Here is a 53,703-nt window from a genome sequence, read left to right as displayed (position 1 = left end):
CCGCCAGCACGGTCAGGATCTGCGCGCGGCAGCGTTCGACGAAATAGGTCGATGGCGCCTCGTGCAGGTGCAGTTCATAGAACAGGCTGACGCCCTTGTCGGCGAAACCGGTTGCGAAGGTCATCACCTTCAGGGCCTGCCGTCGCTCGGGTTCGGCCTGCGGAAGAAGGCGGCTCTCCGGCGGGACAAGGCCATCGAGGTAGTCGAGGATGGAATGGCTGTCGGCCACCACGTCGCCATCGTCGAGCACGAGCGTCGGCACCCGCATCAGCGGGTTGACCGCCTGCACCCTGTCGCCCTCGCTGAACACCGACCAGGGCCGGTGCTCGAAGGGGAGACCATAGAGTTTCAGCGCGATGCCGACACGGCGCACATAGGACGAATCATACTGGCCGATCAGGATCATGGCGCTATTCCGCCGCGATCGTCTTCATCGGCCGCCGCTCCAGCAGCTCCCTCAGGAAATGGCCGGTATAGGAGCGTTCCACCTTCACGACATCCTCGGGTGTTCCCTCGGCGATCACCTCGCCGCCGCCATCGCCGCCCTCGGGGCCGAAGTCGATGATCCAGTCCGCGGTCTTGATGACCTCCAGATTGTGTTCGATGACGACGACCGAATTGCCCTGGTTGACGAGCTCGTGCAACACTTCGAGCAGCTTTGCCACGTCGTGGAAGTGCAGGCCCGTCGTCGGCTCGTCGAGGATGTAGAGCGTGCGGCCGGTCGAGCGCTTCGACAGCTCCTTGGCGAGCTTGACGCGCTGCGCCTCGCCGCCCGACAGGGTGTTCGCCTGCTGGCCGACCTTGATGTAACCGAGGCCAACCTGGTTCAGCGTCACCAGCTTGTCGCGCACGGCCGGCACGGCGGCAAAGAACTCGACGCCTTCCTCCACGGTCATGTCGAGCACGTCGGCGATCGACTTGCCCTTGAAGGTGACGTCGAGGGTTTCGCGGTTGTAGCGCTTGCCGTGGCAGACGTCGCAGGTGACGTAGACGTCGGGCAGGAAGTGCATCTCGATCTTGATGACGCCGTCGCCCTGGCAAGCCTCGCAGCGCCCGCCCTTGACGTTGAAGGAGAAGCGGCCAGGCTGGTAGCCGCGCGCCTTCGCTTCCGGCAGGCCGGCGAACCAGTCGCGGATCGGCGTGAAGGCGCCGGTATAGGTCGCCGGGTTCGAGCGCGGCGTGCGGCCGATCGGCGACTGGTCGATGTCGATGACCTTGTCGATATATTCGAACCCGTCGATGCGCTCGTGTTCGGCAGGGATTTCCCGTGCGCCCATGATGCGGCGGGCGGCCGACTTGTAGAGCGTTTCGATCAGAAAGGTCGACTTGCCGCCGCCGGAAACCCCGGTCACTGCGGTGAAGACGCCGAGCGGGATCGATGCGGTAACATTCTTCAGGTTGTTCGCTTTCGCGCCGACGACCTTGATTTCCTTCTTTTTCTTCGGCTTGCGGCGCTCCCCGGGGATAGCCACGGAAAGTTCGCCGGAAAGGTATTTTCCGGTCAGCGACGCCGGATTGGCGATCACCTCGCCGGGCGTGCCCTGCGCGATCACCTCGCCGCCATGGATACCGGCGGCGGGGCCGATATCGACCACATAGTCCGCCGTCAGGATCGCATCCTCGTCATGCTCGACGACGATGACCGTGTTGCCGATGTCGCGCAGGTGCCGGAGCGTGTCGAGCAGGCGCGCATTGTCGCGCTGGTGCAGACCGATGGAGGGCTCGTCCAGCACGTAGAGCACGCCCGTGAGGCCCGAACCGATCTGCGAGGCGAGGCGGATGCGCTGGCTCTCGCCGCCCGAAAGCGTTCCCGAATTGCGCGACAGCGAGAGATATTCGAGGCCGACATCGTTGAGGAAGCGCAGGCGCTCGCGGATTTCCTTGAGGATGCGGACGGCAATCTCGTTCTGCTTGCTGTTGAGATGCTCCGGCAGCGCCTCGAACCAGTCGCGCGCGACGCGGATCGACATGGCCGTCGCTTCGCCGATATGCAGCTTGTTGATCTTGACGGCCAGCGCCTCGGGCTTCAGACGGAAGCCGTTGCAGGCCGGGCAGGGGGCCGCCGACATGTAGCGCTCGATTTCCTCGCGCGACCAGGCGCTGTCCGTTTCCTTCCAGCGGCGTTCGAGGTTCGGCACGATGCCCTCGAAGGTTTTGACCGTCTTGTAGGAACGCGCGCCGTCCTTGTAGTTGAACTCGATCTTTTCCTGCGTGCCGTTGAGGATCGCGCCCTGCGCCGCCGCCGACAGTTCGGACCAGCGGTTCGACAGCTTGAAGCCATAGACGGCGCCGAGCGCTTCCAGCGTCTGGTTGTAGTAGGGCGAGGAGGACTTGGCCCAGGGCGCGATGGCGCCGTCGTGCAGCGTGCGCTCCACCTCGGGCACGATGAGGTCGGCGTCGATCTTCTGCTGGCTGCCGAGGCCGTCACAGGTCGGGCAGGCGCCGAAGGGGTTGTTGAACGAGAAGAGCCGGGGCTCGATTTCCGGAATGGTGAAGCCGGAGACAGGGCAGGCGAACTTTTCGGAGAACAGCACGCGCTCGTGCGTTTCGTTCAGCGATTTGTTGGCCGAGCCGCCGGCGGCCGTCTCTTCCACGGGCAGCGGCTTGTCGGCAAATTCTGCGATCGCCAGGCCATCGGCGAGCTTCAGGCTGGTCTCGAGACTGTCCGCAAGACGCGAGGAAAGGTCGGCGCGCACGACGACGCGGTCGACCACCACGTCGATGTCGTGTTTGTACTTCTTGTCGAGCGCGGGCACGTCGGCGATCTCGTAGAACTGGCCGTCGACCTTGACGCGCTGAAAACCCTTCTTCATCAGCTCGGCGAGTTCCTTCTTGTACTCGCCCTTGCGGCCGCGCACGACGGGCGCGAGAATGTAGAGGCGCGTGCCTTCGCCGAAATCCACGACACGGTCGACCATCTGGCTGACCGTCTGGCTTTCGATCGGCAGACCCGTCGCCGGCGAATAGGGCACGCCGACGCGCGCGAAGAGCAGGCGCATGTAGTCATAGATCTCGGTGACCGTGCCGACCGTCGAGCGCGGGTTCTTCGAGGTCGTCTTCTGCTCGATGGAAATGGCGGGCGAGAGGCCGTCGATCTGATCGACGTCGGGCTTCTGCATCATCTCGAGGAACTGGCGGGCATAGGCCGACAGGCTCTCGACGTAACGGCGCTGGCCCTCGGCATAGATCGTGTCGAAGGCGAGCGACGATTTGCCGGAGCCCGAAAGGCCCGTCATGACGATCAGCTTGTTGCGGGGCAGGTCGAGGTCGATGCCCTTGAGATTGTGTTCGCGGGCGCCGCGAATGGAAATGGTCTTGAGTTCGCTCATGGTGTCCAGCGTCGAAGGTCGTTGCGCATCAAATTCGGATCAGGCCCCTATGTAGGGATCGGACGGGGCCTGTCCATGTGCGGGTCAGAGAATTCCGTGCCCGTTTCCGATTCGGTTGACAAGAGTGTAGGGATTTATTAGAACAAAAAAAGAACAAAAATCTGCAATTCATCTGTGGATTACCACCTCTGCGGGGCGGCGCCGATGGCCGGCAGCCGATAAGATGCCGCATTCGTGTAGTGAAATGACGCCGGGCAATCTGCGCCCGGCGCGACAACGGGAAGTTACGGGTATGGCTGGAAGCGTCAACAAGGTGATCTTGATCGGCAATGTCGGGGCGGACCCGGAAATCCGGCGCACGCAGGACGGTCGGCCGATCGCCAACCTGCGCATCGCCACGTCCGAGACCTGGCGCGACCGCAACAACGGCGAACGCCGCGAGAAGACCGAATGGCACAATGTCGTCGTCTTCAACGAGGGCCTGTGCAAGGTCGTTGAGCAATATGTGAAAAAGGGCGCGAAACTCTACATCGAGGGCGCGCTGCAGACCCGCAAGTGGCAGGACCAGACCGGCAACGATCGCTACTCGACGGAAGTCGTGCTGCAGGGCTTCAACTCGACGCTGACCATGCTGGACGGCCGCGGTGAAGGCGGCGGCGCAAGCCGCGGCGGCGGCGATTTCGGCGGCGCGCCCAACTATGACGACTACGGCTCGCGCCCGTCTTCGGGTGGTGGCGCCAGCGGCGGCGGCAACCGTTCGGGCGGTTCGCTCTCGCGGGACATGGACGACGACATCCCGTTCTGAGGACGGCAGCGAGGCCGGCAATCAGGTCGGCCTCCGCTCAACGCGCGTCCGGCGGGCAGCAATGCGGTAGGAGGTGCGTCATGGGCGACGAGAAGACGGCCGCGGATGTGCTTTTCCTGCGTCCGGGCGAGGGCCGGGCCTATCCACTCGGTCGCATGAGCGCAGTGTTCAAGGCGGATCACCACGAAACCGCAAGCGCCTACAGCGTTTCCGAATGGTGGCTGGAGCCGAACACGACAGGGCCGGGCGCCCATTTCCACACCGACAATATCGAGCTTTTTTATGTGATTGCCGGAACGGCCAGCATTCTGGCTGGCGAGGACTGGCTGGAAGCGCCTGCGGGCAGCTTCGTGCGCATCCCGGCCACTGTCATGCACGACTTCGAGAACCGCACGGATGCGCGTGTCGGCCTGCTCAATGTCTTCCTGCCGGGCGGTTTCGAGGAAAACATGCCGGCCATCGTCAGATGGTTTGCCGACAATCCCTGAGCGCTCTGCCGCGGGGATAGACCATTTCGTATCGGACCGGCTGTTCGGGCGGATGGCCATATGGGCGAAGATGCCAACATCCCGTTCCGGTCGTTCTGACTTTCTTAGTCTCTTCCCGGCATGATCCGGCCGCGGATACGGGGAGCGATCCGTGCCCGGGTCGTCTATTGCATGGCCGGAGGTGCATTTTAGTAAAATTCATTTGTAAAACAGGGGGCTTTCGAATGGGTTTGATCAATTTCATCCAGCGGATACGGGCTGGCAAAACGGATTTCCAGAAGGAAGCGCGCTACGGTCGCGCCAATGCGCGCGCCAGCGACTACATGGCTGTTGCTCAATGGTATGTCGAAAATTGTGACGACCCGCCGCATGTCCTGCAGAATTTCACCGAACTGGACGCCCGCGGCTTCCGGGCCGGGCACAAGGCCATTCTCTATGGATTCCGCAACGACATCGAGCGCAAGCTTGGCCATGCCCGGCATATCGGCACCCGCCAGAACCCCTGGATCGCGGCATTCGAGCGGCCTGCCGACCAGACGGTCTACTGCGCCTATGTGCTTCTGCGGGACGACAAGCAGAACTTCGCGGTGATGAAGCCCTATTGGTTCCTCTCGGCGGGCGAGCAGGAGAAGGACTACCGCTCGGACGTCATGAACGTCATCTGATCCGTGATCGAACAAGAACATCTGGAGTAGCCGGCAATGCCGAACATGACCGCCATCACGTCCGATCCCGAGAGCTTCCTGAAGAACAACCTGTTGCTGATCCAGTACCAGGCCTATGAATCAGGATACCGCAACCCCGGTGTGAAACGCTTTCTGCTGAACAAGGAAGACGACTTCACCTGCATGCGCAAGGGAACGGGCATCATTTCTCAGTTCAAGGAGAAGACCGTCGATGTCTGGTCGATAAAGTCGACCAATGCGCAGAACGCCAACGGCTGGGACTGCTACTGGCTGCCCTATGACCAGGATTTCAAGCATGTCGTCGTTCTCGAAAGCGACGCCGACGTGATGCTGACGCCGGCGATGGACGGATGCTCGTTCGGCTTCACGAACCATGGCGGTGGCGTCTATTCCGCATCGCACGGAAACCTGCAGACGCCGATGGGGCGCATCGACGAGGCCGGCCTGCGGCAGGGCATGCGCTTCCACAAGTCGACGCTGCACAAGTCCGACTACATGAACGTGCCCGGCCAGACCGACGTCAAGGTCACCATGGTCGGCGTGCGCAAGGGCAATAAGTGGCGCTTCTTCTACCAGCAGTATCTTGACCAGATGGGGGCCTTCTACCTGCTGAATGTCCGGGAACTGAAGGGGTAGTCGTCGCCGTTAGCCGGCGAAGGCCGACTTCACCCCGTCCACCACGAACTGCACCGCCAGCGCCGCGAGGATGACGCCCAGAAGGCGTGTCAGGATCGCGCGGCCGGTCTTGCCGAGGAAGCGGTCGATGCGCTCGGCGATGACCAGCGAGAGGAACAGGATGACGAGGCAGAGCGCGATGACGCCGATAAGGGCGGCGCGCTCAAGCGCAGAGGGGAAGGAACCCGAGGTGAGGATCGTCGCGGAGATCGCGCCCGGACCGGCGATCAGCGGCAGGGCGAGCGGGAAGACGGCGATGTTGTGGATGTGATCGCGGGTGATCGCCACCTCGCTGGTCTTTTCCTTGCGCTCGTTGCGGCGCTCGAAGATCATCTCGAAGGCGATCCAGAACAAGAGCAGGCCGCCGGCGATGCGAAAGGCGCCGATGGAGATGCCGAGCAGCGACAGCACGCCGGCGCCCGTCAGTGCGAAGACGGCAAGGATGCAGAAGGCGATGATGCAGCCGCGCAGCGCCACCTGCGTGCGCTGCGGGCGCGTCATGCCGACCGTAAGGCCGAGGAAGATTGGTGCGAGGCCCGGCGGATCGATGGTCACGAGCAGGGTCGTGATCGCATTGACCAGAAGATCGATGTTGAGCATGTCGGGCGTTCCCCTCGCCGTTGCGCGGCCGATTTTCTCCAGCCTTGTCCGGCTATTGTTAGGGGAGGGCGCCGCCCAAGGGAAGGGCGGTCGGAGCAATGCGATGCCACCGCCATGAAAATGCGCAAATTGGCGGATTTTACTTGCAAAAGCCTGTTCAAAACCCCTGGCGAAATTGGCGCTCCCAGCGCCGGTAGGCTATAAAATTCTCTTCTGATTCTGAACAACGATCGTGACCGAAATTGACAGACCAATCGACACCCGGCGGCAAGAACCCTCCCGGCATTGAGCCTATTTCCATCATCGAGGAAATGCAGCGGTCCTATCTCGACTACGCCATGAGCGTGATCGTTTCCCGCGCCTTGCCCGATGTGCGCGACGGCCTCAAGCCCGTTCACCGGCGCATTCTCTACTCGATGAGCGAGATGGGCGTCGACTGGAACAAGAAATACGTGAAGTCGGCGCGCGTGACCGGTGACGTGATGGGTAAATACCATCCGCACGGCGACGCTGCGATCTACGATGCCTTGGCGCGCATGGCGCAGGACTGGTCGCTGCGACTGCCCCTGATCGACGGCCAGGGCAATTTCGGTTCGATCGACGGCGACCCGCCGGCCGCCCAGCGCTACACGGAATGCCGCCTGGAAAAGGCCGCCCATTCGCTGCTCGACGATCTCGACAAGGAAACGGTCAACTTCCGCGACAACTACGACGGCACGATGAGCGAGCCGGTCGTCGTTCCCGCAAAATTTCCGAACCTGCTGGTCAACGGCGCCGGCGGCATCGCCGTCGGCATGGCGACGAACATTCCGCCGCACAATCTTGCCGAAGTCATCAACGGCTGCGTCGCGCTGATCGACAATCCGGCGATCGAGCTGCTCGACCTGATGCAGCACATTCCCGGCCCGGACTTTCCGACCGGCGCGCTGATTCTCGGCCGTGCCGGTATCCGTCAGGCCTATGAGACCGGCCGCGGCTCCGTCATCATGCGCGGGCGGGCCCATATCGAGCCGATGCGCGGCGACCGTGAGCAGATCATCGTTACGGAAGTTCCCTTCCAGGTGAACAAGGCGTCGATGATCGAGAAGATGGCCGAGCTGGTGCGCGACAAGCGCATCGAGGGCATCTCCGACCTTCGCGACGAATCCGACCGCCAGGGCTACCGCGTCGTCATCGAGCTGAAGCGCGATGCCAATGCCGAGGTCATCCTCAATCAGCTCTATCGCTACACGCCGCTGCAGACCTCCTTCGGCTGCAACATGGTGGCGCTGAACGGCGGCAAGCCGGAGCAGATGACGCTGCTCGACATGCTGCGCGCCTTTGTCGCCTTCCGCGAAGAAGTCGTCAGCCGCCGCACAAAGTACCTGCTGCGCAAGGCACGCGACCGCGCCCATGTCTTGGTCGGTCTCGCCATTGCCGTCGCCAATATCGATGAGGTGATCAGCCTGATCCGCCGCGCGCCGGACCCGCAGACGGCTCGCGAACAGCTGATGGAGCGCCGCTGGCCGGCGAAAGACGTCGACGTGCTGATCAAGCTCATCGACGACCCGCGCCATCGCATCAACGAGGACCTCACCTACAATCTCTCGGAAGAGCAGGCCCGCGCCATCCTCGAGCTGCGTCTCGCCCGCCTGACGGCTCTCGGCCGCGACGAGATCGACGAGGAGCTCAACAAGATCGGCGAGGAGATCAAGGATTATCTCGATATCCTCTCCTCGCGTCTGCGCATGATGAACATCGTCAAGGATGAGCTCATCGCCGTGCGCGACGAGTTCGGCACGCCGCGCCGCACCGAGATCGCCGAGGGCGGTCCTGATATGGACGACGAGGACCTCATCGCCCGCGAGGACATGGTCGTGACCGTGTCGCATGCCGGCTATGTCAAGCGTGTACCGCTCGCCACCTATCGCGCGCAGCGCCGCGGCGGCAAGGGCCGCTCCGGCATGGCCATGAAGGACGAGGATTTCGCGACCCGCCTCTTCGTCGCCAACACGCACACGCCCGTACTCTTCTTCTCCTCGCGTGGCATCGTCTACAAGGAGAAGGTCTGGCGTCTGCCGATCGGTACGCCGCAGTCCAAGGGTAAGGCGCTGATCAACATGCTGCCGCTCACGCCCGGCGAGCGCATTACCACCATCATGCCGCTGCCCGAGGACGAGACGACGTGGGAAAACCTCGACGTCATGTTCGCAACCACCCGCGGCACGGTGCGTCGCAACAAGCTCAGCGACTTCGTCCAGGTCAACCGCAACGGCAAGATCGCGATGAAGCTCGAAGAAGAGGGCGACGAGATCCTCAATGTCGAGACCTGCACGGAGCATGACGACGTGCTGATGACGACGGCGCTCGGCCAGTGCATCCGCTTCCCGGTCGATGACGTGCGCGTCTTCGCCGGCCGCAACTCGGTCGGCGTGCGCGGCATCTCGCTCGGCGGCGGCGACCGCATCATCTCGATGACGATCGTCAGCCATGTCGATGCCGAGCCGTGGGAGCGGGCGGCCTACCTGAAGCGCTCCGCCGCCGAACGCCGCGCCAGCGGTGTCGACGAGGAGGATATCGCATTGGTCGGCGAGGAGGTCGGTGAAATCGGCGACCTCACGGAGGAGCGCTACCAGGAACTCCGGTCCCGCGAGCAGTTCGTCCTCACCGTGTCGCAGAAGGGTTTCGGCAAGCGGTCGTCTTCCTACGATTTCCGCACCTCGGGCCGCGGCGGCAAGGGCATCCGCGCCACCGATACGTCGAAGACCAGCGAGATCGGCGAACTCGTCGCCGCCTTCCCGGTCGAGGAGAAGGACCAGCTCATGCTCGTCTCCGATGGCGGCCAGCTGATCCGCGTGCCGGTCGACGGCATCCGCATCGCAAGTCGCGCGACGAAGGGCGTCACCATCTTCTCGACCGCCAAGGACGAGAAGGTCGTCTCGGTCGAGCGCATCAGCGAGCCGGAAGGCGAGGACGATGCCGATGGTACGGGCATTGAAGGCGATGTCGATGCCGGGGATGATGCGACCCCGGTCAGCGAGGAATAGGCCGGGCGAAAGCAGCCCAGCCGTTCCGATCGAAACAAGAAAGGGCCTTTCCGGTGTTCACCGGAAAGGCCCTTTTCATGAAACGAAAAAGCCGGACGGGCAGGGAACGACCGTCCGGCTTTTCAAGTGTGCGGGCAGCCCGGAGGGAAGGCTACCCGCTCTGACGGTGGCATACGGACTGCGGCAGGTCTTGCGCCGGGGCGCCGTGCCGCAGGGGGCGCTCTCAGACGCCAAAGCCACCTGCTTGGGTTTTCAGCTTGGCCGCCTTCAGGGCTGCGCGGTCGCGTTTCAGTTCAAGAATCGTGCGCGCGAAGTCGATGGTGAAAACGGTGCTGATGAAGATCGTGAAGAGGATGGTGAGCGCGGCCATGGTAAAGTCCCGCTCAGCGCAGCCATTTGCCACGGGCGGCGATTTTCGGCGCTGCCGGGCGATCCTCTTCCCGCAACGCATGGATGGTTGCGGCGGTAAGGGCGATAAACATGGTCATGCAGAGTAGAGCCAGAGCCATTGTCGTGTTCCTTCAAGCCTAAGGAAACGCATTACTTGTTTCACTGTATTCTGCCGGGAGAATGCGCGACGGCGACCTTTGTTCCCAGCTTTGATGTTTCTATTTAGACATGGCATGCCTGAAATGCTCTTGAACGGCCCATTCATGCCACGTTCATGTTCTTGGCAGGGGACAGCGCGGGCTGCGACAGGCCGCGCCCTTGCGGAAAGGGGCCGTCCATGACAAAAGGCGGCAAACGGGACCCCGCCGATGACAGTCGCCTTCTATCCTGGCTCTTTCGATCCGATCACCAATGGCCATATCGACGTTCTGGTGCAGGCGCTGAACGTGGCGCCCAGGGTCATCGTCGCGATCGGCATCCATCCCGGCAAGACACCGCTCTTCTCCTTCGAGGAACGCGCGGATCTCATCCGCACGTCCATTGCCGAGGCACTGCCGGCGCGGGCAGGGGATGTCAGCGTCGTCTCCTTCTCCAACCTGGTCGTCGATGCCGCGCGCCAGCATGGCGCACTCATGCTGATCCGCGGGCTGCGCGACGGTACGGATCTCGACTATGAAATGCAGATGGCCGGCATGAACCGCCAGATGGCGCCGGATGTGCAGACCGTCTTCCTGCCGGCGGGCGTCGCCTCGCGGCCCATTACCGCCACATTGGTCCGCCAGATCGCGGCCATGGGCGGCGATGTCAGCGCCTTCGTCCCGGCGCCCGTCTTTGCGGCGTTGAAAGCCCGCAAGAAGGGCTGAGCCCATCATCCTGAACCCCTTAGGGAGCTATCATGAACATCCTCCGTTTCGCCTTTGCAGGAGCCCTGTTCCTTGCGACCACCACGAGCGCCGTCGTTGCCCAGGCGGCCGAATTCATCACGATCCAATTGAAGGACGGACCCGTCGTCGTCGAACTGAACGACAAGGTCGCACCCAAGCATGTCGAGCGCATCAAGGCGCTGGCGACAGCCGGCGAATATGACAATGTCGCTTTCCACCGCGTGATCGAGGGCTTCATGGCGCAGACCGGCGACGTCCAGTACGGCGATATGTCGGCTGGTTTCCAGCCGGATGCGGCCGGCACGGGTGGCTCCAGCCAGCCGGATCTGCCGCAGGAATTCTCCGACGTGCCCTTCGAGCGCGGCACGGTCGGCATGGCCCGTTCGCAGGACCCGAACTCGGCCAATTCGCAGTTCTTCATCATGTTCGCTCCGGGCGACTTCCTGAACGGCCAGTACACGGTCGTCGGCAAGGTCGTTTCCGGCATGGAGAACGTCGACAAGATCAAGCGCGGCGACGAGGCCAACAATGGCTCGGTCACCGATCCCGACCGGATGATCAAGGTCACCGTCGGCAAGTAATTCACTTTTTGGTGTGCCGCCTGTTGTAATCGCAAAACGGCGACACACCTTTTGCGCAACTGCCTTTGAAGGAGAAAGACCATGGCCGAGATCAAGGATCCGGAAAACACCATCATCATGGAGACCACGAAGGGCAAGGTGGTCATCCAGCTGCTTCCGGATCTCGCACCGGGTCACGTCGCGCGCGTCAAGGAACTGACGCGCGAAGGCGCTTATGACGGCGTCGTCTTCCACCGCGTCATCGAGGACTTCATGGCCCAGACGGGCGACGTGCAGTATGGCAAGACCGGCGGCAAGGACTTCAACCCGGCCCGCGCCGGCATGGGCGGTTCGGAAAAGCCAGACCTGAAGGCCGAGTTCTCCAACATGAGCCATGTGCGCGGCACCTGCTCCATGGCGCGCAGCCAGATGCCGAACTCGGCCAACTCGCAGTTCTTCATCTGCTTCACCGACGCTCCCTGGCTGAACAAGCAGTACTCCGTCTGGGGTCAGGTCATCGAAGGCATGGAAAATATCGACAAGATCAAGCGCGGCGAGCCGGTGCGCGATCCCGACACCATCGTCTCGATGAAGGTTGCCGCAGACGTAGCGGCCTGATAGAGAACCTTTCGTTTTCGACCGCGCTCGCCCCGGCGGGCGCGGTTTTTCTTTGTGCGCTTTTCAAGAGATGACGTCGATATGGCTGCTTTCCTCTGGGCGCTGCTCGGCATTGCGGCGGGCGCGTGCATCGCCATCCAGGCCCCCATCAACGCGTTGCTCGGCCGCGGTCTCGGCATGCCGGCAGCGGCCGCCTTCATCTCGTTCTTCGCGGGCACACTCGTCCTCGCGTGCGTCGTTCTCGCCGCAACCGCCTTCGAGGGCAGGGCGCCGGACTGGCGCGGCCCGGACACCTGGCTCTATTTTGCCGGCGGCGCAATCGGCACGATCTATGTCACGACCGCCATCTTCCTGACGCCGCGCATCGGTGCTGCGGCCGTCATGGCTTTCGCCGTGTCCGGTCAGCTTCTCGCCGGCATCCTGCTCGACCGTGTCGGCTTTCTCGGCATGGCCGTGCGCGAAGTGTCCCTCGGCCGCATCGCGGGGGCAATTCTGCTCGTCGCCGGTGCGCTGATGATCCGTTTTTACTGAGCCCCCCATGCGCGTCGACCTCTTCGATTTCGATCTTCCGGAAGAAAACATCGCCCTGCGCCCGGTGAGCCCGCGCGAAGCGGCACGGCTGCTCGTCGTCGAGCCCGACAGGGATGCGCCCTATCAGGACCGGACTGTCGGTGATCTGCCGTCGCTGCTGCGTCCCGGCGATGCGCTGGTCTTCAACGACACCCGCGTCATCCCCGCCCAGCTCGAAGGCATTCGCCACCGCGACGGCGCCGGCGGCCAGAAGGTTTCCGCGACGCTGCATATGCGCATCGCCGGCGACCGCTGGAAGGCGTTCGCCAGGCCCGGCAAGCGCATCAAGCGCGGCGACCGCATCACCTTCGGCGCAGCGGAAGACCTTTCGGCAACCGTGGAGCAGAAGGGCGAGGGCGGCGAAGTTACCCTGCATTTCGACCTCTCCGGCCCCGATCTCGACCGCGCCATCGCAACCGTCGGCCATATCCCGCTACCGCCCTACATCGCCTCCAAGCGCGAGGAGGACGAGGCGGACCGCCGCGACTACCAGACGATCTATGCCCGTGAGGAGGGCGCCGTCGCGGCACCCACGGCGGGTCTGCACTTCACCGACGCTCTCTTCGAAAAACTCGACGCGCTCGGCGTTGAAAGGCATTTCGTGACATTGCATGTCGGCGCCGGCACCTTCCTGCCGGTGAAGGCCGACGACACGACCGACCATGTCATGCACGAGGAGGTCGGCTATGTCTCCGGGGAAACCGCTGCGGCGCTCAACGCCGTGAGGGCGAGGGGCGGGCGCATCATTTCCGTCGGAACGACCTCGCTGCGCCTTCTCGAAAGCGCTGCTGACGAAGACGGCACGATCCGGCCCTGGTCCGGCGCGACGGGCATCTTCATCACGCCCGGCTACCGTTTCCGCACGGCCGACATGCTGATGACCAACTTCCACCTGCCGAAATCGACGCTCTTCATGCTCGTTTCCGCCTTTTCAGGCCTTGAAACGATGCGCGGCGCCTATGCCCACGCGATCGCCACCGGCTACCGCTTCTATTCCTACGGCGACTCCAGCCTGCTTTTCCGGGACCACCGATGACCGAAACCTTCCAGTTCAAGCTTCTCGCGACCGACGGCAAGGCGCGCCGCGGCGAGGTCTCCATGCCGCGCGGCGTCATCCGCACGCCGGCCTTCATGCCCGTCGGCACGGTGGGCACCGTCAAGGCGATGTATCTCGACCAGGTGCGCGAGCTTGGCGCCGACATCATCCTCGGCAACACCTATCATCTGATGCTGCGTCCCGGTCCGGAACGCGTCGCACGCCTCGGCGGTCTGCACGAGCTCATCCGCTGGCCGCACCCGATCCTCACCGACTCCGGCGGTTTCCAGGTCATGTCGCTCTCCGGCCTGCGCAAGCTCGACGAACAGGGTGTCACCTTCAAGAGCCATGTCGACGGCGCCTTGCACCACATGTCGCCGGAGCGATCGATCGAGATCCAGGGCCTGCTTGACAGCGATATCCAGATGCAGCTCGATGAATGCGTGGCCCTGCCGGCCTCGCCGAAGGAAATCGAACGCGCGATGGAAATGTCCCTGCGCTGGGCCGAGCGCTGCAAGGTGGCCTTCGGGGACCAGCCGGGCAAGGCGATGTTCGGCATCGTGCAGGGCGGCGACATTCCGCACCTGCGCGTCCGCTCCGCGCAGGCGCTCGCCGAGCTGAACCTCAAGGGTTACGCCATCGGCGGGCTCGCTGTCGGCGAGCCACAGGAGGTCATGCTCGACATGATCGACACCACCATCCCGCATATGCCTTTCGAAAAACCACGCTACCTGATGGGTGTCGGTACGCCCGACGACATGCTGAAATCCGTCGCCCGTGGCATCGACATGTTCGACTGCGTGATGCCGACCCGTTCCGGCCGGCACGGCCTTGCCTTCACCCGCCGCGGCCGCATCAACCTGCGCAATGCCCGTCATGCCGAGGATATGCGCCCGCTTGACGAGGAATCGACGTGCCCGGCGGCGCGTGACTATTCGCGCGCCTATCTGCACCACCTCATCCGCGCCAACGAATCCCTCGGCGGCATGCTGCTCACCTGGAACAACCTGTCCTACTATCAGGACCTGATGGCCGGCATCCGCAAGGCGATCGAGGAGGGGCGTTTTGCCGACTTCATGGCGGAGACGCAGGAGACCTGGGCGAGGGGCGATCTCGCCCCTCTCTGAGGCTCGCGTTTCACGCCTCTGCTGGAATTGCTCAGATTTCAGGCCCCGGCGCGGTGCGCACGATGTGCACGCCGTTGATCTTGTAGCTGCCATCCGGCTGCTTCACGACCTGGTAGAGCGCCGTCCAGTCCTTGCCATCAGGCCCTGAAATCAGCACCTCCTGCACCACCACGCCGTCGGTGACCTTCGAGCGGCCGAAGGCGAAATTGCCCGGCCGGTAGACCGGCGCATAGCCCTTCTTCACCATGTCGAAGAAGGCATCTTCGGTCGGAAATTTTCCACGGATGGTCGGTGAGGCGAAGGAATAGGCGGCCTTCGCATCGTCGTCCAGGAAGGCGGCTATCTGGCTCTGTATGATGCCCTGCACCGTATCGACGGGTTCCCCCGCCCATGTGGCGGAGGGTAGGGAAAGCGAAACGCAAAGGAACACGGCGGCAAGCATTTTCATGGCGCACACTCCTTTTCGGATGAAAGCAGAATAGCACGGACACCAGAAAAGAACCGCTACGCGATCAGTTGTGTTTGTTTTTTAAATATTTCCCTTTAAAAACAGTGCTTTATATTATAAGTATTATTGTTTAGAATCCTTTGTTTGTAGTCCGCTCAAAATGCCGGGGGCCTTCCGAAAGAGAATAATCTCGGTTCCCTGATAGGTCGATCGGGAAAACTCGCGGAACCCGTGCCGTCCGGCAAGCCGGATCGACGCCGTGTTTGCAGGATCGATGATGCAGGTGACCGGCATGCCGCCATGGTTTGCTTCCGCCCAGGGCAGCATTGCCTCCAGCGCCTCGCTGGCATAGCCGCGGCCGTGAGAGCCCGGGAGCAGGCCCCAGCCGGCTTCCAGCGTGTCTTCGATACTGGGCATCATCTCGCGGCGCATTTCATGGAACCCGGCTTCGCCGACAAGCCGGCCCGATGCCTTTTCGATGATCGCCCAGAAGCCGAAGCCCATGATGCGCCACATGCCGATATGGCGCAGCAGGCGGCCCCAGGACTGTTCACGGGACAACGGCACGCCACCGATATAGCGCACGACTTCGGGCATGGCCCACATCGCGGTCATGGCATCAAGGTCTTCCGGACGGAAGCCGCGCAAGACGAGACGGTCGGTTTCAAGCAGAGGGATATCGGACATGGGATCGTGTGGCGGGCCGGAAGAAACGGTGATCTAAATATGGATGTTGGCGCCGCGTCGAAAGCCGCTGGCCGAGATTCGCAGCAGTTTACGACGATTTGATCCAGGCCGTCGATATCGTGTCCACAAAGCGGCGATGCTCTGTAAGGAGAGCAGCAGGCAGAACCGAGACAAGCAAGGCCTCAAAGAGCGAAGCTATTGAAATGATTGGAGTGTTTCGCTTGGAAAGCGAAGGTACCCGGCCAAATAATTAAATCACATAATATAGATTATGGAACTTACTCTTGTCTGTAAAACCGCCGAACCCTCCAAAAGTCCGGTTTGCGCCTTGACCCTTCACCACCCGTGGCCTTAAGCGAAACGGCAGACGAAACCAACAGCGAAAGCCTGTCCCGATGAGTGAGTTGCGCATTCTCTCCGACGCCCATATCCCGGAACTGCCGAACCGCTACAACGGGAAAGTCCGCGAGAACTACGACCTGCCGGACGGCAGCCGTATCATCATCGCGACGGACCGGCTCAGTGCCTTCGATGTGATCCTTACGGCCATTCCCTTCAAGGGCCAGGTGCTGACGCAGACGGCGCGCTACTGGTTCGAGGAAACCGCCGATATCTGCCCGAACCATGTCATTTCCTATCCGGACCCGAATGTCGTCATCGGCACGCGGCTCGATATCCTGCCCGTCGAGATCGTCGTGCGCGGTTATCTCGCCGGCACGACCAGCACCTCGATCCTGACAAAATACCGCAAGGGCGAGCGCCAGATGTACGGCATCACGCTGCCGGATGGCCTGAGGGACAACGAAAAGCTGCCCGAGCCGATCATCACGCCGACCAGCAAGGCGTTCGACGGCGGCCATGACGAACCGTTGTCCGGCGACGAAATCCTCGCCCAGGGCCTGCTGACGGCAGAACAATGGGAAACCGTGTCGCGCTATGCGCTGGCACTGTTTGCGCGCGGTCAGGCCCGTGCGGCCGAACGCGGGCTGATCCTCGTCGACACCAAGTATGAATTCGGCACGGACAAGGACGGCCGCATCGTGCTTGCCGACGAAATCCACACGCCGGATTCGAGCCGGTACTGGATCGCCGACAGCTACGAGCAGAGTTTTGCGACGGGCGGGCGTCCGGCAAGCTTCGACAAGGATTTCGTGCGCGCCTGGGTCACCGAGCGCTGCGATCCCTACAAGGACCCGATCCCCGAAATCCCGCGCGAGCTCGTCGAGCAGACCTCGAAGGTCTATATTCAAGCTTTCGAGCAGATCACCGGCAAGACTTTTGTGCCCGATCTTTCGGGCGCGACGGTGCTGGAGCGCATCCGCGAGAACCTGAAGCCCTATTTCGCCTGATCGTCCGCAAGCACGATCTCGAAGCTGAGACCATCATACGCCGGTTCGACATGATCCGGCGTTTCTTTTTGTACCGTGTCGTAGTCGAGCGGCACATGCATATGGGTCAGGATGGCGCGCGCCGGCTTCAGCCGTTCAATCCACTCCAAGGCCTGGCTGAGCGACAGATGGCTGGAGTGGAAGCGGTATTGCAGCGCATCGACGATCAGCATGTCTAGGTCTTTGAGGCGCGGGACGGTTTCGCCCGGGAAGTCGCTGATGTCGCTGCAATAGGCGACATCACCGATGCGGAAGCCGAGCGAATGGATGGAGCCGTGCACCTGGAGCAGGGGCTGGAAGGTAATGGCGCCCCCTCGCCCGTCGATCGTCACGGGCCTGTCCATCGGCTCGATCAGGTTCTCCGTCACGATCGGCGGATACATGCTGCCCGGCGGGGTCTTAAGGCAATAGCCGAAGCCTTCGCGGATGCGCTCCATCGTCACCGGATCGGCCCAGATCGGCACCTGCCTGTGGTTCTGCAGCACAAACCCCCTGATGTCATCGATGCCGTGGATATGGTCGGCATGGGCGTGGGTATAGAGCACCGCATCGATGGTTTCGACGCGCGCGGCGATCATCTGCGCGCGGAAATCCGGCCCTGTATCGATGACCACGGTCGTCGTGCCCTCCGGGCCGATCTGCTCGACGAGGAAGGCGGCGCGGGTACGGCGGTTCTTCGGGTTGGCGGGATCGCAGGCGCCCCAGTCACCGGTGATGCGCGGCACGCCGGGCGACGAGCCGCAGCCGAGAATGGTGAAGCGCCGCGCAAAGGCCACGGTTACACCCGCGGCATCTTGGAAAAAATGCGGAAGGCGTTTTCGGTGGTGATGCGGGCGATCTCGTCTGCGCTGGCGCCGACGGTTTCCGCCAGCACGGCGGCGGTGTGCGCCACATAGGCCGGTTCGTTGCGTTTTCCGCGGTAAGGTTTTGGCGCAAGGTAGGGCGCGTCGGTCTCGACCAGCATGCGTTCCAGCGGCACGGTTTTGGCGATCTCGCGCAGCTCTTCCGATTTCGGGAAAGTGAGGATGCCGGAGAACGAGACGTAACCGCCCAGCTCCACGCCGATGCGGGCAAGCTCCGGCCCAGACGAGAAGCAGTGCAGCAGGAAGGGAAAGGCCCCCTTCCCCGTTTCCTCGGTCAGAATCGCTGCCATGTCCTCATCCGCCGCGCGGCTGTGGATGACCAGCGGTAGCCCGGTCTCCCGCGCGGCGGCGATGTGGTTTCGGAGGCCGATAGCCTGCGCCTCGCGCGGTGCATTGTCGTAAAAATAGTCGAGGCCCGCCTCGCCGATCGCCACGACGCGTGGATGTTTTGACAGTTCAACCAGCTCGGAAACCGGAACATCCAGCTCCTCGTCCGCATTGTGCGGGTGGGTGCCGACCGAGCAGAACACCGACGGGTATTTTTCGGCGATCGCCAAAATCGTCGGAAACTTCTTCACCCGTGTCGAGATGGTGATCATCTGCTTTACCCCGGCCGCGTGGGCGCGCGCGACGATGTCGTCGCGCTCCGCCTCGAAATCGGGGAAATCCAGATGGCAATGCGTATCGATCAGCATTTACGCCTCGGGCGCGACATAACGCGGGAAGACCGGGGTCGGCGCGTCCAGCGGCGTGCCGCTGACAAGACGGCCGGCTTCGCCAAGCGCCGCGAAATCGCGCTTTTCGACGGGTGCGGCAACGAGATCGAGCAGCTTGCGGCTGGATTTCGGCATGAAGGGCTGCAAGAGGATCGCGATCTGGCGCACGACTTCCGCCGTCACATAGAGCACGGTGCCCATGCGAACCGGATCGGTCTTCTTCAGTGCCCACGGCGCTTCACCGGCAAAATAGCGGTCGGCCTCCGAGACGACGGCGATGATCGCCGCCAGCGCCTTGTGGATCTGCTGCTTGCCCATCTCCTCGCGGGTGATCGCATGCAGTGCATCGACCGAGGCGAGCATGGCGCGGTCGGCGTCCGAGAGCGCACCGCATTCCGGCACCTTGCCGTCGCAGTTCTTGACGATCATCGACAGCGAGCGGCTGGCAAGGTTGCCGATGCCGTTGGCGAGGTCCGAGTTGATGCGGGTCGCGATGCCCTCTTCGCTGTAGCTGCCGTCCTGGCCGAAGGAGACTTCGCGCAGGAAGAAGTAGCGGATCGGGTCGAGGCCGAAATGGTTGACGAGGTTGACCGGATCGACCACGTTGCCGAGCGACTTCGACATCTTCTCGCCCTTGTTGAGCAGGAAGCCGTGGGCGAAGACGCGCTCGGGCAGCGGCAGGCCCGCCGACATCAGGAACGCAGGCCAGTAGACGGCGTGGAAGCGGATGATGTCCTTGCCGATGATATGGATGTTCGCCGGCCAGTATTTGGCGCGCGGGCCCTCGGGATCGGTCATGTAGCCGGTCGCGGTGATGTAGTTGGTCAACGCGTCGACCCAGACATACATGACATGGGCAGGATCGCCCGGAACCGGAATGCCCCAGTCGAAGGTGGTGCGCGAGACCGAAAGGTCCTTGAGGCCCGACTTGACGAAGGAGATCACCTCGTTGCGGCGCTCGGCGGGGCCGATGAAATCCGGATTGTCCTCGTAGTGCTTCAGGAGCTTTTCCTGATAGTCGGACAGGCGGAAGAAGTAGCTCTCCTCCTCCACCCATTCGACGGGCGTGCCCTGCGGCCCGTAGCGCACGCCGTCGTCGCGCTTCTCCGTCTCGTTTTCCTGGTAATAGGCTTCGTCACGCACGGAATACCAGCCGGCATAACCGCCCTTGTAGATGTCGCCATTGGCGGCCATGCGGCGCCAGATCTCGGCGCAGGCCTCGTAGTGGCGCTCTTCCGTCGTGCGGATGAAGTCGTCGTTGGACGCATTCAGAAGAACGGCCATATCCTTGAATTCTTTCGAATTCCGGTCAGCGAGTTCACGCGGCGTAATGCCCTCCTTGCGCGCCGTCTGCTGCATCTTCTGGCCGTGCTCGTCCGTGCCGGTCAGGAAGAACACGTCGCGCCCATCGAGCCGCTGGTAACGCGCCATGGCGTCCGTCGCGATCAGCTCGTAGGCATGGCCGATATGCGGCTTGCCGTTCGGATAGGAAATGGCGGTCGTGATGTAGAAACGGGACGTGTCGGTCATGAGCGTGCGTTCTGTCTTCGGTTGTGCAATGCCGCAAGGTATTAGACCATGCGGACGGCAAGGGAAACAGCAAGTTTCCGTTGTTGCGCTGCCGTGCTCCAAAAGACGTCAGCTTCGCCGCAACATCGATGATGGCATGCGGCAGCGGTTGATGAAATCCGGCGCGATCAGGAGAACGCTGCCCAGTTTGGTTCGCTGCCGATAGACCAGTTCTCGCCCAAAACTTCCCTCAAAGAACGGGAATTCCCGTTCTTCACCAAACGCCACGGACGAACTGCCGTTCAAAAACGAGCAATCGCCGGACACGCAGCGCAGCGAAAGTCGCTTCGGGAAGCAATGGCGGCCGTAGGGCACTTTAAGCGAAAGCCGAAACCCTTGAGCGTCTTCTGCAAGGAGCGTGCAATCGGTATCGAACGCACACAGGACGGCCCCGATGATCGGATCGCCGTTTTCCTGAACAATCGCCGTCTGGACCGGAAAGGGCATGCCACCCGGAATTTCGGCCGAAAAGGCGTCGGCGGCATGAAAAAACGCCCCGAAGAGAAGGCAGAGAAGCAAAAGTGCCGGCATGACCATTCCGATTCCAAACGCTCATCCAAGACCGCATGAAACCGGGCCATAACTATGGCGTGAAACTAGAGAGAGGCCCGGATGTCGTCGAGCACGGTGATGATCGTCTGCTTGCGATCGAGATTGTAGGCCCCCGCGACGGTGATGCGTTCGCCGAGCTGCGAGGAGAGATGGGCAAGGCGGTCGGCGCGGGAGAGGTCGCCGGAGAGCGCGGCGCTGCGGGCGGCGTCCGTCACGAAATCGGTGACATGCTGACAGAAGAACGAAAAGACCGTGTCGCTGTCCTTCGCGGAAAGCACGTCGGCGAGCTTGTGCACGTCGCGGCGCGGCGGCTCGGCCGGAGCCTCCACGATGGTGCGGAAGGCCTCCACGATATCGAAGCCGCCGTAGTTGGTGAGTTTGAGCGCTTCGGAAACGCTGCCATGGGCGGCGGACAACACCTCCCCTGCCCGTGGGCCGGATGGCGATGCAGCGAGACTGTCGAGGGCAGCGGCCAGATCGTCCTGCGACAGCGGCGAAAGCGATAGCGGCAGGCAGCGTGAGCGGATGGTCGGCAGGAGTTTTCCGGGGGCGTGGGTCAGCACCAGGAAGAGCGAGCGTTTTGGCGGCTCCTCAAGGATTTTCAGGATGGCGTTGGCGGCGTTGCGGTTGAGATCGTCGGCGGGGTCGATGATGACGATGCGCCAGTTGCCCGTGCCCGATGTCTGCGCGAGGAATTTGCCGGCCTTGCGCACCTCGTCGACCGTGATGAAGGCCTTCACCTTGCCGGTCTTCTCATCGACCGGGCGGCTGAGATGCAGGAGATTGTGCGACGCGCCGGCAGCGAGCTGCCGGGTGATCGGCGATGCGGGCGACGGATCGGCGATCGTTTCCGGCGCGTCTGCGGGCTCCGGATGGTGAAGGACATGGTTGGCGAAACGGAAGGCGAGCGTCGCCTTGCCGATACCCTCGGGGCCCTCGATCAGGATCGCATGGTGCCCTTTGCCGGAGCGGTAAGAGCGCGCGAGAAACGTCGCCGCCTCGGTGTGGCCGAAGAGTTTCGTCTGCTCGGCGGGATACACTGCGCCGTCGAGAATGCCGGGCCGATCCTCGCTCACGAGATGTGCTCCGGGTCCTGGTTGCCGCGGGCGCTGATGGGCAAAAGCGGTTCGACGAGGGCAAGCACCTCGGCCGCGATCACGTCCTGGGCCTTTGTCGCATCCACCACGCGGCAGCGCAGCGGTTCGCGCTCTGCGATGTCGAGAAAGGCCTCGCGGCGCTTTTCGTGGGTTTCCAGCTCTTCCTTCTCGAAGCGGTCGGGCACCTCGCTCCCGCCGGCGCCGCGCTTGCGGGCACGCTCGAGGCCGATGGCGGCAGGCAGGTCGAAGATGATCGTGCAGTCGGGCACGACCCCGTTGATCGCGACGCGCTCCAGCGCTTCGACGAACGGCTGTTCGAGATTGCCGGTAATGCCCTGATAGACGCGGGAGGAATCCATGAAACGATCGCACAGCACGACCGTGCCGGTGGCAAGCGCCGGGCGGATGACCTCTTCGACATGGTCGCTGCGCGCGGCGGCAAAAAGCACGGCCTCCATGCGGATGCCATAAGGCTCGGCGGCACCCGACAGGAGAACGTGACGCACCGCCTCCGCGCCCCTGGAGCCGCCCGGCTCACGCGTCATCAGCACGGTGAGGCCGCGTGCGCGCAGGGCTTCGGCCAGAAGCCGGATCTGCGTCGACTTTCCGGCGCCCTCGCCGCCCTCGAACGTGACAAACAAACCCGGTGCGGCCGACAAATCCTGTTTCCGTCTTTCTGCGCGATATCCGGCACGGCCGGCATGACTCGGGACACTACTACCCCATGTTTCCGGCCGGCGAAACGCTTTTCGCCCCGTTGGGACCTGTCACGTCCAGAAGATGTCAAATCCAGAAGAAGAACAGTTCGATCAGCGCATCGAGCGCCCGCGCCCGCAACGTGCCGACGCCGACGGTGCCCGCCGTCTTTACCGAAACCTCGCGCAAGAGCTGCTTGTCGTTCCAGATTTTCAGCGTACCGACCGCCTGCCCCGGCGTCACCGGCGCGCGCACCGGCCAGGTGTAGACGACGCGCGCGACGAGCCGCTGCGAATTGTCCTTCGGCAGAAAGACGTCCACCTGCTCGCCGGCGACGAGCGGCACGGTCGAGGCATCGCCGCCATAGACGCTGGCATCCGCGATGGGCTCGCCTTCCTTGAAGAGCGTGCGCCGTTCGAAGGAGGACAGCGCCCATTCGATGATACGACGGGATTCTTCGATGCGCGCCTTGTCGTTCTCCATCCCGCCCATCGCAAGCACGAGATGTTTGCCGTCGCGGTTCACGGCGGCGACGACGGAATAGCCGCCCTCCTCCGAAAAGCCGGTGACGAAGCCCGTCACGCCGATGTTGAGCGCCAACAGCGGATTGCGGTTGCGCTGCTTTATCTTGTTCCACTCGAACTCCGGTTCGAGATAGTAGCGCATGTGCTGCGGGTAGGTGGTTTGCAGATGTCGGGCGAGTATCACCATCTCGCGCATCGTCACTTTGTTGCCAGGGTTCGGCAGGCCGGTGGCGTTGGCAAAGTTTGATTTTACAAGCCCGAGCGCCCTCGCCTCTGCCGTCATCCGTTCGGCAAAGGCCGTTTCCGAACCGGCAAGCCCCTCGGCGAGGATGATGCAGGCGTCGTTGGCGAATTGCACGGTGACGCCACGGACGAGGTCCTCGACGCGCGGGGCGGATTTCAGCGCCGCGAACATCGTGGAGGTGCGCGACGGTGCACCGCCGGTGCGCCAGGCGTATTCGGTAACCGGATAGGTCGTGTCGAGCGTCGCCTCGCCGGCCGAAAGTGCCTTGAAGACGCTTGCCATGGTCATCAGCTTGGCAAGCGAGGCGGCCGGCACTGCGTCATCCTCTGCGCGCGCAAACAGCACCGTGCCGGTCTCCGCCTCGATGAGGTAGACCTGCCTGGCCTTGACGTCGAAACCGGCCTGCGGCGCAGCCGACTGGGCAAACGCTGGGCTCGTAACGGAGAGCAGGAAAATGAGGACGGCGAAAAGGCGGCGATGCATGGCGACTCCGGATGTCGTCACACTCCCACAGCCGCCCGCGATGCGCAAACGGCTTTGGGAACGCGGACGATCAGCCCGCGTTGTCGGCAAGCGCCGAGAGCGGCGTCAGCCTGCCGTCGATCGTCAGGATGGCATCGAAGGCGCCGGCGGCATCGCGTACGCGCTCGTCCGCATAAGCTGCGGCATAGCTCGGCTCGGCCGAAAGCTGCGGCACGAAGTTCGGCCGCTCGATCGGCATCGGACCGATCTCCGGCAGCATGACGAATTGTTCCATCACCTGGAAGGCGTCGGAGGTCGGTGTCGTCTTGGCGAGCGCCGTCATCGTGCTTTCGGCCGGAACCCTCAGCACGCCCTCGCCCTGGCCGTCGCTCGGCAGCATTCGGTTGTCTGCCGAGGCCACCATGACGCCCGTGGCGATCTGCCCACCCGGATCGACCGCAGGAACACGTGACCCCTTGGTGACGTACGAGGCCATGAGATAGGGCATGTCATTGCCGTCGAGCGGGGCCTTGCCGACATACTGCACCCGCACCTTGGCCGTGCCGGTGCGCTTCATGTCGAGGAGGTCTGCCGTCTTGGAAGAGACGTCAATCACCCGGCCGGCATGGTACGGACCGCGATCGTTGACGCGCACGACGACGGACGTGCCGTTTTCCATGTTCGTGACACGCGCATAGCTCGGCAGCGGGAAGGTCGGATGCGCGGCGGAGAGATGATACTTGTCGTAGACCTCGCCGTTCGCCGTCTTGCGGCCGTGGAAGGCGGAACCATACCAGGAGGCAAGGCCGGTCTTGTTGTAGCCCGGCTCTTCCTTCGGCTGATACCACTTGCCGCGAACCTGATAGGCTTTGCCGACCTGGTAGCGGCCACCGCCCTTCGGCACGGCCTGCCCTTCCTCAACGACGCGCGGGCTCGCCTTCACGCCATATTCCGACTCGGAGAAATATTCCTTGCTGCGCACCTTTTTCTTGGGTGCGGGCGTGGTCGTCGCACAGGCTGCAAGGCCCGCGCAGATCAGCGGAATAGTCAACAACCGCAAGCTCGTGCCGAACCGGGTCGTCTTGATCGTCGATTTTTTATGTCCCACGCCGCTATTGTCCCCGACGGTGCGCCAGCCAACTGCCTTGCCCCTGCAAGTCGGCCGTCAATGCCACTCAGTAAATAACAGTCCGTTAATCATGCCAATAAGATGGCGAAATTGCGAATGGATGGGAACCCCGCAGCAAGCTTCCATGATTCATGGTTTATGCTTGGTTAAATGGGCCGCCCATCCATCATCGTCAGTTTCACGAGGCCTGAACCTGCAGCGCGTCGAAGAGTTGCTCGGGGTCGCGCACGCCATGTCTATAAAGCGTGATGATCGACCGGGCGAGTGACCTTGCGCGGGCTTCGTCGAGGCTCGGGGTGTTTGCCGCCGCCAATCGGGTGAAGACGCCTTGCAGGACGACGAGGTCCTGCGGCTCGAATATGCCGATATGCGTGGGGTCTCGAAGCACGTCCATGGCTGCCTCCCCTGTTCCGCATCCAGCCGGCATTGATTGCTGTCGGGTGCGACCAGGAATCTAGGAGCAGAATGCGTCAGCAACAAGTCGGGAAATCTTGCAGCCCTCGGCCCCGAAGCGGTACAGGGCGGATCGGTTGCCAGCGCCCGATCTCAACCAAAAATTAACCCTGTTCGCAGAGGCTCCGCATAGGGTCGAGATGGCGCAGGTAGCCGATTCCGGCCGGATCATCGAAAGCGGAAGAGATGACAGCGGCAGCGACCGGCAATGACGAACACGCCCCCCTCATCTCCCATCGTCTTCTGACGCGACTGACGATCGGCGTTGCCGTGCTGGCGGGTCTGACGGTGGCGATCAGCGTTGCCGGGCGCGTTCTCGGCGAGCGTATCGCGCTGGCCGGTCACACCGAGAATGCCGAGCCTGTCGACGTCGTGATCGGTCAGGACCATATCCGCCTCCCCGCCAACACGATCCGCTTCGAGGAGCAGCGCCAGACGGGTCGCACCGAACGCGTCGATCTCTACCTCACCTGGCCGGAAATGCGGGGTTATTCCAACGCGGACCGCGGCCGGTTCAACGATGCCAACCGCCATGAAGGCCTGGTCTTCCTCAATCTTTCGCAGAGCACCATGTCGAAGGACATGTCCGGCCGAATGGGGCCGATCTACAGCCACCTCTTCGGCGACACGTTCGAGCCGGGCCCCGCCGGCCTCGTCCTGCGGCGCCTGAAGGAAAATTCCGGTTATGGCGACGAGGTGTTCTTCACGGGCCGCCTGCCCGACGGCTCCGACTATGCGGTGCGCTGCATGATGCCGGCCGACGAAGCACAGTCGACCAGCGCCGATTGCCAGCGCGATATCCACATCGGCCAGGATCTTTCCGTGCTTTACCGTTTTTCGAGCAGACTTTTGCCGCAGTGGCAGGCCATGGAAGCCCGCATTCGGGACTATCTCGGCCGGTCGCTCATCCGCAACGGCCGCCCATCCTCCTCCACCGGCCTTGGCCGATAAAACCGCACCAATCTCAGAAACCAATGATTCATCATAAACCGATTGGTAACGCTATCCCGCTACTGTGCCAGAAATGGTCGATCCGGGAGGTCACGCCCGGGCAACATGTGCAATCCGAGAATGAAGAGTAACGTAGTGTCCCGTTCCGTATTCCTCGATTTCCTCCCCCGCTCCTGCCAGGCAATTGCCACTGCGGCGAAAGGTTTGGTGATGATCGGAATGGTCGCCACCGTCGCTGTCGCTACCCCGGCCGAAGCCAATCCGAAATATTCCGGCATTGTCATCGACGCCAAGACGGGCAAGGTGCTCTACAGCGAGGATGCCGATGCGCTGCGTTATCCCGCATCGCTCACCAAGATGATGACGCTGTACCTCACCTTCGAGGCGCTGGAGGCCGGAAAGATCCGCCTCAACACCCGCGTCCCCTTCTCGAAGAACGCTGCAAGCGAGCCGCCGACCAAACTTGGCGTCGGCGTCGGCAATTCGATCACCGTCGAGCAGGCGATGCTCGGCCTCATCACCCGCTCGGCGAACGACGCCTCCACGGCGCTGGCCGAATTCCTCGGCGGCTCCGAAGAGCGCTTCGCCCGCATGATGACGCAGAAGGCCCGGGCGCTCGGCATGACGCGTACCGTCTATCGCAACGCCAACGGCCTTCCCAACACGGCGCAGGTAACCACCGCCCGCGACCAGGCCCGCCTCGGCATCGCGCTGCGCCAGCATTTCCCGCAGTATTACGACTATTTCTCGGTGGGCAGCTTCCGCTTCGGCAAGCAGACCATTCGCGGCCACAACCGGCTGCTTGGCACCGTGCGCGGCGTCGATGGCATCAAGACCGGCTATACCCGCGCGTCCGGTTATAATCTCGTTACCTCGGCCGTTGCAGACGGACGCAGCGTCGTCGGCGTGGTCATCGGCGGCCGATCCGGCGCTGCCCGCGACCAGCAGATGCGCAAGCTCATCGCTACCTACATGCCGAAGGCCTCGCGCCGCGGCGGCGGCGACCTGATCGCCGAAACGAAGGATGCGCCGACGCTGACCGCCGAAGTCGCCAGCAAGGCCACCACCGCATCGACCGCGTCGGTGTCCGCCGGCCTCGACCTGCCGGAAAACGGCCCGGTACCGACCTACCGCTACAACGAAGCCCGAATCGAGACGGCCTATGCCGCGACGTCGACCTCGGAAGTCGTCGGCAAACGCGCGCTGGCCGCAACGCTGAAGATCCAGCGCGATGCAGCCGTGCCGCCGGCCGACCTGACGGAACAGGGCGATACCGGCGGTTCGCTCGACGAACTCACCACCTCCTCCACGGTTGCCGCCGTCGCTTCCGATGCCGCGCCCTCGGGCTGGGTCATCCAGATCGGCGCAACGCCCGACAAGGGCCAGGCGCAGGACCTGCTTTCGAAGGCGAAGAACCAGGGTGGCAAGGCGCTTTCCAGCGCGCAGCCCTTCACCGTCGCCGTCAACAGCGGTAGCCAGCAGCTTTATCGCGCCCGCTTCGGCGGCTTCGACAACCAGAACGGCGCTGCTGCGGCTTGCAAGGCGCTGAAGCGCAAGGGTTTCGCCTGCTGGGCCAGCCAGCAGTAAAGACGACCGGGGCCGCCAGCGGTTCGGCGCGCCCCTCTACTACCGCCTTGCCCCCGCAACGTCACCGGACAGGTAGTGCGTCCCGGGACTGCGGAGCAAGGCAGGCGGAATGCCGCGAAAGCGGCTCTGCCATCCTCGATTGGGTAATGCGTACGAGGCAGATTATGGCGATGAACGAGAACCTGTTCGATGTCCCCCCCGCAGCCGGCGCGGAAAAACGCCGCTCGCTGAAGGGTACGCTCCACCCGCTGCACGAGGCAGCGATGCGGATCGCGGATATCGGGCTCGGCCGTTCGCGCAACAGGACGAAGGATCTCGTCGGCATGCTGCTCGCCCATGGTGCCAGAGCCTGGCGTTCGGGCCAGCCGGCCGCCGGGATCCATCTCCATGTCGGCGTCAGCGAACGCCGCCACCCGGTGCGCCTGCGCCTGCGCTGACCGCCGCTTGAACCGGCCGACGAGGGCCTTGCAAAGCGGCCCCACATTTGCTGTGCAGGAACGATGCCGGCAATCCCACTCCCCTTCATCATCGCACTCCTGCTTGCCATTCTTCTCGTGAAGCTGGTGCTGCTGCATGAAACCGCGCTTCGGCCCGCCATCGGCTTCGTTGCTGCCTGCGTCGTCGTTGCGTTGGCAGTCGGTGTCCGGTGGTCCTTCGACGCGCCGTTTGCACGGTTCCTCCAACCCGTCGTTGCCGCAGCGCTGCCGCCCATCGCCTGGTTCTGCTTCACGGCAGGTCGGGCGGCGCGCAGCAAGGCCCGCTGGCTGCACGGGCTGCCCGTCGCCCTCGTCCTTTTTGCGTCCGCCGGCTGGCAGGTCTGGCGTTCCCCGATCGATCTGCTGCTCGCGCTTCTCTATATCGGCTACGGGGTCGCCCTGCTGCGCCTCGCCGGGGCCGGACCGGACGGTTTTGCCGCGGTGCGGCTGAGCGATGCGAACCGAGCCCGCAAGGCGGCCGGCATGGCGGGCGGCGTGCTCATCGTCTCGGCGTTCGTCGATCTCCTCATCGCCGTCGATTTCGGCTTCTACAGCGGCAATCATGCGGCCCGGATCGTGGCTGCGGGCAACCTTCTTCTCCTGCCCGCCCTTGCCTACGCCGTCGCGACCGTCGGACGGAGCCTGCCGGTCGATTCCGGAGAGGAAACGGCCCCCGAGCCGCTGCGTGTACCGAGGGAAGACGACGGTCGGATTCTGGCAGCGATCGACCGCTTGATGCGGGAGCGTAAACTCTTCCGCGACCCGGACCTCACCTTGAACCGGATCGCGCGACGCGCAGGTCTTCCGGCGCGACATATTTCAGGCGCCGTCAATCGTTTGGAAAGCCGCAACGTCTCGCAACTCGTCAACGGCTACCGCATCGAGGAGGCCAAGCGCCTGCTGACGGAGACCGATTTGCCGGTCACCACCATCATGTTTGAGGCCGGTTTCCAGACCAAGTCGAACTTTAACCGGGAATTCCTGAGGGCTACCGGCCAAAACCCGAGCGACTATCGCCGATCCCCTATCGAAAACTGACGCCCAGGAAGGTGATGATGCGATCGGTGACCTCGCGGTGGATCGCCGCCCGTCCCCGGGTGCCGCCGTCCTTGCAGACGATGCCGTCTCCGGGCGTTTCCGCCTCGATCCTCTCGGCCGCGCCCGGCTTGCAGATCTGCAGGAAGCTGAAATGCATGGCATCCGGGATGACGGTGTAGACACTGCCCTTTGCCGGAAGCCCTTTTGCCAGATAACCGGATTCCCGTTCGGCCGGCATGTCGCCGATATCGATGCCGGCCGCGATCACCAGCGCGGGCAGGCGAAGCGCGGCGAGGCTTTCGGGAGAAAAGCCGCGTGCCAGACCAAGATCGAGCGAGACGAAAGCGCCGATACGCGGGTCGCCGAGATCATCCTCAAGTCGCCGACGACCATCGCCTCTGCCGTCCAGTCCGAGTTCCGTCGTCAGACTGCAGGCCCGCGGGCTCGCATTCATCTTGCAATCCGCGATAAACCGCTGCGTATCGAAACGCGCGCCGGCGAGGGCCGCGGCCGTCCAGCCGCCGAGCGAATGGCCGACGACGGCAATGCGTTTCGCGTCGATGTGAGCGGCCAAGCCGTTGTCGGCCCGCAACGCGTCGATGAGGCGGCTGAGATCGCGCGGCCGTTCCCAGAGCTTTGCCGCCTCTGCGGGATCCCGGTCGAAGGTCGTGGTGCCGGGGTGGTCGGGCGCGGCGACGATGTAGCCCTGCGCGGCGAGTTCGCCGGCGAGCCAGCTCAGATTGCGCCAGCTTCCGCCATAGCCGTGGGACAGCACGACGAGCGGGTGCATCCCCTCACCCACCCGGGCACCACGGATTGCCGCAATGCCCTGAAAGGTCAGATTTTCCGCGACGGTTTCCATCGGTCCGGTATCGGGCGTCGGATACCAGACGACAGCGAAGAGCGCGCGAGACTCAGAGGATCCGGCGATTCTCAGATCGCGGACGCCGATCCCGTCGGCACGACTGGATGTCGCGACGGCAAGGAAAAGCGCGGTGGCAAGAAGGAGTATTTTCAGCATGGAGGCCTCGTTGGTTGAACGAGGCTCGGGATGTGGCAAGCAGCGCAGGAAAGAGACCTGAAACGCGATTGAGGACGCCGGATTTCAGAGCAGGCCGAGTTCTGCGAGTTCGCGGCGCAGATCCAGCGGCAGGTCGGCCGTACCGTCACCCATGTTCTTCAGGTCGCGCGGCGCGTCGTCATCCGCAAGGTAGCGCCAGCCCTGGAAGGCGCGGCGCGGCTGCAGTTCGGTCTCGATAACCTCGGGGCCCAGCAACAGCTCGCAGCGCGAAATGCCGTAGGCATCCGTGAAGGTCTTGATATCGAGCAGCCGCTGGCGCGCCTGCACCTGGCCCTTGATCACCCAGTAGAGCGAACCGCCCTCGAGCAGGTCCTGATCACGCTTGGGCACCATGCGGGTGATGTGGCTCGAATGCGGTTCCATGCCCGCGGCGATCGCGATCAGCGAGCGTTCGGACACCCATTCGCGCAGGTCCTCGATCGAGTCCGCGCCGACACAGAGTTTGATGAGATGCAGGGCCATGCCCCTTTGAACGCTCTTGCGGCGGCCCGGTCAAGGGGCCGCCGTGTCGCACTCCACAGCGTTCGCCGCGAAAGCCTCAGCACTCCACCACGTTGACGGCGAGGCCACCGGTGGAGGTTTCCTTGTATTTCTCGTTCATATCGACCCCCGTCTGGCGCATCGTCTCGATGCAGGCGTCGAGCGGAACGAAATGCGTGCCGTCGCCCTTGATGGCAAGCGAGGCGGCCGTCACCGCCTTCACCGCGCCGAGCGCGTTGCGCTCGATGCAGGGCACCTGGACGAGGCCGGCAATGGGATCGCAGGTCATGCCGAGGTGGTGTTCCAGCGCGATTTCCGCGGCATTCTCCACCTGTGCCGGCGAACCGCCCATCACGGCGGCAAGGCCGGCAGCGGCCATGGCGGAGGCGGACCCCACCTCGCCCTGACAGCCGACTTCGGCGCCCGAGATGGAGGCGTTGTGCTTGATGATGCCGCCGACGGCCGCCGCCGTCAGCAGATAGTCGCGAATGCCGTCCTGGTCGGCATCCTCATGGAAATGCAGGTAGTAGCGGATCGTCGCGGGCACGACGCCGGCCGCGCCGTTGGTCGGCGAGGTGACAACACGGCCGCCGGCCGCGTTCTCCTCGTTGACCGCCATGGCATAGACGGACAGCCAGTCATTGGCGAGCAGCGGGTTCGCCTTGTTGGAGCGCCACTCCTCCTGCAGCTTGTCGTGGATCGAGCGGGCGCGGCGGCGCACCTTCAGGCCGCCGGGCATGATGCCCTCATTCTTGAGGCCACGGTCGATGCAGCTCTTCATCGCGCCCCAGATGCGGTCGAGGCCGGCATCCAGCTCCATGCGCGACATGCTCGCTTCCTCGTTGGCGCGCTTCATCTGCGCGATCGTCATGCCGGAGCGTTCGGCCATTTCCAGCATCTGCTTTGCCGAGGCGAAGGGGAACGGCACCTTCTTGTCGCCCGCCTTCGCCTTGCTGGTGCGCATCTGTTCCAGTTCCGTGTCGGTGACGACGAAGCCGCCGCCAACGGAATAGTAGATGCGTTTCAGCAGCAGCCGGTCGTCACGGTCATAGGCCGAGAAGGTCATGCCATTGGCATGGCCGGGCAGCGGGTTCTTCTTGTCGAAGATCAGGTCGTCCTTCGGCCGGAAGGCATAACCGGGATGGCCCGGCGGCGTGATGCGGCCGGTGCGCTCCACTTCGCCGACGATATCGTCCATGCGGTCCGGATCGACCGAATCGGGCCGCTCGCCCATCAGGCCGAGGATGACGGCGCGGTCGGAACCGTGGCCGACGCCCGTATAGGCAAGCGAACCGTGCAGGCTCATGCGGATCGTTGCGACCTGCGCACCCGATGGCCGCGGCCAGTCGGCGGAGAGGATCAGGTCGAGAAAGCGGTTCGCCGCCGACATCGGTCCCATCGTGTGGGAGCTCGACGGCCCAATCCCGATCTTGAAAACATCGAATACCGAAAGAAACATGTCCCGAACTTCTCCCTTGCCTCGGCAGGCGCACTGATCCCTGAAGCTACGCCATCATGCGGCGCACTTAAGGCGATCTCCCGACATCGGGTTTTACCTGCGCGACATGTCCCTTCCAACAGGCCTTGAAACAAAAACAGCGTGCTTCGTGGAGAAGCACGCTGTTCATGTAAGGGTAACAGGCCGGTGTTTTCAGATGCCGCCGAAAAGATAGGCGATGACCAGAACTGCGCCAAAACCGAGGACTGCACGGGCGGTGACGCCCCAGCAGGATTTCTGAACGGTACTTTCCATGATTTCCCCGATTGGAAGATGTCGTTGCAATGGCCGAGACGACCCTGCATGACGCCCTGTTTAATGAAGAATTCATGAAACCGCAATCGCGAAAAATGGCGAAACCAAGGCGCTGTTCTCATAGGAGCCCCGCGTCAGACGCATGACATGTCGCAAAATCAGACGGTTGGAGGGTGGGACGGCGACAGGGGCTCGCCGCCTTTTTGCCCAAGATCTGAACAGCCCCGTGCAGCCACCTTTCCGGCGCTTGCAAAATGCGGAATCCATGGCACAACGCTTGGCCATGAGCACACCGGATTTCATCGCCCTTGCCCTCTTCCTGCTGCTGTGGACGGGATATTCCTGGATCACGGAACGGGCGAAACTCTTCGACCGCGTCAGCCTCACGCGGGCGATGAGCTCGCAGCGCGCCGTGTGGATCCGCAACGCGATGCACCGCGACCTGCGCATGATCGACACCCAGATCATGGCCGGCCTGCAGAACGGCACGGCCTTCTTCGCTTCAACCTCGATCCTGGCGCTCGGCGGCTGTTTCGCGCTGCTCGGCGCCACGGAGCAGGTCTTTGCCATTTTCAGCGACCTGCCGGTGGTCTTCCAGGGCAGCCGTGCCGGGTTCGAGCTCAAGGTCGGCGGCCTTGCCGGCATCTTCGGCTATGCCTTCTTCAAGTTCGGCTGGTCCTACCGTCTTTTCAACTACTGCACGATCCTGCTCGGCGCGATCCCGATGAGCGGCGACATCCACAAGGACCCGGCCGGCGCCGACCTCGCTGCCGACAAGGTCATCCGCATGAACATCCTTGCGGCAAAACACTTCAATATGGGGCTGCGCGCCATCTTCCTGTCGATCGGCTATCTCGGCTGGTTTGTCAGCCCTTACCTCTTCATCGCGACGACGGTCAGCATCATCGTCGTGCTTGTGCGCCGGCAATTCTATTCGCAGGCGCGCCTCGCCGTTCTCGAACGCCTCGACTGACATCCCTTCCGACGGCCACCTTTCGGCCATCCGCCCGGCGCAAGCTTGGCGTGACACTCTCCCATGGACCAAAGCAATGCGGCGACCCCGAACCATGACGACGACGGTGATTGACGGCAATGTGGCAGGAGAAGGTGCAGCACCGCGCCGCCTTCCGCGCATCCCGCTGATCGACCAGCTGCGCGCGCTCGCGCTGATCGCGATGGCGATCTACCACTTCACCTGGGACCTCGGTTTTTTCGGCTACATCGAACCGGACACGGCAACGACCGGCGGCTGGAAGATTTTCGCGCGAGTGATCGCCGGCTCCTTCCTGTTTCTCACCGGCTTCAGCCTTGTGCTCGGTCATATCAATGGTTTTCGCGCAAGGCCGTTCCTCATCCGCCTCGGCAAGATCGGACTGGCGGCAGCCGCGATTACCATCGCAACCTGGTTCGCCTTCCCGGAAACGTTCATCTTCTTCGGCATCCTGCATGCCATTGCCGCGGCGAGCGTCATCGGCCTTCTCTTCCTGCGCCTGCCGATCGTCGTGACGCTGCTTGCCGCCGCCGCCGCCATTGTGGCACCGCTTTATCTGCGTGCCCCGCTCTTCGATCATCCAGCCCTCTGGTGGGTCGGGCTTTCTGTCGATGTCCCGCGCTCGAACGACTATGTGCCGCTGCTCCCCTGGCTCGCGCCGGTGTTGCTCGGCATCGTGCTCGGCAAGCTCTTCATCGCAAGCCCGCTTCCCGAGCGGCTGGCGGGTTTTGGAGGTCAGACGAAAGTCTGGTGGAAAAGCCTCTTGGAAAAAGCCGGCCGCCACAGTCTCGCCATCTACCTTATCCATCAGCCCGTGCTGATCGCACTGGTCTACGGCTTTTCCCTCGTGGTTCCCGCGCCTGCAGCCGATCCGGTCGTTGGCTATACGAAGAGCTGCATGCGCGCCTGTGAAAGCGAGCGCGGCGACGGGTTCTGCCAGAGTTTCTGCGGCTGCACGCTGGACCGGCTGACGGAGGAGAACCTGTTCACCGACCTTGTGCGCGGTGCGATCGATGTCACGAAGGACGAGCGCGTTGCCGCGATCTCGTCGCAATGCACGGCAGATGCGGAAACGAAGACCGACCTGAAGGAGTAGGATCATGAACGCCTATCGCATGAAGCCACTCGCCTTTCCCTGGCCCCCGCTGATCTACGGCGCGGCGCTCGCGGCGGCTTTCCTGCTCCAGGCGTATTTTCCGCTCGCGGCGGCCGAGACGAACATCTGGATCGCCCGCACCGCCGGCGGCATCCTGATCCTCATGGCCATCGTGCTGGATGTCTGGGCCATGCGCACGCTGCTCGACTGCCACACGACGATCCTGCCGAACCGCTGCTCGACCCATCTCGTGACATCCGGCCCCTACCGCTTCACCCGCAACCCGATCTATCTCGGCTATACGCTGGCGACCGCCGGCATCGGCCTTGTGATGCTCAATCCCTGGTGCATCGTGACGGCCATGATCGCCGCCGTGTTGACGAGCATCGTCGCCATCAAGCGCGAGGAGCTGCACCTGCTCTCGCGCTTCGGCATCGATTTCGAACGCTATTGCAACGGGACGACGCGCTGGATCTGACGGCCGCTCAGGTGCCGACGCCGATTTCGGCAAGGCGCGTCAGGCAGGCTTCCTCGACATTGTCGAGCTCGGCCAGGGTCTCCTCGATGTCGCGTCGCTTCTGGCGCAGCTCGTCACGTTTTTCGCTGACCTTCGCCATCAGCAGTTCCAGCTGCCCCACCTCGCCCGGCGGGTCCTTGTAGACGCGGATGATGTCGCGGATCTCGGCGATGGTGAAGCCGATACGCCGGCCACGCAGGATTTCCTGGATGAGACGGCGGTCGGCCGGGCGGAAGAGGCGCGTGCGACCACGGCGCTCGGGGTTGATCAGCCCCTCGTCCTCGTAGAAGCGCAGTGTGCGGGTGGAAACCCCGAATTCGCGCGTCAGCTCGGTTATAGTATAAAACTTGTCCACGCCTGCTCCGATCTCGTCTGGGCGGACATTTTATTGACTTTTACGTATAAGTCAATTTTTGCTCTTTCCCGCTCTCTTCTCGAACGGACAACCGCCCCGTTCGTTCCCCGCAAAAACCTCAGCGGATGGCGAACCACCAGGTCGCAAGGCCAAGGAATGCGAAGAAGCCGACAATATCGGTGACCGCGGTCACGAAGACCGCGGAGGAGACGGCCGGGTCCGCCCCCGCCTTGTCGAGGAAGAGCGGAATGGCGATGCCGGCCAGCGCCGCCGCACTCATGTTGATCAGCATGGCCGCCGCGATGACGCCGCCGATATTGGCATCATGGAACCAGATACCCGCCACGAGGCCGATCATCAGGCCGAAGGCGAGGCCGTGCAGCAGGCCGACACCCGCCTCGCGCCGCACGACACGCCAGGCATTGTGGATGTCGAGGTTGCGCGTGGCGAGCGCCCGCACGGTGACGGTCATCGTCTGCGATCCAGCATTGCCGCCCATGCCGGCGACGATCGGCATCAGCACCGCGAGCGCGACGATCTCCTCGATCGTCGCCTCGAAGAGCGAGATGACCGAGGCCGCGATAAAGGCCGTCAGGAGATTGACGAGCAGCCAGGGCGCGCGCGAGCGCACCGTCTCGATGGTCGTGTCGGAGAGTTCTTCGTCGCCGACGCCGCCGAGGCGCATCAGGTCCTCCTCGGCCTCTTCCTGGATGACGTCGACCACGTCGTCGATGGTCAGGACGCCGACGAGGCGGCCGTTCTCGTCGACGACGGCTGCGGAAAGAAGGTCATACTGCTCGAAGAGCTGGGCGGCTTCTTCCTGGTCCATCTCGGCCGGGATCGGATGGTTCGTCTCGCGCATGATCGCTTCGATCTTCTCGCCGCGCTTGGCGCGCAGCACGCGGTCAAGATCGATGGCGCCAAGCAGGCGGAAGGTCGGGTCGATGACGAAAATCTGCGAAAAACTCTCCGGCAGGTCCGCGTCCTCCCGCAGGTAGTCGATCGTCTGGCCCACCGTCCAGAACGGCGGCACGGCGACGAACTCTGTCTGCATGCGGCGCCCGGCCGTACTTTCGGGATAATCCAGCGAGCGGCGCAGGCGGATCCGTTCGGTGAACGGCAGCTTGGAAAGGATCTCTTCCTGGTCTTCCTGGTCGAGGTCCTCAAGGATGTAGACGGCGTCGTCCGAATCCATCTCGCCGAGTGCGGCGGCGATCTGCTCGTTCGGCATGTGCTCGACGATGTCGAGACGGATCGCCTCGTCGACCTCGGTCAGCGCCGCAAGGTCGAAATCGTCGCCGAGCAGGGAGACGAGCTGGCGGCGCTGCTCCGGCTGGATCGCCTCCAGCAGGTCGCCCATTTCCGATTCATGCAGCCGCGCCACATGCCTGCGCAGGAACAGGAGGTCGCGATCGGCGATCGCCGCGCCGACATGCATGAGGAAGTCCGAGCGGATCGAACCGTCCTCGGCATAGATGTCCTCGCCGTCGAAGGTACTGTGGTCTGTCTGCCCCTGATGGATACGGTCATCGTCGCCGGTGTTGTCCATCGGGCCGCTCCTTGTATCGGGCTCGTCCCGCCCGGCATGTCGGCGGCGCTGGGACGGCAGGGATTGCGTAGAGGATTCGGGCGCAACGCCCCCTCTGGGAGGCGCGTTGTCTTACCTCGTGCTAACGCAAAGAGCGCAGCCGGTCCATCGCCGAACGCGGCAAAAGCCGGCCGGATGCAAAAAATTCGCAAGCTGTTGCAACATCACGATAATCACGCGATTCGCGATATCCCGGACGGACCCGGCATTTTCCCTCTGCCGCAAACAGGCTAGGAAGGACGCACAACCGGCACCCGGAGGCCCCATGGCGATCCTTCCCATTCTCAGCTACCCCGATCCGCGCCTGCGCCAGCCCTGCCGGGCGGTCGAAGTCTTCGATACGCGGCTTGCCACGCTCGCCGAGGATCTCGCCTCCACGATGCGGGCCGCCCCAGGCATCGGCATTACCGCCGCCCATGTCGGTATCCTCGAGCGGTTGACGGTGATCGAGCTCGACGGGCCGGGGTCGCTGAGGGTCTTTGTGAACCCGCATATCGAATGGTTTTCGCCGGAAGGGCAGCGCCACGCCGAAGGCAGCGTCTCCATACCGGGCGTGACCGACGAGGTGGAGCGCCCTGCCCGTATCCGCCTCACCTACCAGGATCTTTCCGGCGCCCGGAAGACCGAAGAGGCCGACGGGCTGCTTTCGGTCTGCCTGCAGCACGAGATCGATCAGCTCGACGGCATCTTCTGGATCGACCGCCTTTCGCGGCTGAAGCGCGAGCGCATCGTCAAGAAGTACAACAAGAGCAAGGCCTGAACCGCGCAAGCCCTTCTGCGCGAAGCGGGATCGCCTATTTTTTGCGGACGGCAACGCACAGGCCCGTGAACACGTAGCTGTGCTTGCCTGAATTTGCCTTGTCCAGGCGCTTCCAGCCGTGGTTGTTCATCGTCCACACCGGCTTGGTTTCGTTTGAATTGTAATAGTAGACTTGGCCGCCGCTGCTGGTGACGAGGATATTGTGAAGCCCATCCAGACCGGAACTGGAGGGATCGCCACCATCCATCATCAGATAGCTGCAGTTGTAGTAGACGTCGTCGGCAGGAAGAAGCGTTTCGGTCTGGCTCTGTCCTTTTATGAGGTTGTAGAGCCCCTCCAGTCCCCGTTTAACATCATTGTCCGGAAGGTAGGCCAGCGCGTTCGCCTTCTCGGTATCGTCGAATTTGATGACGGCGGACAGGTTTGTCGCGTAGTTTTTCTCGACATATTTCAGGATTCTTCGTGGGTCTGAATTCTTCTTTGCCACAAGTGCTTTGATAGCCTTGCTTCCGTCATCCTTGAAAAGGATCTTGTTCCAAATGGTGCTCTCCGCGTCCTTTTGAGTGATCGTCGAGCCTGTCAGCTCCATGATCGTGATCGCGGTGCAGTGTGCGGCACACGAATTTCCGGTTTGCGTCGGCAATGTTTTAAGCGGCATCACATCCCCCTGTCTTTGGGTAGTTGTCTACCGCAGAACTAACCCAAAAGTTGTTTCGCATTCAACTGCAACAAGAGGATATCAAGCGGCCGGGACCAGCTATCGTTAAACGCTCCTAGCGCTCGTTCGGATCTGAAACGATCTTCGGCGTCAGACAAGGTTACGAGATGAACGCAAACAGCCCAACGTTTGGTCTGAACGTGGAGTGGCCCGAAACGCTCAATGCCTGAAAACAAAAAAGCCCGGCTTTTCAGCCGGTTTTTTTTGGTGCGGTCGAGAAGACTCGGCAAATCGTTGCAAGCCGCTGAAAATCAAGCCTGCGACGGTCCAACGCGCCTCGAATTGAGCCACAAGGAATCAAGAACTTGCACGAGGTTGGTCCAACGCTCGTTCACCATTTGAACCCAATCGCCTATCTGCTCATCCACATTTTTCGCCACCTGTGGATAAGGTAGATCAACATGAGGCGACCAGGCCATCGAGCCATTCCTAGGATTATCTTCACAGCTGGCTTGACTCAAATCTCCATGAGAACATATTGAGAACAAGCCGGCGATGCGGCCGCTATCTGACAACCAAATCTGATTCCTGCTGTGGCACAAGACACAGGAGAACGACCACGTGCGCCCGCTCGAAAAACAACCTGAAACCTCCAACGAAATCGATGAAGCCCTATCCTGGCACGACGGTGATGCCCGGGCTGCAATAGCTACCCTGCTGGCTGAGTGTGTTTACCTGCGCTGGCAGCTGGAGCTTGCCGATCGAGCGATGGGCGCTGGGTTCACGCGCGGTTGCCCGCCACGCGTGAGGCGGCCGAGCCGTTGCTATTCAGCGCGCCGACGAAGAACGGTGTCGCGGTCGGCAAGCTCCCTGAATTAGCGGCCGTGCCTTCGATTGCACCGTTCACGAAAAGGTCGTGATCAGTGCCGCCCTTGTCGGCGAGTAGCGTGTCCGTGAGGCCAGTTATCGTCGTCGAACCAGAGATGGCGGCGGCATTCGTCACGCGCATGTAGCCCTTGCCGGTGGTCATGCGTAGTCCGATCTGCATATGGGCATTGCTGCCGTTGTACGCGCCAATCGTGCACCGGTCGGCCGACAAATTGCCGAGAGCGCCATGATACGCCGCCGCAAAGCAGGATCCGGAACCACTCAGGAAGTCGCTGATCATGTGGTGAGACGTACCATTGAACGCGACGTCCCCGGTTGCACTGGCCCATGCCGGCCGACCTGTCGACACCTGCGTAAGGTGGTGACCATCGATTTCCTTGACCGAGACATTGTCGAATTCGGCAATGTTGCCACCCCCGCCCGGGCCGTACAGCGTAATGTATTGAGTTGTGGCCGTTGACTTGAAGAAACGGCGATAGAATCCGGGTGCGTTGAAAAGGTTTCCGCTGCTGTAGGTTTGGCCACCCCCAGACGTCGTGCCAATCGCAAAGCCTGTGTACGAGGAATGAGCCGTAACAATATCAAGAGAGAGTTCATACCATCTGCCCACAACGCAGGTGAAACCCGGCGATACAGCCCCGGGTGTGTTGCCGTTGTTGGCTGTCGTCCGCAGTTTTCCGGGTGCCTGCCAGGACAGGGCGCCGTTCGAGGCGTTGGCAAGGCTCCATCCCGTGATGTCGGCATCAAACTTGCCACTCAACATCAACTCCGGTTGCGCGGCCCGATACTCCGCAAGCGTCTTGCCGCCCCACTTGTGCTGGTCGAGCGCGAGGCCAATACCCTGCCCGTTTGCACTCACGGGCAACGCAGCATTTGCATCCTGAAAGAGCGTGGTCACATCGGTAAAATCCACCATGAGTCCATCCGCGCCGCCCGCGAACAGCTTGGCGAGATTTGCAAATGCAGGCTTGACGCGCCGACCCGCCAGAAGAGCGGGATTGGTCCAATGGCTCATAGCTCCACCCCGAGACCGCTGGCGGAGAAGCCGATCTGCGTTGCGCTGGCGACAATGAACGCGATGATGGTGACACCATTTGCCGCCTGGACGATCTCGAACAGCGTCGTCGCGTTGAGCGGCAGGATGCCGGCGTCAACCGTCATGTCATAGCCTCCCGTACCGTTCTGACTGATGATAAGCAGGCCGGAAAAGCCGACCATGGTCGCGATGTCGGATGGCAGGTTCATATGGAAATTCTGCCCGACGTTGAGAAGCCGGAAAACGTTCGCGTCCGCGAGCGTCCAATCGACGTTTCCGCTTCCGTCGATCGTCAGATCCTTGACGAGCGAATGCTGCCCCACCCATTCCTTGGATCGAGCCGGCAGCCGATCGCCAATCTTATCGACCGTCGTTTGACGGCTGTTTCCGCCCTGCTCGAGCTCGACCAGCTCCGCGCCCGTCAGCGTGCCAGCCGCGGTGAGCTGGCCGATTGTCTTGTCGGCCATGGTTTACGCCCCCTCACCCGTCTTGCCCATCAGGCCATGGCTGATCGAGGCGAGTTCGGCATCGATCTCGACGAACGGCGCAGCGGCGGCTTTGATCTTGCCTGCAACTTTCGCCTCCGCCTCGGCGTTCTCGGCGCGTAGCGTCTTCAGCTTCTCGCGCGGCGGTGTCAGCTTCTCTTCGATCGTGTCGCGCTGGGTGCGCAGCTCGGAGAAGCGGGTGCGCAGGAGCGCTTTCGTGTCAGTGTTCGCCATGACGGTTTTTCCTTTCGACGATGAGGATTAGGCGATGGTCAGCGCGCCGTTGACTTCAGAGAAGTCGATGGTGAGGCTTTCGCCATCATTGAGCGTGAGGTTCGAACCGTAATCGTAGAAGCCGAGCAGCGAGTTCGAGACCGAGCTGTCATTGTAAAGCGCGATGTATCGGAAAGGCCCGGTCGCCCCGCCGGTCGACGTGAGCGTAAGGTCCTGGAGCACGAGCTTGTAGGTGCCGGCCGTCTGGTCGCTCGCCGTCGTGGTGATCACGCGGCTGGAAAGGAACGTGTAGCCGCTTGCAAATACGTCAGGAGTGTTCGCGGCGATCAGAATATGATTGGCGGGGTCATGTTCCAGGGCGCAGCGTATAACGACGCTATTAATCAGATGAGGAAGCAAACGATCGAGGCCGGTGGCAACCGACTATATATCGTCAACGCGACTGCCGGGTTAGGTGGGGCCAACACTGTAGGTGATGCCTATAAGTGCTGACGACAGAGGCGGCCCCGAAGAGCCGCCTTCCCTACTCATGCCCAGATAATGCGCTAATTAAGTCGGCGCTCCAGCGCTTGCCGATTTGATGACAGAATAGTCCAGCAGGTTTAGCTGACGCGGGTCGTGGAGCATTGCGGGGACGACAGGGAGCCCAAGGCGAAACCAAAGCTGAGCTGCCGCTTGGGTCCCGAAAACCTGCCGGCTCTCGTTCACCGTGCGCAGCTTCACACTTTCATTTTCCTGTGGGTCGTCTACGTTCTCGCCGGTCGTTGCCTGCGACAGGCCAGCGTGCTTGCCCGCAAAGTGCTTGGCAAGGACGCTGTAGCATTCCCGCTGGTAGACGATGACCTTCTCACGCACAGCTTCGTCCTTGATGCGGGACGTGTCGACGGTGAAGAGCCAACCGTTGACCAGTTCGAGCTTCAGGCAAACCGCTTCTTGAGCGCCGCCACGACCGAAGGGTACGTGCATGACACACATACCTTCGGAGAGGATCGGGTCATCGAAGCAGATGAGCGGGATTTGCGAACCCTGCCAGTTCGAAACTGTCTTATCGTGCTCGAGGTGGGCGAAGCTGACAGACGAGCCGGACGGGAAGGTCCATGACAGATCAGGCGCCACCTTTGGCTTGGCATTGAGGCAGGGATAGAGCTTTTCGCTCTCATTCCACAAACCGCCCTCGTTTCGAACCTGCACAAGCGTACGGCGGAAGAACACCGCGCCGAATTGCGAGTTGGCGATATGGCGCAGCGGCTCCATCAGGAGTGCCCACGTCTTGCCGCCGCCGGCCGAGCCACCATAGATTGCAATATCTGCCGGAGAAGCCAGGAAATTCGTTTGCGGGCCCGGCTGAGGACGAACTACACTAGCATCTCCACTCATCCTAACATCTCGACTTTACGCGAACCTGGATGATGGAAAGCGGGGGCAAAATGACAACAATCGACATCGAGTTGGCTAAAATCTGCAGCCGAATCTATCCTGGCCCCACCAATCAACGTCTTCTAACTATCGCGGGCGAGAAACTTGCAGAGCAGCACTACGTCCACGGTCTAGGCAACCGGGGGTTCAGCCGCATCTTCCACAATGACAATGCCGTTGTCGTTGCTTTTCGCGGCACTCGAGATCCCATCGACTGGTCAGTTACGAATTTTCAGTTCTGGCCCGCACCCTACGTTTGCCCCGATCCAGCTGGTGTTGAAATCTCCGTCCACGGTGGTTTTCAGCGCACTCTCTACTACTTAGACCGGACATCTGGCCTTCCCAGCATCGACCGCCTCTGCCAAATCCTGTTGGAAATTGAGATTGGCGAACGTGACCTTTGGATTACGGGGCATTCACTGGGTGGCGCGATAGCTACTTTGTTTGCTGCAAAATTGCGGGACAGACATCCTGAGATCGTCAGCAAAAGTTTGCGCGGTGTCGTGCTATTCGGCTCTCCTGCGGTAGGCGGCAACGCGTTTAGCAAATACTACGGCTCGCTCCACGAGCTCACCAAACGATACATTCACAATTCCGACATCGTACCATTCAGCCCACCAATAGGCTTCCGGCACGTCGGCGCTGGGCATTGGTATCGCAAAGGTGTTTGGCGCGCTGATCCAGGCTGGCTCTTGAGGATCGGTTTGGCGCTCAGGCTCCCGCTCCTTTGGCGAAAGGACCACTCAATGGTCTCATACATCGAGGCATTGCAGACCAGAGCTTAGCCCCTGCCATTATCGGGCAACTGGAAGATCGTCACTGGCGACACCGGGACCGGCAGATCCTTCCCGTCCTTCCCTGTCAGCTCGCGCCGGTTGGTGTAGCTGCCGCCGACCTCCTCCGCTGCCTGCTTTAGGAGGGAGGATGCCAGGACCATGTTGCCCTGCCCCTCCGCTTTGTCGGCCATGCGCTGAAGAGCGCGGAGCCGGACGGCGCGATGGCTGATAGCGATCGATGCCGTATCCTCAAGGAAGGTCTTCCGGGTCTCTTCAAACAGCGCGCGCCACTTGGGGGCAAGACCTGAGGCCGCCTTCTTGTTCGGGTCGTGGCTCTCAACCAACTTGGCGGCTGGCATCGACACCGAACTCCTTCTTGACTGCCGCAGCGACGATCGAGGGGCTATCGAAGCATGCCAGGGCTTGAACGACGTAGGTTTTCACCTCATCTGATAGCTTCGCTTTTGCCATAATGGTGTCAAAGCCCCGTCAAGATGGATCTAAGCATGCAGCCTTTGAAACGACCCGTTCGCTACATCGCCTACGAGGCATTCCCCTACGAGGACTTCGAGTTTCCGGCCGGGTCTTACAAGGGACACTACTTCCCCGGCGCGAAGAAATACTTTGTCGATTTTGAGCGGACGGTTGACGGTTCGCCTGTCTTCAAGGGGCCGTCTATTGACGTGACCAAAGAGGTTGCCGATGGGCACCTGAAAGCGTTCTAGGCGACGCGCATGTTGCAGGTGCCGCACGCATGCTCGAGGTGAGCGTGGGCAATTTCTGGCGGCCGGCTGGCCGCGTCTACAAGCTCGCGCACACCGGCAGCATCTGCACCGTAGCGACGGACGACACCGATGAATTGCTCTACGTCGTGCCCGCGAATGGTGAAGACCGGGCGGCCGGTCTGGCTGTTGAATTTCGGCGCGCCGAATGAATCGACGTCCTGGGCGGCGTGATAAAGCTCGTGCTCGACCAGCGCCATGAACTCGGCATCACCACACTGGGCGCAGTAATGGGCATCGAGCGTGATGATGAAATCCGGCACTGAGCCGAACCATTCCGTGATCTGCTGCTCGACGCGAGCCTTTGCCCACTTGCCCATCGCACCCTGCGGGATGCCGGTCTCGCATTGGCCGATGACGCGCTTGCCCTTGCGGGTGTTTTCAACCGCGACCCAGAGATAGCCGATATGGGCATCCCCGAGATGAGCATGCTCGGGATTAGAGACGGGCGACGCCTCATCGAGGAAAGTGACGCGCACCCATTCCGACATGTCGTGGGCTGCGTGAACGGCGAGCCGTCCACTTCGAACACGCTCTCCGGAGGTTGTGGGCGCTCAATCATGGCTTGCTTTCGGATCAGCGCTGCGCGAACTTCTCATGCCGGGCATTTTTTCAGTACTGGTATGGTTTAACCCCTGGGGAGAAAGACAGAGAACGATGTCGGCCGAGAAAGCAATCGAGCACGCGAAGAACGCCAAGTATGGCAAAGACCTAGACAAGCGCATCGCGTATCTTGCTGACGCCATTGAGGAATTGGCGAAGGCGGTGAAGGAAGTTCAATCGAAACGATGAAAAATCTCTCTGTACTCTTCATCACGGGTACAAAGAGAACCATCTGAGAATCCGGGTTGTTAAATAGGAGTTCGACCCGTTTTTAATCCTGGTCAACAATTTTCCTCGGAACACGTAATGGTCCAGTGGACAACATTGTAAAGTTGTAGTCCAATCCGCGTGTATGACGTTGCAATCTTTGCTCGCTTTTTTGTTTTCGTATGCGGTCCCTATTGCCGCAGCGCTTGGAGTCCTTTGGCTGTTTGTTCCTTGGATCGTCCAACGCTGGCGACGATGGCGCCTATCAAAGGCAGGCTACGTTGATTTTCGGCTTTATCTAAATGCGAAGTCGATTTCGGAGAGGGACTTCTTTGACACCGCAAAAGCGACTGGCATCCGGCCGAGGCTGCGCCCGCTCTCCAATAGACCTCACATCAAGCTGTCCGACGCCGATGAAGTGACCTCGAAAATGAAGGCGTTCTCGCCACCTGGGAACCCTACCCGGTTCGAGACTGGCGTCCATAGCTATCTGGGTGCCATTGCAGGAGCGCTTGTCGCTGGGAGCGCGCTGCGACCTGATAGCGAGCCCCAGCGTACACAACATAGCGAAGGGGTTGTTCAATCAGTGGATGGTCGAGAGTTTTCATCGTTGCTCGACCTCGTCGCATTTCTCAATTCGAACTTTGACGCTGAAACGCCGCTGCGTATTCTATCGATGCCGAGCCTCTTATCCAGTGCCGCGGATGTTGAGCCTAGCGTACTGCGATTTTGGCGTGAGCTTCCAGCCCGATCAGGGCGACTGCAGGACGACACCAAGCATCCATCCTTGTTGCTCGCCATTCGGTCAGCTTTGCTCGCGGAACTCCGACCGACCTTTCACCGAGTTGATGTACTTAGGATTTTTCAATGCTATGCGGGCACCACCTTAATGGTGCACATTCATATCGGGGCGATCCTGCACATTTTGTCAGATGATTTTGAGATAGCCGTAAAGTCCCTCCGATAGCCCTTTCTGTCTCAAACTATCAATAGCTGAGCCGCACGAGGCCTCTGCACTCTGCATGCACAATCTGCGCAACCACGACTTCAGTGATGCCCGATACGGGGCAACTGAATTTCATGCCGAAAATAGAAAATTTTTCTCAGACCACGGCGTTCAACTGCGTGACTGACCGTGTGGTCGTGCTGGAATACGGCCAGAAGATATCCGGCGTGACGCCGGATCATGCGAAGTACGACCCGAAAGCCATCTCGGCCTAGGCTCTCGTGATGACGATCTGCGCTAGCCCGCAGGCCGAACCAAGGGCCCACCATGTTCCTCGTCCAGCAGAACGCCTTCGCCGCGCTCAAGCTATCCAACCGGGCCTATGTGATGGTCAGCGGCCAGATGACGACGAGCGGCTCGAGGAAGGAGGTTCTGACCAACCCGGGTGTGCGCCCCACCTATCTCGAAGGTGGGCGTCCCGCCAATGCGGTCGACAGAAATCAAGATAATGCAGGGAATTCTCGACGAAGAACCGTCGACCTGGCAGTTCCTGTTCATCACCGTCATCATGGGCGGCTGGACGGCCTGGCGTACCGGCAAGAGCGTTGTAGAGAACTGGCAGAACTATGCGATGCTGGTGATCTACGTGCTTCTCCTGGCTGCCGCGATCCGTTTCGTCCACCACGCCCTGTTCCACGGCAGCATGCTGACGTTCCAGTACTATGTCGTGGACACCGTCGTGCTTTTGTTGTTTGCTCTGCTCCGGAACCGCTACTGCCGCACGCGGCAAATGACCAACAAATACTACTGGCTCTAAGAAAGTTCTTCGACGTTTTCGTGGAGAAAAAAACGGAACCGGTAGCTTGCGGCAGCCATCCCTCGGTTGCAGCGACAAAGAGTATCGGCGCCATCAAAGCGGGTGTGGCGACCGGGTCATGACGGGCCCGCTTCGGACAACCAGATTGAACCGCTCGACGGAAGGCTACGCTTTTCCGAACACCCTTTCGTGCGGGCATTGGAAGGATAGACAATGAACTCGATCATGCCAAACGATCCTGACAAAGATCCTGACAAGCATCAGATCGTGTTCGCGGCTGGAAAGCTGCGACTCGAGCTGAAGGGATGGATTGCTGTCATGGGCTGCGTGTTGGTTTGCGTCGTTGCCGTCGCAAACTTCGGACAGATACCGCTTGAATGGTGGAGCGCCATCCACAAGCTTGTCCTTGGCGCATGAAGCCGCCCGAAACAAGCTGGGCGGCCTCAAAAATGCTCATTTTTGAGCTTTATCCACCGACTTTACGCTCAAAAATGAGCATATTGTCTACATGGAAGACGTGAACGGTTCCCGCCTAGCAGAGGAGAAACCCTGATGAGCTACGAAACTCTCAGCCTTCTCTTGCAAGCCTTTGACGTGACGGTCGGTTTCGCAGCCCTCATCATCACGATCCGTAGGTAAGCAAGCGGCCGGTGGCGCGAATGCCGCCGGTTGCTAGAACCGAATATAGTGCAAACCTCAACGAGTTGGAAGGGTTCCAACATGACCGCCGACGACCTCAACGCCTGGCTCGAACACATGAAATTCAACGATGCCGAAGCCACAAGGCGACTTGGCCTGGGCTCCCGCAACACCCTCGCGAAGTACAAGGTTGAAGGCGCACCGCTCCATATTGGCCTTGCCTGTGGAGCTCTTGCGTTTGGACTTCCGCCTTGGAAGACCGTTGGCGAACGCGACAAGGCAGCCACAGACGGCTATGTAACGTCGTCTGTGGCCGGAATGGCGGGCCGGAGCAAATAGCCCGGCTATCCAGTATGAGGTCGGGATGGCCTTTCGGCTTGCAGCGGACGAACGCATCTAGCATCGGCGCATCGCGCTCAATCAAGCTGCCGGTGGTTCCCTGCACGTCGAACCGTGCTGCTTCGCGATCACGTTGCCTCTCGACTCTTGTTTGTAGGCGTTGCACGTTAAGCGCGACTGACAGGGAGGAACCATGTCACATCGTTGTTTCGTTTTGCTGTGCGCGCTTGTTCTCGGCGCCTGCACAACTGCGCCCACTGGAGAGTGGAAGGAAGTCTCGACGACCTCACGCGAAGCGCGACTGGAGCGGGCAAAAACCATTTGCCAAGGCCGATCAGCTGACACGCAAGTAGCAGCTGGACGCCTTTGGATTGCTGGCGCGGTTGCCTCGAACAGTACGTTCCGAGCCTGCATGGCCGAGCATGGGTTCACCCAGGGCTGATGTTCCAACCTCTACCCTCGCATGAGGGCACAGATCGGGACATCGGGGTCCACTAATTGGTCGGAAAAATCAACATGACGGCCGGACCGAACAACGGCATCGAATTGATGCACGTCAAGATGGCGCAGCCGGCGTCTTCGCCGCCATGTGGGTCGCGCGAGACAGTGCGGCCTTCCCTATCTACCAGTTCGGCATATCGCTGGTGATGATCATTCTCGCCTGCATAATCGTGTTGTACGGGCCGCGCCTTTTTCGGAGATAGGGGCTATGTTCCCCGGGAAAGACTGCGGCAATGGACAGGATGCTACCATGGCCGATCTGCGGTGGGTGTCCGAGAGGTAGAGATGGCAGAGAGCGCGCCGGAAAAGCCGCCTTTCAAGTTTCATTGGAAGCGAAACGCGATCATCTTCCTGGCGTCCGCACTGCTTGCTTTCAGTGCGATGGGCGCGATCAGTTACTTCCTTGGACCGGTCTAGGTGGTATCTCTGCTTCTACCCTTCGCCGAGGATCCAGGAAGAAGCATCTGGGAGGCTACCGACATGGCAAAGCTACTGGTCGCCAAGCGTCGAAATCTGATGTTCGAGCTGGAGGACTGCGATATCCGCGAGGCTGTTTACCGAACGCGGTCCGTTTACCTATGCCCCGAATGTGGACGCTATGTCCGACCGCACACCCATTGGAAGGAGGGGCCAAGGTTTAAGCACGTCACCGCGTCTCCAGCTTGCAGCTACTCGGGACGGAGAAAAGTGCGACGCTGAGAAGGTAGACCGCAACCGCCAATGCGGGGCATGCATTCTTCCGTCTCAAACCGCTCCCGACCGGATCATGGAAGCAGGCTGGATATTGTCGCGATTTGCGCGCAAGATGCACCGCAGAACTTCCCGCAACCTTGGGACGTGCACCATGATGATCGACGCCAGAACTCGATTTTCTATCAACTCCCTGATTGAGAAACTCAGCCAAGACGGAGACAAGTTTCCCGCCGATACGGCAAAAGAGCTAATTCGGGCGATCCCGCTAACGACAAAACTTATCGCCATGAGAGCGAGCCTCACACATACCAGACCAGGCACAAGCTTCCAGGGAGCGACGAACAATGGCGCAAGCGCGTCGGCCGAAAGCGACCCAGAAGAGATAACCCACTCCATTGGCAAAGACGGTAGGCTAATTGTCGGCGGCTACAGGATCGAGCATGGCGCCGGGAGACTCGATGTTTACAAAATGTGGGACAAGCCTCTGGAAGACAACAACTGCATGCGCCTTGTCTACGATGAGAAATCCGGCGCTCCCCTGAGGATCATGCTCTCTTCCCCGAAGAGTTTCACCATCGGCCCGTTAAACGTCTGTTATGGGCAAAAATGGACCACGTGGAAGACGGTGGCCGATTGAAATCCACCGCCCGGGATGAAACCGGGCGGGCTGGGATGCTACTATGCGAAGTTGCTGTCAGCTACCGTGAGTTTAGGCACGATCCGGTATCCAGCGGCGTCTAACGCGCGCTCAAACTCCTTGGTCGCACTATGGCTCAAGCCACCATGCCCATAGGTATGCGGCATATCTGGGTAGCCACCTGCAAAGCGGATTGCCTGGTGGCACTCCACATATCGGACAATAGCGAGAGTCAGATGTCGCCAACTGAACACGACGAATACAAGGACGTCTTCTACGTCCTTGGGCTGGTCTTTATAGAAACAAGAGCGACCACGAATCTATCGAAGGCACAAATCCTTGCCGACGTCTTTCACAATGTTCCCGCCATGATGAACCGACGGTTCAGTCTGGAGGAAATTATGGCGGAGATTGATCAGAAATCCGTCCGACATGGCTGTGAACGAATGGTTTCAGCGCTTTTCGAGACGGCCGCCAAAAAAGCCAGTGAAGCTTAAAGCGACTTTGTCAACAGAACCCAGGTGGTCGGGAAGGCCCTATGGCACCAGTCTCCGTGCGCTGCCTCCGGTTGCTCGCGAACCCGCCCTTCGTCAAGCAGGACGACATTCGCCACGTCATGCACGCCTTCAAGTTCTTGAAGTCGGGAGGTCGCCTCGTTGCGATCGTGTCGGCGAGCGTCATGTTCCGCGACAACAAGCTCACGACCGCGTTTCGCGAGTTCGTCTCGGCAAACGGCGGCGGCATGAAGCGCCTACCGGATGGCTCGTTCAAGTCGAGCGGAACCGGCGTCAACACCTGCATCGTCACGGTCAACGCCTGATCCCCTTCTGAGATGATCGGGCAACGGTTCGAAAGCAGGTCTGGGAAAACGGCCAAAAGGTATGGCGCGACAACGTTCCGAACGACGTGCCCTGGTATCGCTTCCCGAAGCGGATGCTGGCATGGCGTGCGGCCGGATACTGCCTGCGCGAATTGTTCGGCGATGTTCTCGGCGGCATCCGGGATGAATTCGAGGCGCGCGAGATCGCCGACGCTGAGGAGATGCGCGACATAACGCCGGCCGGGCGCGCCGCGCCGCCGAAGCCACCTGCCCCGCCCGCGCCGCCGACCTCCAAGACCATCGAAGCCGCACCGACGCCGGAACCGGAAACGGAGGAGCACCAATCCGAACCCGATTTCGACCTCGGTTCATTCCTCGAAGAGCTGGGGACGTCGCTGGCAACGGCTAAGGATTCCGCGTCGGCCGCCGAAATCTGGAACGACTATGACGCGCCGGCCATCCTCGAAAGCAATGGTCACGCCGACATGATCGATGCGGCCTACGCAATGCGCGACCGAACCTATGCGAAGCTCGAACCGTACAACGGGGGGCTAAGCCAATGGCGAAGAAGGCTTCAGAGAACCCGCCCATCTACGTCATCCGCGACGGCGACCGCCTTGTCGGCGAAATGGAAATGGATCGCGAGATGATCCGGGAATTCCCGCCCGGTCAGCGCATCCGCGTCGATCTTCGCACCGGCCGCGTACCGGAACGACTGCGCTTCTATTTCGCTTTCCTTCGCGAGGTCATGAAGGCGACGGGAACCGTCGCGCCGACCTTGAAGCAGAGCAGTCGGTGGCGGTAGATGAATGGCGGCCGATCGAAACGGCGCCGAGGGACGGGACGAACATCTTGGTATGGGCGGAAGGGTATAGCTCTGGCCAGAGGGCGTTCGGTACATCCAATACGACGACCCGCATCTCGAAGAAGAAACCGAAGAGCCCGGCTACTGGCGCTACTCTGACGACGTCTTTGCCGACATCCTCCAAATCGAGGACGGCGAATTTACCCACTGGTGCCCTCTCCCCGCTCCTCCCACCTCCCGTATCGCAGACAGTGCCGATGCGGGCGGCCCCACCCTGTCATCGATCGGCGGTGCGGAATGAGCAACACGCGCCTGCAACTCCGTTGGGAAGCTACCGACAAGCCTGCCGACGAATTCGGCTACCGTGAATGGGTGTGCAAGTACGAACTGAGCATCGCGCTCGATGAGCATGACATCCGCAGGGAAGATGAGAATTGCGCGAAGGTGCGGGACACGGTCGTCATCGAGATCGGCTCCACAAAGCGCGGCTCGTCACAGGAGCCCTGCATCGGACCAGGCGGAGCGCACTACTTCGACCCACCCTATCGCGATGCTTCACATGCCACTTGGGATGCCGCCAAGCTTGGAAATCCGCCGATCGTGTGCATCGCGATCGACGGGACCATTATTCCCAAGCCGATCAAGCCCACCCCAAGCACGATAGGAAACCAACGATGAGTGGTTCCATGAAGCTCATTTCTGTTGGTGCTCAAAAGGTCGGCGTACAACTTTTACATAGTTGGTTCCGCTTCGACGCTACCGGCAACAGGTATCCTATTAGGCTGTCTTTCTTCGAGGAAAAGCGTCCATTCTATAGGTTCCCGCGCTTTAGGCGGGCGTCCTGCATAATAGAAGCTACGCTTTATTTTATCGTCCACGAGAAGTTGCAGAAGGGCGGCGTGCTTTCCATCGAAGACAGTGCCGGGAAAATTGCAGTTATCAAACTCGCATCCCAGCATGCTGGATCCGACACGCTCGAAATGGCATGTGAAAAAGCTGCATCCTTCGAAGTAGCTTCCTTCCGCGCGAATAGAACATCCGATGACGATAGCGCGGTGAATTGCTACCAAACCTCGCGATACTTCGGCGAAGCTCTGGGGGTACATAGTGCCGCCCAGATAGGTCTGCTCTTTGAACCCTCTGACGGCGGGCCAGACAACCGGTCGAACCAGTGGCTCAGCGTCGAACTTGACGCTCTTTTTCGCGACCAAGCCTTGATCAGCGCCACGCATGAGTGCTTCTCTGGCAGCGTCGATAGCAAGGGTCTCAGTCGCCCACTCGCGAATATAGAAATCCCCTATCAAACTCATCGCTGTTTGGTGGAAAGCCGTTTCCTTGTTCTCAAGGAGAGTTTCAAGGCTTGCAACTCCAGCAAGGTTCTCTGCCGTGCCAGCATTTTTCTCGAGCAGCTTCGCACCGTCCTGCACAAGTTTCGCCAGAACTTCCTTATCTTTAGCGTCGTTCTGCCGTGTGAACTGAGTAATCTGCTGACGTTGCAGCTCCAACTGCTCTGCCGCGATAACTCCACGCCAACCAACTGTAAGGAAAGTGACAATCGCTCCCAGCACCAAGCCAAATGGTGCGAACGCCTGAGCGCGCTGAACCATTTCGGAAGGCATCGGCGCATTAAAGACGTGGAACGCCATGAACGCGAAGATCACGGCGGTCATGATCATCGCTGCAATCGCCGAAGACAACCATCCACCGGACGAAATCCTCGCCCCCCAGAGCTGCCAACGGCCGCTTCTTTTGGCAACATAATAGCTCTCCTAAATTGATCGCCCCTCGAACCCGATCAACCTTTCTGCGAAAGGCGTTCAGGTCAAGCTTCGTACGCGTCTCAGTATTGCGCGTCAGTCGTGCCTCCACCACCAGCACGAAAGGTCAGGCCGGTGAGTGACGCCGCTGCATTCTGGCTACCTATCGAGTTTGCCGACAAGACCATCACTCAGGTTCAGCACTTCTCCGAGGTCGGCCTCACCCTCCGCAACTCGGACCGCTATTGGGTCCGCGACGAAGACGGGCGCGTCTACGAGGCGTCGTGGACCGACGACAAGGTCGGCTACTGGTGGGACTGGGAAGGCGAAAGCCCGGTCGATCCGCGTTGGAACGACGCCACAGCAACA

63 protein-coding genes and 3 pseudogenes (2 of these 66 cut by a window edge) are annotated in these 53,703 nt (G+C 61.6%); 36 read left to right on the top strand and 30 right to left on the bottom strand.

The features are described from left to right. Together AKG11_RS11715 and uvrA are read right to left on the bottom strand one after the other, a co-directional pair. A protein-coding gene (locus tag AKG11_RS11715; protein ID WP_050743993.1) for a glutathione S-transferase family protein crosses the window boundary here: on the bottom strand, positions 1-406 show its 5' portion. Its footprint begins 218 nt before the window's first position; the window shows 406 of its 624 coding nt (coding positions 1-406); its start codon is at positions 404-406; its stop codon lies off the left edge, out of view. A 4-nt stretch (positions 407-410) separates the two neighbouring features. Continuing rightward, complete coding sequence (gene uvrA / locus AKG11_RS11710; protein WP_050743992.1) at positions 411-3,329, bottom strand: excinuclease ABC subunit UvrA; 2,919 nt, start codon at positions 3,327-3,329, stop codon at positions 411-413. Between the two features lie 292 nt (positions 3,330-3,621). Here uvrA and AKG11_RS11705 point away from each other — a divergent pair, with 292 nt between their 5' ends. The 4 genes from AKG11_RS11705 (at position 3,622) to AKG11_RS11690 (ending at position 5,944) form a co-directional block, all read left to right on the top strand. Continuing rightward, positions 3,622-4,134, top strand: a complete 513-nt coding sequence (locus AKG11_RS11705; RefSeq protein ID WP_023514614.1) for a single-stranded DNA-binding protein — start codon at positions 3,622-3,624, stop codon at positions 4,132-4,134. An 80-nt stretch (positions 4,135-4,214) separates the two neighbouring features. After that, positions 4,215-4,622 (top strand): cupin domain-containing protein, encoded by a 408-nt coding sequence (locus AKG11_RS11700; RefSeq protein ID WP_050743991.1) that lies wholly within the window; start codon positions 4,215-4,217, stop codon positions 4,620-4,622. A gap of 224 nt (positions 4,623-4,846) precedes the next feature. Further along, positions 4,847-5,287: a hypothetical protein gene (locus tag AKG11_RS11695; protein ID WP_023514612.1), complete on the top strand. Its 441-nt coding sequence runs from the start codon at positions 4,847-4,849 to the stop codon at positions 5,285-5,287. Positions 5,288-5,323: 36 nt separating this feature from the next. Beyond that, positions 5,324-5,944, top strand: a complete 621-nt coding sequence (locus tag AKG11_RS11690; RefSeq protein WP_024271058.1) for a hypothetical protein — start codon at positions 5,324-5,326, stop codon at positions 5,942-5,944. 9 nt (positions 5,945-5,953) lie between these two features. Here AKG11_RS11690 and AKG11_RS11685 read toward each other — a convergent pair whose 3' ends face one another. Continuing rightward, positions 5,954-6,583, bottom strand: a complete 630-nt coding sequence (locus AKG11_RS11685; protein ID WP_023517297.1) for a MarC family protein — start codon at positions 6,581-6,583, stop codon at positions 5,954-5,956. 242 nt (positions 6,584-6,825) lie between these two features. On the opposite strand from AKG11_RS11685, the gene gyrA reads away from it, so the two are divergent. Beyond that, positions 6,826-9,609, top strand: a complete 2,784-nt coding sequence (gene gyrA / locus AKG11_RS11680) for a DNA gyrase subunit A (protein ID WP_037408375.1) — start codon at positions 6,826-6,828, stop codon at positions 9,607-9,609. 223 nt (positions 9,610-9,832) lie between these two features. Here the strand turns inward: gyrA and AKG11_RS34550 are convergent, their stop codons facing one another. Beyond that, positions 9,833-9,979, bottom strand: a complete 147-nt coding sequence (locus AKG11_RS34550; protein ID WP_023517299.1) for a hypothetical protein — start codon at positions 9,977-9,979, stop codon at positions 9,833-9,835. A 13-nt stretch (positions 9,980-9,992) separates the two neighbouring features. Next, positions 9,993-10,118 carry a hypothetical protein gene (locus AKG11_RS35710; RefSeq protein WP_023517300.1) on the bottom strand — a complete coding sequence of 42 codons (126 nt, stop codon included), beginning with the start codon at positions 10,116-10,118 and terminating at the stop codon, positions 9,993-9,995. A gap of 249 nt (positions 10,119-10,367) precedes the next feature. Here AKG11_RS35710 and coaD point away from each other — a divergent pair, with 249 nt between their 5' ends. The 6 genes from coaD to tgt all read left to right on the top strand — a co-directional run bounded on the left by coaD (position 10,368) and on the right by tgt (position 14,794). Next, positions 10,368-10,862, top strand: coding sequence for a pantetheine-phosphate adenylyltransferase (coaD, locus tag AKG11_RS11675; RefSeq protein ID WP_050743989.1), 495 nt, complete (start codon positions 10,368-10,370; stop codon positions 10,860-10,862). Positions 10,863-10,894: 32 nt separating this feature from the next. Next, positions 10,895-11,464 (top strand): peptidylprolyl isomerase, encoded by a 570-nt coding sequence (locus tag AKG11_RS11670; protein ID WP_023515784.1) that lies wholly within the window; start codon positions 10,895-10,897, stop codon positions 11,462-11,464. Between the two features lie 81 nt (positions 11,465-11,545). Further along, positions 11,546-12,061: a peptidylprolyl isomerase gene (locus AKG11_RS11665; RefSeq protein ID WP_023515785.1), complete on the top strand. Its 516-nt coding sequence runs from the start codon at positions 11,546-11,548 to the stop codon at positions 12,059-12,061. 81 nt (positions 12,062-12,142) lie between these two features. Next, positions 12,143-12,592 carry a DMT family transporter gene (locus AKG11_RS11660; RefSeq protein ID WP_023515786.1) on the top strand — a complete coding sequence of 150 codons (450 nt, stop codon included), beginning with the start codon at positions 12,143-12,145 and terminating at the stop codon, positions 12,590-12,592. Between the two features lie 7 nt (positions 12,593-12,599). Then, positions 12,600-13,667, top strand: a complete 1,068-nt coding sequence (queA, locus tag AKG11_RS11655) for a tRNA preQ1(34) S-adenosylmethionine ribosyltransferase-isomerase QueA (RefSeq protein ID WP_023515787.1) — start codon at positions 12,600-12,602, stop codon at positions 13,665-13,667. Beyond that, the gene (gene tgt, locus AKG11_RS11650; RefSeq protein WP_023515788.1) at positions 13,664-14,794 is read left to right on the top strand and encodes a tRNA guanosine(34) transglycosylase Tgt; all 1,131 of its coding nucleotides are present in this window, start codon (positions 13,664-13,666) and stop codon (positions 14,792-14,794) included. Before queA ends, tgt begins: the two co-directional genes overlap by 4 nt. A gap of 31 nt (positions 14,795-14,825) precedes the next feature. Here the strand turns inward: tgt and AKG11_RS11645 are convergent, their stop codons facing one another. Beyond that, positions 14,826-15,242, bottom strand: a complete 417-nt coding sequence (locus tag AKG11_RS11645; RefSeq protein WP_023515789.1) for a DUF4864 domain-containing protein — start codon at positions 15,240-15,242, stop codon at positions 14,826-14,828. 123 nt (positions 15,243-15,365) lie between these two features. Beyond that, positions 15,366-15,929: a GNAT family N-acetyltransferase gene (locus AKG11_RS11640; RefSeq protein WP_024271057.1), complete on the bottom strand. Its 564-nt coding sequence runs from the start codon at positions 15,927-15,929 to the stop codon at positions 15,366-15,368. A 404-nt stretch (positions 15,930-16,333) separates the two neighbouring features. Between AKG11_RS11640 and AKG11_RS11635 the strand changes: the two genes are divergently transcribed. Continuing rightward, positions 16,334-17,278 carry a phosphoribosylaminoimidazolesuccinocarboxamide synthase gene (locus AKG11_RS11635; RefSeq protein ID WP_081870686.1) on the top strand — a complete coding sequence of 315 codons (945 nt, stop codon included), beginning with the start codon at positions 16,334-16,336 and terminating at the stop codon, positions 17,276-17,278. Here the strand turns inward: AKG11_RS11635 and AKG11_RS11630 are convergent. From AKG11_RS11630 to AKG11_RS11590, 9 genes are all read right to left on the bottom strand, one after another. Then, the gene (locus tag AKG11_RS11630) at positions 17,266-18,093 is read right to left on the bottom strand and encodes an MBL fold metallo-hydrolase (protein ID WP_050743988.1); all 828 of its coding nucleotides are present in this window, start codon (positions 18,091-18,093) and stop codon (positions 17,266-17,268) included. The genes AKG11_RS11635 and AKG11_RS11630 overlap by 13 nt on opposite strands. A 2-nt stretch (positions 18,094-18,095) precedes the next feature. Next, positions 18,096-18,875, bottom strand: a complete 780-nt coding sequence (locus tag AKG11_RS11625) for a TatD family hydrolase (protein ID WP_050743987.1) — start codon at positions 18,873-18,875, stop codon at positions 18,096-18,098. Next, positions 18,876-20,426, bottom strand: coding sequence for a methionine--tRNA ligase (metG, locus tag AKG11_RS11620; protein WP_023513640.1), 1,551 nt, complete (start codon positions 20,424-20,426; stop codon positions 18,876-18,878). It lies immediately after the preceding gene. Between the two features lie 108 nt (positions 20,427-20,534). Further along, on the bottom strand, positions 20,535-20,996 hold the full coding sequence (locus AKG11_RS11615; RefSeq protein WP_156334090.1) for a hypothetical protein: 462 nt from the start codon (positions 20,994-20,996) through the stop codon (positions 20,535-20,537). Positions 20,997-21,061: 65 nt separating this feature from the next. Continuing rightward, on the bottom strand, positions 21,062-22,093 hold the full coding sequence (locus tag AKG11_RS11610; protein WP_050743985.1) for a DNA polymerase III subunit delta': 1,032 nt from the start codon (positions 22,091-22,093) through the stop codon (positions 21,062-21,064). Continuing rightward, the gene (gene tmk, locus AKG11_RS11605) at positions 22,090-22,773 is read right to left on the bottom strand and encodes a dTMP kinase (RefSeq protein WP_050743984.1); all 684 of its coding nucleotides are present in this window, start codon (positions 22,771-22,773) and stop codon (positions 22,090-22,092) included. The genes AKG11_RS11610 and tmk overlap by 4 nt, the downstream gene beginning before the upstream one ends. Before the next feature lie 124 nt (positions 22,774-22,897). Continuing rightward, positions 22,898-24,061, bottom strand: a complete 1,164-nt coding sequence (locus tag AKG11_RS11600; RefSeq protein WP_050743983.1) for a D-alanyl-D-alanine carboxypeptidase family protein — start codon at positions 24,059-24,061, stop codon at positions 22,898-22,900. A gap of 70 nt (positions 24,062-24,131) precedes the next feature. Further along, the gene (locus AKG11_RS11595; RefSeq protein WP_023513635.1) at positions 24,132-25,148 is read right to left on the bottom strand and encodes a septal ring lytic transglycosylase RlpA family protein; all 1,017 of its coding nucleotides are present in this window, start codon (positions 25,146-25,148) and stop codon (positions 24,132-24,134) included. A gap of 199 nt (positions 25,149-25,347) precedes the next feature. Then, entirely contained in the window at positions 25,348-25,563 is a 216-nt protein-coding gene (locus AKG11_RS11590; protein WP_050743982.1) for a hypothetical protein, read from the bottom strand. Positions 25,564-25,808: 245 nt separating this feature from the next. Between AKG11_RS11590 and AKG11_RS11585 the strand changes: the two genes are divergently transcribed. The 4 genes from AKG11_RS11585 to AKG11_RS11570 all read left to right on the top strand — a co-directional run bounded on the left by AKG11_RS11585 (position 25,809) and on the right by AKG11_RS11570 (position 29,674). Then, entirely contained in the window at positions 25,809-26,573 is a 765-nt protein-coding gene (locus AKG11_RS11585) for a hypothetical protein (RefSeq protein WP_050743981.1), read from the top strand. Positions 26,574-26,693: 120 nt separating this feature from the next. Then, positions 26,694-28,160, top strand: a complete 1,467-nt coding sequence (locus AKG11_RS11580) for a D-alanyl-D-alanine carboxypeptidase (RefSeq protein WP_081870679.1) — start codon at positions 26,694-26,696, stop codon at positions 28,158-28,160. Positions 28,161-28,324: 164 nt separating this feature from the next. Continuing rightward, positions 28,325-28,597 (top strand): hypothetical protein, encoded by a 273-nt coding sequence (locus AKG11_RS11575; protein ID WP_023512288.1) that lies wholly within the window; start codon positions 28,325-28,327, stop codon positions 28,595-28,597. Positions 28,598-28,660: 63 nt separating this feature from the next. Continuing rightward, positions 28,661-29,674 carry a helix-turn-helix domain-containing protein gene (locus AKG11_RS11570; RefSeq protein WP_050743980.1) on the top strand — a complete coding sequence of 338 codons (1,014 nt, stop codon included), beginning with the start codon at positions 28,661-28,663 and terminating at the stop codon, positions 29,672-29,674. On the opposite strand, the gene AKG11_RS11565 is transcribed toward AKG11_RS11570, so the two are convergent. From AKG11_RS11565 to AKG11_RS11555, 3 genes are all read right to left on the bottom strand, one after another. Continuing rightward, the gene (locus tag AKG11_RS11565) at positions 29,661-30,695 is read right to left on the bottom strand and encodes an alpha/beta hydrolase family protein (protein WP_088016517.1); all 1,035 of its coding nucleotides are present in this window, start codon (positions 30,693-30,695) and stop codon (positions 29,661-29,663) included. The genes AKG11_RS11570 and AKG11_RS11565 overlap by 14 nt on opposite strands. An 84-nt stretch (positions 30,696-30,779) precedes the next feature. Next, positions 30,780-31,217, bottom strand: coding sequence for a DUF1489 family protein (locus tag AKG11_RS11560; protein ID WP_050743979.1), 438 nt, complete (start codon positions 31,215-31,217; stop codon positions 30,780-30,782). A 76-nt stretch (positions 31,218-31,293) separates the two neighbouring features. Further along, positions 31,294-32,694 (bottom strand): L-serine ammonia-lyase, encoded by a 1,401-nt coding sequence (locus AKG11_RS11555; RefSeq protein WP_050743978.1) that lies wholly within the window; start codon positions 32,692-32,694, stop codon positions 31,294-31,296. Positions 32,695-33,271: 577 nt separating this feature from the next. Between AKG11_RS11555 and AKG11_RS11550 the strand changes: the two genes are divergently transcribed. The 3 genes from AKG11_RS11550 to AKG11_RS11540 all read left to right on the top strand — a co-directional run bounded on the left by AKG11_RS11550 (position 33,272) and on the right by AKG11_RS11540 (position 35,553). After that, positions 33,272-33,961 carry a DUF599 domain-containing protein gene (locus tag AKG11_RS11550; protein WP_023514259.1) on the top strand — a complete coding sequence of 230 codons (690 nt, stop codon included), beginning with the start codon at positions 33,272-33,274 and terminating at the stop codon, positions 33,959-33,961. A 76-nt stretch (positions 33,962-34,037) separates the two neighbouring features. Beyond that, a complete protein-coding gene (locus tag AKG11_RS11545; protein ID WP_245293362.1) occupies positions 34,038-35,075 on the top strand; it encodes an acetyltransferase domain-containing protein in 1,038 nt (345 codons plus the stop codon). 4 nt (positions 35,076-35,079) lie between these two features. Beyond that, entirely contained in the window at positions 35,080-35,553 is a 474-nt protein-coding gene (locus AKG11_RS11540) for a methyltransferase family protein (protein ID WP_023514261.1), read from the top strand. Positions 35,554-35,560: 7 nt separating this feature from the next. Here the strand turns inward: AKG11_RS11540 and AKG11_RS11535 are convergent, their stop codons facing one another. Together AKG11_RS11535 and mgtE are read right to left on the bottom strand one after the other, a co-directional pair. Next, a complete protein-coding gene (locus AKG11_RS11535) occupies positions 35,561-35,947 on the bottom strand; it encodes a MerR family transcriptional regulator (RefSeq protein WP_023514262.1) in 387 nt (128 codons plus the stop codon). A gap of 118 nt (positions 35,948-36,065) precedes the next feature. Then, positions 36,066-37,496, bottom strand: coding sequence for a magnesium transporter (gene mgtE, locus AKG11_RS11530; protein WP_023514263.1), 1,431 nt, complete (start codon positions 37,494-37,496; stop codon positions 36,066-36,068). A 304-nt stretch (positions 37,497-37,800) separates the two neighbouring features. On the opposite strand from mgtE, the gene AKG11_RS11525 reads away from it, so the two are divergent. Continuing rightward, positions 37,801-38,295, top strand: coding sequence for a peptide deformylase (locus tag AKG11_RS11525; RefSeq protein WP_050743977.1), 495 nt, complete (start codon positions 37,801-37,803; stop codon positions 38,293-38,295). Positions 38,296-38,329: 34 nt separating this feature from the next. Here the strand turns inward: AKG11_RS11525 and AKG11_RS11520 are convergent, their stop codons facing one another. The 6 genes from AKG11_RS11520 to AKG11_RS33705 all read right to left on the bottom strand — a co-directional run bounded on the left by AKG11_RS11520 (position 38,330) and on the right by AKG11_RS33705 (position 42,973). Then, positions 38,330-38,953 carry a hypothetical protein gene (locus AKG11_RS11520; RefSeq protein WP_156334089.1) on the bottom strand — a complete coding sequence of 208 codons (624 nt, stop codon included), beginning with the start codon at positions 38,951-38,953 and terminating at the stop codon, positions 38,330-38,332. 781 nt (positions 38,954-39,734) lie between these two features. Beyond that, positions 39,735-40,856 (bottom strand): hypothetical protein, encoded by a 1,122-nt coding sequence (locus tag AKG11_RS11515; protein ID WP_050743975.1) that lies wholly within the window; start codon positions 40,854-40,856, stop codon positions 39,735-39,737. After that, positions 40,853-41,344, bottom strand: a complete 492-nt coding sequence (locus AKG11_RS11510; protein WP_050743974.1) for a hypothetical protein — start codon at positions 41,342-41,344, stop codon at positions 40,853-40,855. The genes AKG11_RS11515 and AKG11_RS11510 overlap by 4 nt, the downstream gene beginning before the upstream one ends. 3 nt (positions 41,345-41,347) lie before the next feature. Continuing rightward, positions 41,348-41,596, bottom strand: coding sequence for a hypothetical protein (locus AKG11_RS11505; protein ID WP_050743973.1), 249 nt, complete (start codon positions 41,594-41,596; stop codon positions 41,348-41,350). A gap of 27 nt (positions 41,597-41,623) precedes the next feature. Continuing rightward, positions 41,624-41,866: a hypothetical protein gene (locus AKG11_RS11500; RefSeq protein WP_050743972.1), complete on the bottom strand. Its 243-nt coding sequence runs from the start codon at positions 41,864-41,866 to the stop codon at positions 41,624-41,626. Positions 41,867-42,145: 279 nt separating this feature from the next. Next, on the bottom strand, positions 42,146-42,973 hold the full coding sequence (locus AKG11_RS33705) for a phage antirepressor N-terminal domain-containing protein (RefSeq protein ID WP_082342405.1): 828 nt from the start codon (positions 42,971-42,973) through the stop codon (positions 42,146-42,148). Between the two features lie 50 nt (positions 42,974-43,023). Between AKG11_RS33705 and AKG11_RS11490 the strand changes: the two genes are divergently transcribed. Next, the gene (locus AKG11_RS11490; protein WP_050743971.1) at positions 43,024-43,797 is read left to right on the top strand and encodes a lipase family protein; all 774 of its coding nucleotides are present in this window, start codon (positions 43,024-43,026) and stop codon (positions 43,795-43,797) included. On the opposite strand, the pseudogene AKG11_RS11485 reads toward AKG11_RS11490, so the two are convergent. Beyond that, a pseudogene (locus tag AKG11_RS11485) lies at positions 43,794-44,259 on the bottom strand (DUF2280 domain-containing protein). The gene AKG11_RS11490 and the pseudogene AKG11_RS11485 sit on opposite strands and share 4 nt — an antisense overlap. A 35-nt stretch (positions 44,260-44,294) precedes the next feature. On the opposite strand from AKG11_RS11485, the gene AKG11_RS11480 reads away from it, so the two are divergent. Next, entirely contained in the window at positions 44,295-44,513 is a 219-nt protein-coding gene (locus AKG11_RS11480; protein ID WP_156334088.1) for a hypothetical protein, read from the top strand. Here AKG11_RS11480 and AKG11_RS11475 read toward each other — a convergent pair. Continuing rightward, complete coding sequence (locus AKG11_RS11475; protein ID WP_245290203.1) at positions 44,510-45,061, bottom strand: putative metallopeptidase; 552 nt, start codon at positions 45,059-45,061, stop codon at positions 44,510-44,512. The two genes, AKG11_RS11480 and AKG11_RS11475, sit on opposite strands and share 4 nt — an antisense overlap. Positions 45,062-45,227: 166 nt before the next feature. Here AKG11_RS11475 and AKG11_RS35705 point away from each other — a divergent pair, with 166 nt between their 5' ends. From AKG11_RS35705 to AKG11_RS11430, 13 genes and pseudogenes are all read left to right on the top strand, one after another. Then, positions 45,228-45,362 (top strand): hypothetical protein, encoded by a 135-nt coding sequence (locus AKG11_RS35705; RefSeq protein WP_256364423.1) that lies wholly within the window; start codon positions 45,228-45,230, stop codon positions 45,360-45,362. Between the two features lie 1,143 nt (positions 45,363-46,505). Then, positions 46,506-46,598 (top strand): annotated as a pseudogene (locus AKG11_RS34540) (ABC transporter ATP-binding protein); the annotation flags it as partial. A 43-nt stretch (positions 46,599-46,641) separates the two neighbouring features. Continuing rightward, a pseudogene (locus tag AKG11_RS35400) lies at positions 46,642-46,803 on the top strand (ABC transporter ATP-binding protein); the annotation flags it as partial. Positions 46,804-46,834: 31 nt separating this feature from the next. Beyond that, complete coding sequence (locus AKG11_RS11465; RefSeq protein ID WP_050744044.1) at positions 46,835-47,143, top strand: DUF6867 family protein; 309 nt, start codon at positions 46,835-46,837, stop codon at positions 47,141-47,143. Positions 47,144-47,356: 213 nt separating this feature from the next. Next, entirely contained in the window at positions 47,357-47,560 is a 204-nt protein-coding gene (locus AKG11_RS11460) for a hypothetical protein (protein WP_050743968.1), read from the top strand. 303 nt (positions 47,561-47,863) lie between these two features. Further along, positions 47,864-48,121: a hypothetical protein gene (locus tag AKG11_RS11455; RefSeq protein ID WP_050743967.1), complete on the top strand. Its 258-nt coding sequence runs from the start codon at positions 47,864-47,866 to the stop codon at positions 48,119-48,121. Between the two features lie 786 nt (positions 48,122-48,907). Beyond that, positions 48,908-49,039 (top strand): hypothetical protein, encoded by a 132-nt coding sequence (locus AKG11_RS35700; protein ID WP_256364422.1) that lies wholly within the window; start codon positions 48,908-48,910, stop codon positions 49,037-49,039. Positions 49,040-49,466: 427 nt separating this feature from the next. Further along, positions 49,467-49,952, top strand: a complete 486-nt coding sequence (locus AKG11_RS11450; RefSeq protein ID WP_050743966.1) for a hypothetical protein — start codon at positions 49,467-49,469, stop codon at positions 49,950-49,952. Positions 49,953-50,083: 131 nt separating this feature from the next. Next, complete coding sequence (locus tag AKG11_RS11445) at positions 50,084-50,449, top strand: hypothetical protein (RefSeq protein WP_050743965.1); 366 nt, start codon at positions 50,084-50,086, stop codon at positions 50,447-50,449. A 41-nt stretch (positions 50,450-50,490) separates the two neighbouring features. Continuing rightward, entirely contained in the window at positions 50,491-50,772 is a 282-nt protein-coding gene (locus tag AKG11_RS11440) for a DNA methyltransferase family protein (RefSeq protein WP_050743964.1), read from the top strand. Positions 50,773-50,858: 86 nt separating this feature from the next. Further along, positions 50,859-51,422: a hypothetical protein gene (locus AKG11_RS33690; RefSeq protein WP_245290202.1), complete on the top strand. Its 564-nt coding sequence runs from the start codon at positions 50,859-50,861 to the stop codon at positions 51,420-51,422. Further along, positions 51,419-51,577, top strand: a complete 159-nt coding sequence (locus AKG11_RS35115) for a hypothetical protein (protein ID WP_197283972.1) — start codon at positions 51,419-51,421, stop codon at positions 51,575-51,577. Before AKG11_RS33690 ends, AKG11_RS35115 begins: the two co-directional genes overlap by 4 nt. Before the next feature lie 297 nt (positions 51,578-51,874). Next, the gene (locus tag AKG11_RS11430) at positions 51,875-52,255 is read left to right on the top strand and encodes a hypothetical protein (protein WP_050743963.1); all 381 of its coding nucleotides are present in this window, start codon (positions 51,875-51,877) and stop codon (positions 52,253-52,255) included. A gap of 53 nt (positions 52,256-52,308) precedes the next feature. On the opposite strand, the gene AKG11_RS11425 is transcribed toward AKG11_RS11430, so the two are convergent. Next, positions 52,309-53,247 carry a hypothetical protein gene (locus AKG11_RS11425; RefSeq protein WP_197283971.1) on the bottom strand — a complete coding sequence of 313 codons (939 nt, stop codon included), beginning with the start codon at positions 53,245-53,247 and terminating at the stop codon, positions 52,309-52,311. Positions 53,248-53,469: 222 nt separating this feature from the next. On the opposite strand from AKG11_RS11425, the gene AKG11_RS11420 reads away from it, so the two are divergent. Then, a protein-coding gene (locus AKG11_RS11420) for a hypothetical protein (RefSeq protein ID WP_050743961.1) crosses the window boundary here: on the top strand, positions 53,470-53,703 show its 5' portion. It continues 36 nt past the right edge of the window; only the first 234 of its 270 coding nucleotides appear in the window; the start codon lies at positions 53,470-53,472; its stop codon lies beyond the right edge, outside the window.

Source organism: Shinella sp. SUS2 (assembly GCF_001262505.1).
Classification (GTDB): domain Bacteria; phylum Pseudomonadota; class Alphaproteobacteria; order Rhizobiales; family Rhizobiaceae; genus Shinella.
The sequence above is the reverse complement of the archived record's forward strand: the minus strand, read 5'-3'. Positions and strand labels throughout refer to the sequence as shown.

Coding starts and splice junctions, on each gene's coding strand:
- uvrA (WP_050743992.1), bottom strand. CDS start 3,329: ATGAGCGAACTCAAGACCATTTCCATTCGCGGCGCCCGCGAACACAAT.
- AKG11_RS11705 (WP_023514614.1), top strand. CDS start 3,622: ATGGCTGGAAGCGTCAACAAGGTGATCTTGATCGGCAATGTCGGGGCG.
- AKG11_RS11700 (WP_050743991.1), top strand. CDS start 4,215: ATGGGCGACGAGAAGACGGCCGCGGATGTGCTTTTCCTGCGTCCGGGC.
- AKG11_RS11695 (WP_023514612.1), top strand. CDS start 4,847: ATGGGTTTGATCAATTTCATCCAGCGGATACGGGCTGGCAAAACGGAT.
- AKG11_RS11690 (WP_024271058.1), top strand. CDS start 5,324: ATGCCGAACATGACCGCCATCACGTCCGATCCCGAGAGCTTCCTGAAG.
- AKG11_RS11685 (WP_023517297.1), bottom strand. CDS start 6,583: ATGCTCAACATCGATCTTCTGGTCAATGCGATCACGACCCTGCTCGTG.
- AKG11_RS34550 (WP_023517299.1), bottom strand. CDS start 9,979: ATGGCCGCGCTCACCATCCTCTTCACGATCTTCATCAGCACCGTTTTC.
- AKG11_RS35710 (WP_023517300.1), bottom strand. CDS start 10,118: ATGGCTCTGGCTCTACTCTGCATGACCATGTTTATCGCCCTTACCGCC.
- coaD (WP_050743989.1), top strand. CDS start 10,368: ATGACAGTCGCCTTCTATCCTGGCTCTTTCGATCCGATCACCAATGGC.
- AKG11_RS11670 (WP_023515784.1), top strand. CDS start 10,895: ATGAACATCCTCCGTTTCGCCTTTGCAGGAGCCCTGTTCCTTGCGACC.
- AKG11_RS11665 (WP_023515785.1), top strand. CDS start 11,546: ATGGCCGAGATCAAGGATCCGGAAAACACCATCATCATGGAGACCACG.
- AKG11_RS11660 (WP_023515786.1), top strand. CDS start 12,143: ATGGCTGCTTTCCTCTGGGCGCTGCTCGGCATTGCGGCGGGCGCGTGC.
- queA (WP_023515787.1), top strand. CDS start 12,600: ATGCGCGTCGACCTCTTCGATTTCGATCTTCCGGAAGAAAACATCGCC.
- tgt (WP_023515788.1), top strand. CDS start 13,664: ATGACCGAAACCTTCCAGTTCAAGCTTCTCGCGACCGACGGCAAGGCG.
- AKG11_RS11645 (WP_023515789.1), bottom strand. CDS start 15,242: ATGAAAATGCTTGCCGCCGTGTTCCTTTGCGTTTCGCTTTCCCTACCC.
- AKG11_RS11640 (WP_024271057.1), bottom strand. CDS start 15,929: ATGTCCGATATCCCTCTGCTTGAAACCGACCGTCTCGTCTTGCGCGGC.
- AKG11_RS11625 (WP_050743987.1), bottom strand. CDS start 18,875: ATGCTGATCGATACGCATTGCCATCTGGATTTCCCCGATTTCGAGGCG.
- metG (WP_023513640.1), bottom strand. CDS start 20,426: ATGACCGACACGTCCCGTTTCTACATCACGACCGCCATTTCCTATCCG.
- AKG11_RS11615 (WP_156334090.1), bottom strand. CDS start 20,996: ATGCCGGCACTTTTGCTTCTCTGCCTTCTCTTCGGGGCGTTTTTTCAT.
- AKG11_RS11600 (WP_050743983.1), bottom strand. CDS start 24,061: ATGCATCGCCGCCTTTTCGCCGTCCTCATTTTCCTGCTCTCCGTTACG.
- AKG11_RS11590 (WP_050743982.1), bottom strand. CDS start 25,563: ATGGACGTGCTTCGAGACCCCACGCATATCGGCATATTCGAGCCGCAG.
- AKG11_RS11585 (WP_050743981.1), top strand. CDS start 25,809: ATGACAGCGGCAGCGACCGGCAATGACGAACACGCCCCCCTCATCTCC.
- AKG11_RS11580 (WP_081870679.1), top strand. CDS start 26,694: ATGAAGAGTAACGTAGTGTCCCGTTCCGTATTCCTCGATTTCCTCCCC.
- AKG11_RS11575 (WP_023512288.1), top strand. CDS start 28,325: ATGGCGATGAACGAGAACCTGTTCGATGTCCCCCCCGCAGCCGGCGCG.
- AKG11_RS11570 (WP_050743980.1), top strand. CDS start 28,661: ATGCCGGCAATCCCACTCCCCTTCATCATCGCACTCCTGCTTGCCATT.
- AKG11_RS11565 (WP_088016517.1), bottom strand. CDS start 30,695: ATGCTGAAAATACTCCTTCTTGCCACCGCGCTTTTCCTTGCCGTCGCG.
- AKG11_RS11560 (WP_050743979.1), bottom strand. CDS start 31,217: ATGGCCCTGCATCTCATCAAACTCTGTGTCGGCGCGGACTCGATCGAG.
- AKG11_RS11555 (WP_050743978.1), bottom strand. CDS start 32,694: ATGTTTCTTTCGGTATTCGATGTTTTCAAGATCGGGATTGGGCCGTCG.
- AKG11_RS11550 (WP_023514259.1), top strand. CDS start 33,272: ATGAGCACACCGGATTTCATCGCCCTTGCCCTCTTCCTGCTGCTGTGG.
- AKG11_RS11545 (WP_245293362.1), top strand. CDS start 34,038: ATGCGGCGACCCCGAACCATGACGACGACGGTGATTGACGGCAATGTG.
- AKG11_RS11540 (WP_023514261.1), top strand. CDS start 35,080: ATGAACGCCTATCGCATGAAGCCACTCGCCTTTCCCTGGCCCCCGCTG.
- mgtE (WP_023514263.1), bottom strand. CDS start 37,496: ATGGACAACACCGGCGACGATGACCGTATCCATCAGGGGCAGACAGAC.
- AKG11_RS11525 (WP_050743977.1), top strand. CDS start 37,801: ATGGCGATCCTTCCCATTCTCAGCTACCCCGATCCGCGCCTGCGCCAG.
- AKG11_RS11520 (WP_156334089.1), bottom strand. CDS start 38,953: ATGCCGCTTAAAACATTGCCGACGCAAACCGGAAATTCGTGTGCCGCA.
- AKG11_RS11515 (WP_050743975.1), bottom strand. CDS start 40,856: ATGAGCCATTGGACCAATCCCGCTCTTCTGGCGGGTCGGCGCGTCAAG.
- AKG11_RS11510 (WP_050743974.1), bottom strand. CDS start 41,344: ATGGCCGACAAGACAATCGGCCAGCTCACCGCGGCTGGCACGCTGACG.
- AKG11_RS11505 (WP_050743973.1), bottom strand. CDS start 41,596: ATGGCGAACACTGACACGAAAGCGCTCCTGCGCACCCGCTTCTCCGAG.
- AKG11_RS33705 (WP_082342405.1), bottom strand. CDS start 42,973: ATGAGTGGAGATGCTAGTGTAGTTCGTCCTCAGCCGGGCCCGCAAACG.
- AKG11_RS11490 (WP_050743971.1), top strand. CDS start 43,024: ATGACAACAATCGACATCGAGTTGGCTAAAATCTGCAGCCGAATCTAT.
- AKG11_RS11480 (WP_156334088.1), top strand. CDS start 44,295: ATGCAGCCTTTGAAACGACCCGTTCGCTACATCGCCTACGAGGCATTC.
- AKG11_RS11475 (WP_245290203.1), bottom strand. CDS start 45,061: ATGTCGGAATGGGTGCGCGTCACTTTCCTCGATGAGGCGTCGCCCGTC.
- AKG11_RS35705 (WP_256364423.1), top strand. CDS start 45,228: ATGTCGGCCGAGAAAGCAATCGAGCACGCGAAGAACGCCAAGTATGGC.
- AKG11_RS11465 (WP_050744044.1), top strand. CDS start 46,835: ATGCAGGGAATTCTCGACGAAGAACCGTCGACCTGGCAGTTCCTGTTC.
- AKG11_RS11460 (WP_050743968.1), top strand. CDS start 47,357: ATGAACTCGATCATGCCAAACGATCCTGACAAAGATCCTGACAAGCAT.
- AKG11_RS11455 (WP_050743967.1), top strand. CDS start 47,864: ATGACCGCCGACGACCTCAACGCCTGGCTCGAACACATGAAATTCAAC.
- AKG11_RS35700 (WP_256364422.1), top strand. CDS start 48,908: ATGGCAGAGAGCGCGCCGGAAAAGCCGCCTTTCAAGTTTCATTGGAAG.
- AKG11_RS11450 (WP_050743966.1), top strand. CDS start 49,467: ATGATGATCGACGCCAGAACTCGATTTTCTATCAACTCCCTGATTGAG.
- AKG11_RS11445 (WP_050743965.1), top strand. CDS start 50,084: ATGGCTCAAGCCACCATGCCCATAGGTATGCGGCATATCTGGGTAGCC.
- AKG11_RS11440 (WP_050743964.1), top strand. CDS start 50,491: ATGGCACCAGTCTCCGTGCGCTGCCTCCGGTTGCTCGCGAACCCGCCC.
- AKG11_RS35115 (WP_197283972.1), top strand. CDS start 51,419: ATGATCCGGGAATTCCCGCCCGGTCAGCGCATCCGCGTCGATCTTCGC.
- AKG11_RS11430 (WP_050743963.1), top strand. CDS start 51,875: ATGAGCAACACGCGCCTGCAACTCCGTTGGGAAGCTACCGACAAGCCT.
- AKG11_RS11425 (WP_197283971.1), bottom strand. CDS start 53,247: ATGACCGCCGTGATCTTCGCGTTCATGGCGTTCCACGTCTTTAATGCG.